This window comes from Sorangium sp. So ce367, assembly GCF_051520455.1.
Taxonomy (GTDB): Bacteria; Myxococcota_A; Polyangia; order Polyangiales; family Polyangiaceae; genus Sorangium; species Sorangium cellulosum_B.
Genome location: NZ_CP150334.1, coordinates 2,874,883 through 2,932,553 on the forward strand (window position 1 = coordinate 2,874,883; position 57,671 = coordinate 2,932,553).

Annotated in this window: 41 protein-coding genes and 2 tRNA genes (2 of these 43 only partly in view); 25 read left to right on the forward strand and 18 right to left on the reverse strand. The window is 72.1% G+C overall.

The annotated features are described in order from the left end of the window. Positions 1 to 2,058, reverse strand: partial view of an iron-containing redox enzyme family protein gene (locus WME97_RS11200; protein ID WP_437551889.1) — the 5' portion only. The gene continues 222 nt to the left of window position 1, outside the view; the window shows 2,058 of its 2,280 coding nt (coding positions 1-2,058); its start codon is at positions 2,056 to 2,058; the stop codon falls past the left edge of the window. 89 nt (positions 2,059 to 2,147) lie between these two features. Further along, complete coding sequence (locus WME97_RS11205; RefSeq protein WP_437551890.1) at positions 2,148 to 2,768, reverse strand: LysE family transporter; 621 nt, start codon at positions 2,766 to 2,768, stop codon at positions 2,148 to 2,150. 326 nt (positions 2,769 to 3,094) lie between these two features. Between WME97_RS11205 and WME97_RS11210 the strand changes: the two genes are divergently transcribed. After that, positions 3,095 to 3,577: a hypothetical protein gene (locus WME97_RS11210; RefSeq protein ID WP_437551891.1), complete on the forward strand. Its 483-nt coding sequence runs from the start codon at positions 3,095 to 3,097 to the stop codon at positions 3,575 to 3,577. 17 nt (positions 3,578 to 3,594) lie between these two features. Beyond that, positions 3,595 to 4,134: a GNAT family N-acetyltransferase gene (locus tag WME97_RS11215; RefSeq protein ID WP_437551892.1), complete on the forward strand. Its 540-nt coding sequence runs from the start codon at positions 3,595 to 3,597 to the stop codon at positions 4,132 to 4,134. Positions 4,135 to 4,197: 63 nt separating this feature from the next. Here the strand turns inward: WME97_RS11215 and WME97_RS11220 are convergent, their stop codons facing one another. From WME97_RS11220 to WME97_RS11230, 3 genes are all read right to left on the reverse strand, one after another. After that, complete coding sequence (locus WME97_RS11220; protein WP_437551893.1) at positions 4,198 to 5,226, reverse strand: hypothetical protein; 1,029 nt, start codon at positions 5,224 to 5,226, stop codon at positions 4,198 to 4,200. After that, positions 5,223 to 6,464 (reverse strand): hypothetical protein, encoded by a 1,242-nt coding sequence (locus tag WME97_RS11225; RefSeq protein ID WP_437551894.1) that lies wholly within the window; start codon positions 6,462 to 6,464, stop codon positions 5,223 to 5,225. Before WME97_RS11225 ends, WME97_RS11220 begins: the two co-directional genes overlap by 4 nt. 445 nt (positions 6,465 to 6,909) lie before the next feature. Further along, positions 6,910 to 7,068, reverse strand: coding sequence for a hypothetical protein (locus WME97_RS11230; protein WP_437551895.1), 159 nt, complete (start codon positions 7,066 to 7,068; stop codon positions 6,910 to 6,912). Positions 7,069 to 7,265: 197 nt separating this feature from the next. On the opposite strand from WME97_RS11230, the gene WME97_RS11235 reads away from it, so the two are divergent. Then, positions 7,266 to 8,810, forward strand: coding sequence for a M16 family metallopeptidase (locus WME97_RS11235; protein WP_437551896.1), 1,545 nt, complete (start codon positions 7,266 to 7,268; stop codon positions 8,808 to 8,810). Beyond that, positions 8,807 to 10,369: a M16 family metallopeptidase gene (locus WME97_RS11240; protein WP_437551897.1), complete on the forward strand. Its 1,563-nt coding sequence runs from the start codon at positions 8,807 to 8,809 to the stop codon at positions 10,367 to 10,369. Before WME97_RS11235 ends, WME97_RS11240 begins: the two co-directional genes overlap by 4 nt. A gap of 73 nt (positions 10,370 to 10,442) precedes the next feature. Here the strand turns inward: WME97_RS11240 and WME97_RS11245 are convergent, their stop codons facing one another. The 5 genes from WME97_RS11245 to WME97_RS11265 form a co-directional block, all read right to left on the reverse strand. Further along, positions 10,443 to 11,069, reverse strand: a complete 627-nt coding sequence (locus tag WME97_RS11245; protein ID WP_437551898.1) for a hypothetical protein — start codon at positions 11,067 to 11,069, stop codon at positions 10,443 to 10,445. Positions 11,070 to 11,115: 46 nt separating this feature from the next. After that, positions 11,116 to 12,567 (reverse strand): DUF6600 domain-containing protein, encoded by a 1,452-nt coding sequence (locus tag WME97_RS11250; RefSeq protein ID WP_437551899.1) that lies wholly within the window; start codon positions 12,565 to 12,567, stop codon positions 11,116 to 11,118. A gap of 442 nt (positions 12,568 to 13,009) precedes the next feature. Further along, entirely contained in the window at positions 13,010 to 13,645 is a 636-nt protein-coding gene (locus WME97_RS11255) for a hypothetical protein (protein WP_437551900.1), read from the reverse strand. 45 nt (positions 13,646 to 13,690) lie between these two features. After that, positions 13,691 to 15,211 carry a DUF6600 domain-containing protein gene (locus WME97_RS11260; protein WP_437551901.1) on the reverse strand — a complete coding sequence of 507 codons (1,521 nt, stop codon included), beginning with the start codon at positions 15,209 to 15,211 and terminating at the stop codon, positions 13,691 to 13,693. 200 nt (positions 15,212 to 15,411) lie between these two features. Then, a complete protein-coding gene (locus WME97_RS11265; RefSeq protein ID WP_437551902.1) occupies positions 15,412 to 19,023 on the reverse strand; it encodes a HEAT repeat domain-containing protein in 3,612 nt (1,203 codons plus the stop codon). Between the two features lie 348 nt (positions 19,024 to 19,371). On the opposite strand from WME97_RS11265, the gene WME97_RS11270 reads away from it, so the two are divergent. After that, a complete protein-coding gene (locus WME97_RS11270; RefSeq protein WP_437551903.1) occupies positions 19,372 to 20,589 on the forward strand; it encodes a hypothetical protein in 1,218 nt (405 codons plus the stop codon). Further along, complete coding sequence (locus WME97_RS11275) at positions 20,586 to 21,380, forward strand: MXAN_2562 family outer membrane beta-barrel protein (RefSeq protein WP_437551904.1); 795 nt, start codon at positions 20,586 to 20,588, stop codon at positions 21,378 to 21,380. The genes WME97_RS11270 and WME97_RS11275 overlap by 4 nt, the downstream gene beginning before the upstream one ends. Positions 21,381 to 21,429: 49 nt before the next feature. Here WME97_RS11275 and WME97_RS11280 read toward each other — a convergent pair whose 3' ends face one another. Both WME97_RS11280 and WME97_RS11285 read right to left on the reverse strand, forming a co-directional pair. Beyond that, positions 21,430 to 22,020 (reverse strand): serine protease, encoded by a 591-nt coding sequence (locus tag WME97_RS11280; RefSeq protein ID WP_437551905.1) that lies wholly within the window; start codon positions 22,018 to 22,020, stop codon positions 21,430 to 21,432. A 178-nt stretch (positions 22,021 to 22,198) separates the two neighbouring features. After that, positions 22,199 to 22,272: transfer RNA gene (locus tag WME97_RS11285), tRNA-Pro, on the reverse strand. Positions 22,273 to 22,478: 206 nt separating this feature from the next. On the opposite strand from WME97_RS11285, the gene WME97_RS11290 reads away from it, so the two are divergent. From WME97_RS11290 to WME97_RS11300, 3 genes are all read left to right on the forward strand, one after another. Next, complete coding sequence (locus WME97_RS11290; RefSeq protein WP_437551906.1) at positions 22,479 to 22,886, forward strand: VOC family protein; 408 nt, start codon at positions 22,479 to 22,481, stop codon at positions 22,884 to 22,886. 157 nt (positions 22,887 to 23,043) lie between these two features. After that, the gene (locus WME97_RS11295; RefSeq protein WP_437551907.1) at positions 23,044 to 24,057 is read left to right on the forward strand and encodes a hypothetical protein; all 1,014 of its coding nucleotides are present in this window, start codon (positions 23,044 to 23,046) and stop codon (positions 24,055 to 24,057) included. Between the two features lie 125 nt (positions 24,058 to 24,182). Then, positions 24,183 to 24,255 (forward strand) — tRNA-Arg (locus tag WME97_RS11300). 685 nt (positions 24,256 to 24,940) lie between these two features. Here the strand turns inward: WME97_RS11300 and WME97_RS11305 are convergent. Beyond that, on the reverse strand, positions 24,941 to 26,152 hold the full coding sequence (locus WME97_RS11305; protein ID WP_437551908.1) for a lipase family protein: 1,212 nt from the start codon (positions 26,150 to 26,152) through the stop codon (positions 24,941 to 24,943). Between the two features lie 683 nt (positions 26,153 to 26,835). Between WME97_RS11305 and WME97_RS11310 the strand changes: the two genes are divergently transcribed. Beyond that, positions 26,836 to 29,355 (forward strand): catalase, encoded by a 2,520-nt coding sequence (locus WME97_RS11310; RefSeq protein WP_437551909.1) that lies wholly within the window; start codon positions 26,836 to 26,838, stop codon positions 29,353 to 29,355. Between the two features lie 38 nt (positions 29,356 to 29,393). Here WME97_RS11310 and WME97_RS11315 read toward each other — a convergent pair whose 3' ends face one another. Beyond that, a complete protein-coding gene (locus WME97_RS11315) occupies positions 29,394 to 31,349 on the reverse strand; it encodes a multicopper oxidase family protein (RefSeq protein WP_437551910.1) in 1,956 nt (651 codons plus the stop codon). 98 nt (positions 31,350 to 31,447) lie between these two features. On the opposite strand from WME97_RS11315, the gene WME97_RS11320 reads away from it, so the two are divergent. The 4 genes from WME97_RS11320 (at position 31,448) to WME97_RS11335 (ending at position 37,611) form a co-directional block, all read left to right on the forward strand. Beyond that, on the forward strand, positions 31,448 to 32,332 hold the full coding sequence (locus tag WME97_RS11320; protein ID WP_437551911.1) for a LysR family transcriptional regulator: 885 nt from the start codon (positions 31,448 to 31,450) through the stop codon (positions 32,330 to 32,332). A 4-nt stretch (positions 32,333 to 32,336) separates the two neighbouring features. Next, entirely contained in the window at positions 32,337 to 34,319 is a 1,983-nt protein-coding gene (locus WME97_RS11325; RefSeq protein WP_437551912.1) for a hypothetical protein, read from the forward strand. A gap of 182 nt (positions 34,320 to 34,501) precedes the next feature. Continuing rightward, positions 34,502 to 34,978, forward strand: a complete 477-nt coding sequence (locus tag WME97_RS11330; protein WP_437555360.1) for a helix-turn-helix domain-containing protein — start codon at positions 34,502 to 34,504, stop codon at positions 34,976 to 34,978. After that, positions 34,975 to 37,611 (forward strand): VIT domain-containing protein, encoded by a 2,637-nt coding sequence (locus WME97_RS11335; protein ID WP_437551913.1) that lies wholly within the window; start codon positions 34,975 to 34,977, stop codon positions 37,609 to 37,611. The genes WME97_RS11330 and WME97_RS11335 overlap by 4 nt, the downstream gene beginning before the upstream one ends. Positions 37,612 to 37,656: 45 nt before the next feature. Here WME97_RS11335 and WME97_RS11340 read toward each other — a convergent pair whose 3' ends face one another. Beyond that, complete coding sequence (locus WME97_RS11340) at positions 37,657 to 38,679, reverse strand: OmpA/MotB family protein (RefSeq protein ID WP_437551914.1); 1,023 nt, start codon at positions 38,677 to 38,679, stop codon at positions 37,657 to 37,659. Between the two features lie 271 nt (positions 38,680 to 38,950). Then, on the reverse strand, positions 38,951 to 39,361 hold the full coding sequence (locus tag WME97_RS11345) for a hypothetical protein (protein ID WP_437551915.1): 411 nt from the start codon (positions 39,359 to 39,361) through the stop codon (positions 38,951 to 38,953). 813 nt (positions 39,362 to 40,174) lie between these two features. Between WME97_RS11345 and WME97_RS11350 the strand changes: the two genes are divergently transcribed. The 11 genes from WME97_RS11350 to WME97_RS11400 all read left to right on the forward strand — a co-directional run bounded on the left by WME97_RS11350 (position 40,175) and on the right by WME97_RS11400 (position 54,932). Then, positions 40,175 to 41,266: a type III polyketide synthase gene (locus WME97_RS11350; RefSeq protein WP_437551916.1), complete on the forward strand. Its 1,092-nt coding sequence runs from the start codon at positions 40,175 to 40,177 to the stop codon at positions 41,264 to 41,266. Between the two features lie 56 nt (positions 41,267 to 41,322). Continuing rightward, on the forward strand, positions 41,323 to 42,285 hold the full coding sequence (locus WME97_RS11355; protein ID WP_437551917.1) for an aldo/keto reductase: 963 nt from the start codon (positions 41,323 to 41,325) through the stop codon (positions 42,283 to 42,285). Continuing rightward, entirely contained in the window at positions 42,282 to 42,716 is a 435-nt protein-coding gene (locus WME97_RS11360) for a nuclear transport factor 2 family protein (RefSeq protein WP_437551918.1), read from the forward strand. Before WME97_RS11355 ends, WME97_RS11360 begins: the two co-directional genes overlap by 4 nt. 146 nt (positions 42,717 to 42,862) lie before the next feature. Then, a complete protein-coding gene (locus WME97_RS11365; RefSeq protein WP_437551919.1) occupies positions 42,863 to 43,234 on the forward strand; it encodes a DMT family transporter in 372 nt (123 codons plus the stop codon). A gap of 133 nt (positions 43,235 to 43,367) precedes the next feature. Further along, positions 43,368 to 43,838 (forward strand): DUF3574 domain-containing protein, encoded by a 471-nt coding sequence (locus WME97_RS11370; RefSeq protein ID WP_437551920.1) that lies wholly within the window; start codon positions 43,368 to 43,370, stop codon positions 43,836 to 43,838. A gap of 338 nt (positions 43,839 to 44,176) precedes the next feature. Next, entirely contained in the window at positions 44,177 to 48,883 is a 4,707-nt protein-coding gene (locus tag WME97_RS11375) for a copper oxidase (protein ID WP_437551921.1), read from the forward strand. A 19-nt stretch (positions 48,884 to 48,902) separates the two neighbouring features. Then, entirely contained in the window at positions 48,903 to 51,092 is a 2,190-nt protein-coding gene (locus WME97_RS11380; RefSeq protein WP_437551922.1) for a YncE family protein, read from the forward strand. Continuing rightward, complete coding sequence (locus WME97_RS11385; protein WP_437551923.1) at positions 51,089 to 51,706, forward strand: SCO family protein; 618 nt, start codon at positions 51,089 to 51,091, stop codon at positions 51,704 to 51,706. The genes WME97_RS11380 and WME97_RS11385 overlap by 4 nt, the downstream gene beginning before the upstream one ends. 7 nt (positions 51,707 to 51,713) lie before the next feature. Further along, positions 51,714 to 52,436, forward strand: a complete 723-nt coding sequence (locus WME97_RS11390; protein WP_437551924.1) for an SCO family protein — start codon at positions 51,714 to 51,716, stop codon at positions 52,434 to 52,436. Next, complete coding sequence (locus WME97_RS11395; RefSeq protein WP_437551925.1) at positions 52,429 to 54,180, forward strand: cytochrome c/ABC transporter substrate-binding protein; 1,752 nt, start codon at positions 52,429 to 52,431, stop codon at positions 54,178 to 54,180. The genes WME97_RS11390 and WME97_RS11395 overlap by 8 nt, the downstream gene beginning before the upstream one ends. Before the next feature lie 173 nt (positions 54,181 to 54,353). Further along, positions 54,354 to 54,932, forward strand: a complete 579-nt coding sequence (locus tag WME97_RS11400; protein WP_437551926.1) for a Uma2 family endonuclease — start codon at positions 54,354 to 54,356, stop codon at positions 54,930 to 54,932. Between the two features lie 277 nt (positions 54,933 to 55,209). Here WME97_RS11400 and WME97_RS11405 read toward each other — a convergent pair whose 3' ends face one another. Continuing rightward, entirely contained in the window at positions 55,210 to 55,815 is a 606-nt protein-coding gene (locus WME97_RS11405) for a Uma2 family endonuclease (protein ID WP_437551927.1), read from the reverse strand. Between the two features lie 1,646 nt (positions 55,816 to 57,461). Then, positions 57,462 to 57,671: the 3' portion of a hypothetical protein gene (locus tag WME97_RS11410; RefSeq protein ID WP_437543650.1), read on the reverse strand. Its footprint extends 48 nt past the window's final position; only the last 210 of its 258 coding nucleotides appear in the window; its start codon lies beyond the right edge, outside the window; the stop codon is at positions 57,462 to 57,464.

Consider the following 57,671-nt stretch of genomic DNA (forward strand, 5'->3'; position numbering starts at 1 on the left):
GCCCGACGCGGCGTTGTCGATCGTGTTGTGCAGGTCGAAGAAGTACGGGTCGATCCGGTGGCGCCGCAGGATCGCGGCGGCCATCGCGTACCCGCGCCCGATGCCGGCCATCTCGATCGCCAGGTTGAGGCCGAGCAGCTCGGGCAAGAGCTCGGTGGACCCTTGCGCGAACGCGAGCCAGAGCACGGGCATCGAGAACGCCTGCGGGAGGAAGTCGGGTCGTTCGATGAACGCGCGCGCGTCGCACGGCGGCAGCGTCACGCCCTGCTCCGCGAGCGCCCTGCGCAGCACGTTGCCGTGGTGCTGGGCGGGCACGCCCGCACCGAGCTCGTCGCGGTAGATCCGGAGCAGGAGCGACGCGACCGGCGTGTGGAGCGCGCCGGGGACCGTCATGCCCTGGAGCCAGGCGCCGTCGATCACGGCCGCCGGCGCGAGCTGGGTGAGCAGCCAGACGGCCTCGCCACGCGTGATCTCGCGCGCGATGCCCGCGTCGTCCGGGGGCTGCATGGGGTCGCGCGCGGGGTGTGGGGCCGCATGCGGTCCCACCGTGGACCGCGCGTGGGGGTGCCCTTCCTCGAAGATCTGCTCGCGCAGCCGCGCGTCGACCCAGCGCGAGAGCCCCGCGGCGGACCAGGGCCAGCGCCCATCCGCGGCGAGCCGGGCGGGGGACACCTCGGTGTGCACCTCACGGAGCATCGCTTCGACGTGTGCCCGCGCGAGCGCGCCCGCCTCGCGGTCCACGTCCCCGGGCCCGCGGGCGCAGAGCAGCCGGTGGTACAGCTCCGGTAGAGGGAGCCCTGCGCGCACCTGCGCGCGAGGCGTGGATCCGCCTCGGCGATTCACGTCGATCGAGGGTCCCTCGTGATCGACGCGCGGCGAGCCCTCACGCTCCTCCGCGACGCGCGTCGCGCGGAGGGCGGCCGGAGGTTCCGGCGCCTCGATCAGCGCGCGAATCCAGGCGCGCATCACGTCGACCTCGGCGTCGGTGAAGACGCCGAACATCGGCCCGCCGAACTGCACGGCGCGGGTGACCAGCGGGCTCTCGTCGGGCCTCCCCGGCACGATCCAGGGCGAGCGCGCGAGGCGCAGGAGGACGCGGCGCGCGTCGAGCCGCGCCGGATCGAACGCGTCGTCGAGCGCCTGTCCGTCGATCCGGACGCGGCCGTGAAATCCGAACGCGTGGCGCGCCTTCGCCTCGACGAGCGCCAGCATCGCCTCCCACGCGGACGGCGCGGTGGCGGGCCGGAGCGACGCCAGCCACGCGCGCCGCGCGGCCCAGAGCGACCAGGCGCCGCGCCACACGCGCGACCAGTCCGGCGCCCCGCCCGCGGCGTACGCCTCGAGGCACCGCCGCGCCAGATCGCGGGCCCGGCGGGCCGTCTCCGCGCCCTCCGCGTGCTCGGCGAAATACAGGCCGTCGCAGCGCGCGCGCGACGCAGCCTGGCGCACCGCTGCGGGCGGGCCCAGCACCGTGGCCGCCGCGTGGTGGCCCAGCGCCTCGGGCAGCCTCGCGGCCCCGAGCTGCGCGGCGCGGAGTCCCGGGATCGCGAGCGCGAAGTCCGCGTCGGCGAGGCAGACGGAGCGCTCGAAGGCGGGGCTCCCGAGATCGGGCAGCGCGAGCCCCGCGGCGGCCAGCGCGGCGCCGTATAGGGCGCCGTGGTGCCGCGCGGGGTCGCCCTCGCCGCACTCGAGATAGAACGCGTCAAGGCAGGCCGCACCGAGCGCTCCGTCCGCGTGGCGCACGCGTACCGCCGCGGCGAGCCAGCACCCGTCGAGCATCGCGGTCGGCGCGTAGCCGAGCAGGACCCGCGCCGGGTCGGCGCTCTCGTCGCCGGGCGCGGCGCCTCGCTCGTCCTCGTCGCGGAGCGCGGCCAGGGCCGCAAAGAACGCGTCGAGGCTGCCGGGGGCCGCGGCTTCCGGCGCGGGCTCGTCCGCGAGATCCTCCGGGGCCGGCTCGTCGGCCCGCAGCCTGCGGTAGATCGCGCGCGGCGACGCGACCGAGGCGCGCGATCCAGGGCTCGCCGCGCGGTCTGATGCGACGGTATGAAGGGCGTTCATACGACCGGACGACGCAGGCTGCCGGCGTCTACCCGCATCCGAACGACGTTATGCGGGCGCGCGACCGGCGTCCATACAGGGCACGGATCTCACGCGAGCCGCTGCAGGAGCCCCGCGAGCCCCAGCGCCACCAGCGCCCACCCGAGGCCGCGCACCAGGTGCCCGTGCCATGCGCCGAGCCGCTCGCGGTAGCGCGCCAGCAAGCGCCCGAGCGTCGCGAACCAGCTCACCACGCCCACGGCTGCGCCCACCGCGAGCGCGGCCGCGTGGGCCGGCGCGACGGCTGGCGCGAGGGCAGGGTACGCGCGGAGCACAGCGCACGACGCGATCCACGACGCCAGGAACGACGGATTGAAGGCGACGAGGACGAACCCGGTCAGGAGCGCCGATGTCGCGCGCCCGGAGGAGGGCGCCTCGGCGGCGCGCCGAGGCGCGAGCGCCAGGGCGAGGCCCATCGCCACGACGAGCGCGGCGCCGCCCGTCCGCAGGGCGCGATCGATCGCGGGGTGCGCCTCGAGGACCCACCCGAGCCCGCGCGCCGCGGCGAGCGCCCAGAGCCCCTCCGCGAGGGCTCCTCCGATGGCGAGCAGCAAGACGCGCCGGGACTGCCCCGCGAGCGCGGCGGCCACCAGCAGGACGGCCAGCGGCCCCGCCGCCGGGATCGAGCCGAAAGAGCCGAGCAGGAACCCCACGACCAGCGCGAGCGCCATGGTTCATCATTATCAGCGTGCACTTCATCAGCGTGCACTTCGTGCTTTCGCTTGAGCGCGGATCCATGCCCCTTGAGACGATTTGGCCTCCGCTGGCGCAGCCAGGAGGGGTATGGCCGGCGGCGCTGGGTCGAGGTTCATTCACACAACAAGGAGACCAGTTGAATGTCGGTAATTGCAGCGCGGCGACCGAATACTGGTACGTGAATACGGCGGCTCTCGCGACGCGTCGCGGGCCCGGGGATGCCGGCGGCCTGCGAGGGAGCGAAGGCGGGCGGCCCGGCCCGTTGACCGCGAGGAGCGCAAGCGGCGAGACTGCCCCCGCCATGAGCGAGAGGCCGGCCCCCAATCCTTTCCAGCCCCCGCAGGCGAGCCTCAGCCTTGGGCCGGCGCGGGCGCACGGATCCGCCGGCAAGGCGCTGCTCTTCGGCTTGCTCGCAGACCTCGGGCTCACGATGGTGCTCGCGACTGCGTTCTTGTTCGCCTATGCGGTGTTCCTTGCCTCCATGGGCGCGACCGACGACGGTCTCGCGAAGGCACTCACGTCGCCCTCGGAGGGCTTCACGATCACCCTCACGGTGATCGGCACCTTCGGTTCCGCGATCGGTGGCTACACCTGCGCCCGCACCGCGCGGCACATGGAGTACCGGCTGGCGTGGGTGCTCATCGCGCTCTCGCTCGTGCTGGGATGGGTGCTCGTGGGAGACGGGACATCCGTGACGCTGGCGCTCGTCACGACTGTCCTCACGATCGGCGGCACCCTGTTCGGCGCCTGGGTCGGCGCACAGCAGAATCGGCGGCGGGGGTAGACTCCATGCCCCGCGTGATGCCCGAGCTCGAGACGGAGCGCCTGCGGATCCGCCCCTTCACCCGCGGGGATCTGGATGCCTGCCATCGAATCCTGGATGGCGGCGACGAGCCGGGAATGAGCCTGGAGCAGCGCCGAGAGTGGCTCGAGTGGTGCGTGTTGAACACCAGGTTCCTGGCCGAGCTGTACCAGCCGCCGTACGGGGAGCGAGCCGTGACGCTCAGGGACGGCACGCTGGTTGGCGTGGTCGGCGTCGTGCCCTTCGTCGACTCGCTGCGCGGCGGTCCGGGCGGCGTCGCCAGCGCGGACGTCGCGCTGTACTGGTTCATCGCGGCCGAGCTGCGTGGCCGCGGCCTGGCCGCCGAGGCCGCCCGAGCGGTAGTGCGCCACCTGTTCGACGAGGAGCGCCTCGACCAAGTCATCGCCACGACCGAGCCCGACAACCTCGCGTCGCAGGCCGTGATGCGCAAGCTCGGCATGACTGTCGAGCGGGCGCCGAACCCCCACGCGCCCCGGCCGCGTGTGATCGGGACGCTGACACGCTACGCCTTCCGCTGAGCTCCGATCGCACGCTGCACGACGCAGCACACCCTTTTCTGGCAGTTCGACCCGGTCGTCGCCTCAGCGCAGCGCCAGCGTGAACGCGAGCCCGAGGCTCACGCGCAGATCATGGACCGCCTGCACATCCAGGGCGGGCGGCAGCAGCCGGTATTCGCCCTCGATCACCGCGGCGATGGGCTGATCGTCGATCGCGGCCAGGATCCTCTCGACGTGCGCGGCCGAGCGCACGAGGACTCGCCAGCGCTCCTCGCTCGTCCAGTGCGGGACGACGTCGCCCCGACCATCGAAGACCGTCAGCCCGTCGCCGCTCTGGAGCCGCAGCCGCAGCGAGCCCGCGGTCATCGGTGCGATCCGGTGGACCACCCTGGGCTCACCGAGCGTGCGGCGCGCGGGCGCGCCCTTGGGAGAGGGGGACTCCGCGTAAGCGTCGATGTCGTAACGGACCCCGAGCCCGATCTCGAAGCTGCGGCCCGCCTCGCCCGTGCGCCACGGATCGAGGATCGCCGTGGCGCGCGCCACGCCGACCCGGATCAGCGGCGCCGGCGATCCGTCGCCCTCGCGCCGCGGGATCGAGGGGATGCTCACCCGGCCCACCTCGGCTTCCACGCCGATGTCGAAGGGGAAGGGGACCGCGATCGGCGGCGACATCGGCAAGACCACCCGCGGCGATTCGTCGTGCCGCAAGAACGACGCGCCGTACAGCGCCGCGTCGAGCGCGGGCACGCCGTCGAGCGCCTGCCCCGCCGGAGACACCCGGCCGGCGAGGACGCGGTGATCCGCCTGCCAGACCACGCGGCCAGGCCCGGAGCCTGTCACGCTGCGCGCGCGGTAGGACAGGCCCGCGTCGATCTCGGGCTCGATCTCGATCGCCCCGCCCGCGCCCCGGTGCAGCGCGGACGCGACGCCGAGCCACACCCGGCTCGCCGGGTCGAAGCGCACGCGGAAGCGCCGGCCTTCCTCGGAAACAGCGGTATCGCCGCTGCCCGCGCGCTCGCTCTCCTCGCGCGCCGGCTCGGCGCGGCCGGCGCGCGGGGAGAGCGCCGCGGCCGCCGCCATGACGAGCAGCGCGGCGAGGCGCCGAGCCGTCACGGGTCCTCGAAGGCGGGCATCGGCTCGAACACCCGTGGGGGAGCCCAGAACGACACCCGCAGGCCCGCGGCGGCCTTGACCTCCACGTCGCGAATGTCGCTGTCGAGGTCGTTGCGGCTCACCCCCATCGCGGCGAGCCGCAGCGAGATGGGCTGATCGTTGATCGCGAGGAGGATGCCCTCGTAGGCGATGGTGGCCTCGAGTCGGTTCATCGCCTCTCCCCTCCCGCTCCCGGCCGCGATGCTCGGGCGCCGGTAGGTGAACGCGGTCGAGAGCGCGTGGAGGCCGCCCTCGCCGAGGCTGAAGCGCGATTTGAGGGCGCCCGTCGGGCCGACGTACAGAGCGCCGGTGTCCAGGCCGTCGTCGATCTCCGATCGGCGCTCCCAGTACTCCCCCAGATCGGCGCCCGCCTCGAGCCGGATGTGGCTGTACATGTCGTTCGACTGCCACGGACTCCACGCGAGGTGGACCTCGCCGAACTCCACGTCGAGCGTGTCGCGGCGCGCGGGAGGGCGGTCGTTCACCGACACAACCCGGAAGCCCCAGCCCATCCGCGGCGAGATCGCGTGAAGCCGCGGCCTGCCAACGAAGGTGCTGAGCCAGTGGGCCGGCCGCCGGTGCAGGTGCTGGTAATCGTAGCTGAAGAGCACCCCGGAGAGCTCGAGATCGTCGAACGTGGCCGTCCCCTCGAGGATGCGCATGTCATGGCGGGCGCGGGAGCGCGTCGAGAGCACGCTCACGTGGATGCCGGCCTCGGCCCTCCCGCGGCCCAGTGGGAAGCTCGCGGGCACGGGGAGCCCGTTCTCTCCATGGAACGTGGGCAGCCAGGACGCGCCCAGGTAAAGCCGATTCAGGAGATCGAACTTGACCTGAAATGCCTTGCCGTCGGCCGAGCGCGCGTAGCCCGGCGGCGCTTCTGGGATCGCGGCGACGAGGCGGGCGCCGCGCGCGGTCAGGGCCCGGTAAGCCTCGGTGTCTTCAACCACGTTGCACGGCTGCACCTTGTCGAGCGCGCCGCCGTCGTGGGCCAGGTGATCGGGCGCGACGAGGCAGCGCTCGCCCTCCGGCCCTGGCTCGCATTGTACGCGCACCGCGCCGCCGTTCGGCGACCGGATGCAGCGAACCGGCTTGTCCCAGGAGAGCTGCGGCGGCTCGTCGGGACGGGCAGGCGCGGACCAGAGCATCGCCGCCGACAGGGGGGCGAGCCACGCGTGAATCCAAGGCAGACGTCGTCTCAAAGCATCCTCACGAGGCAAAGGAGCTCCACGGCGGCAAAGCCGCCCGCGCTGTACGCGAGCGTTTCATCAGGCGCTTCGCGGGCGTCGGAGGCGACAAAGCACGCGTCGTGCCCTGCCAGACGGTGTCGGGGCGCGCGCCGCGCATGCCGAAAATTCCGAGAATTCAGAATGTACCGACTACTTCGCGGGGGCGAGGTGCGAAGTGATCAGCGCGGCGACCCCTGAATGAGGAGCAATGCATTACCCAGGTGCGCAGGGTGCTTCACAGCAGGTTGCGGGCGCCTCGCCATCGGCGGTCGCGGCTCGCGTCGTTCGGGTCGAGCCACCGGCGTCGAGCGACCGGCGACGTCGTAGTCGCCGCGCAGGTTCGAGTGGAACCTCTGATTCTCCGGGGGGTACCCGCAGTGGAACGCCCGGTCGTAGACGAGGTTGTCACTCCACTCCGTCAGAGCGAACTCATGTCGATGAGCTCGAGTCGGCCCTCGAGTTCCTGCTCGACGATGACGTCGACGAGCCCGCCGATGCGCAGCTCGCGCGCATCAAGGAGTTCCACGCGCAGGACGGCCAGCGCTCCAGCGCCCTCTCCCAGGGGCTCCGCGATCACGCGGGGCTCGCGACCTCGGCCGGCGCTCAGCCCTCGTAAGCTCCGCCGTCCCGCCCGCGCCGCGCGCTCCTTCCGTTCTGCCGTGCGTCCCTCCTCCGTGACAACTTGACAACCGCACCCGTTGGCCGGGCGCGTCTCCGCAATCCATGCTCCCGCCCGCTTGCGCCCCGCCCGCGACCGGCGCAACCCTCGGGCTCATGCAGACCCGCGCGCGTCACCCGCCGCTCCCGCGCTCCACCGGGCCGATCCTGGTCGCCGTGGCCGCGGCCCTCTCTCTGTCCGGGCCGAAGCTTGCCCCGGCAGCTCCGCCCGAGGCCACGTCCTCGCCACCGAAGTCCGCGCCGGCCGCGGCTCCGAAGGCTGCGCCAGCTTCAGCCCCGGCGGCCGCGCCGGCCGCGGCCCCGGCATCCGCGCCCGCCGCGGTGGCTCAGGCCGCGGCCTCCCAGGCGCCGAAGCTCGACATCCCGTTCACCAAGTACACCCTCAAGAACGGCCTTACCGTGATCCTCCACGAGGACCGCGCGCTGCCGATGGTCGCCCTGAACCTCATGGTCAAGGTCGGCTCGCGGTTCGAGGAGCCGGGGCGCACCGGCTTCGCGCACCTGTTCGAGCACCTCATGTTCATGGGCACGCGCCGCGTCCCCACGAAGCAGTTCGACGCCTGGATGGAGGCCGAGGGCGGCTGGAACAACGCGTGGACCAGCGAGGACCGGACCGCCTACCACGAGGTGGCGCCGGCCCACGCGCTGCCGCTCCTGCTCTGGCTCGAGGCCGATCGGTTCTCGTCGCTCGTGGACAGCATGGACCTCCCGAAGCTCAACGCGCAGCGCGACGTCGTGCGGAACGAGCGCCGCCAGACGAGCGAGAACGAGCCCTACGGCAAGGTCGACCTGCTCATGCCCTCGCTCATGTACCCGGAGGGACACCCCTACCACCACCCCGTGATCGGCTCGCACGAGGATCTCCAGGCCGCGACCGTCGACGACGTCACGACGTTCTTCCGGCGGTGGTACGTGCCGAACAACGTCTCCCTCGTCGTGGCCGGCGACTTCGATGCGCAGAAGACGCGCGATCTCATCGAGCGGCTCTTCGGCGGCATCCCGGAGCGGCCCGTCCCCGCGGCGACAACGCCCTCGCCCGTGAAGCTGAGCGGCGTCGTGCGCAAGACGATCGAGGACAACGTGAACCTCCCCAAGGTGATCATGGCCTGGCACAGCCCCGCGCACTTCGCGCCGGGCGACGCCGAGCTCGACCTCCTCGCCACGGCGCTCGAGCAGGGGAAGGCGAGCCGCCTCTACAAGGCCCTCGTCTACGACAAGCAGCTCGCCCAGGAGGTGAGCGCCGTGCAGCGCTCCGGCGATCTCGGCTCGACGTTCACCGTCGAGGCGATCGCGCGTCCAGGCGTGCCGCTCGAGAAGGTCGAGGCCGCCATCGACGCCGAGCTCGCCAAGGTGCGGGACGCGAAGCTGAGCCGCGAGGAGCTCGATCGGGCCAAGAACCAGTACGAGACCGCCTTCGTGACGGCGCTCGAGTCGGTCGCCGGCCGGGCCTCGATGCTCAACCAGTACGAGACGGCGAAGGGCCAGCCCGGGTTCGTGGAGCAGGATCTGAAGCGCTACCGCGACGCGACCGCGGAGTCGCTGCAGGCGTACGCGAAGAGCACCCTGGACCCCAACGCCCGGGTGATCCTGCGGGTCGTGCCGAAGGGCAGCGAAGAGGCGAAGAAGGCGGTGACGAAATGAGAGCGAGACACGCAGGCGCGATGATCGCGCTGGTCGCCGCGGCCCTCGGCTGCGAGCCGAGGACGCCGGCGCAGTCCGCTGCCCGGGCGGAGGCGCCGCGTCCGAGCGCCCCGCCGGCGGCCGCGAAGCCTGCGGACCCGCTCGGGCCCAGGCCGGAGCTGCCGAAGCCGCAGCCGTTCACGCCGCCGGCGCCGGTGGTGCTCGACGGGCCGAACGGCGTGAAGGTGTGGCTGCTCGAGCGCCACACGCTGCCTATCGTGTCCGTGGCCATCGGCGTCGCGTCGGGAGCGGCGGACGATCCGAAGGGCGCGGCGGGGCTCGCGCACATCACCGCGGACATGCTCGACGAGGGCGCGGGGACGCGGAGCGCGGTGGAGCTGTCCAGCGCGATCAACGACCTCGGCGCGACGCTCTCGGTCGGGGCGCGCGCCGACGGCAGCGTCGCGACGCTCTCCGTGCTGAAGAAGAACTTCGACAAGGCGTTCTCGCTGCTCGCCGACGTCGTCGCGCGCCCGCGGTTCGAGGCGAAGGAGTGGAAGCGCGTCAGCGAGCTCTGGCAGAACGACCTCAGGAAGCGCGGAGACGACGCGACGCGGGTCTCGGGGCTCGTCTCGATGGCCGCGCTCTACGGGCCGGGCACGCCGTACGGGCACCCCGTCGACGGCCTGGTCGCGGACGCCAGGTCGATCGGGCTGCCGGCCGTGAAGGCGTTCTACAAGGCGGCGTGGCGCCCGGACCACGCGGTGATCACCGTGGTCGGCGACATCACCCGGGACGAGCTGCAGCAGGCGCTCTCGCGCGATCTCGGGACGTGGTCGGCGAAGGGCGCCACGGCGAGCGCCGCGCCGGCCGCGAAGGGCGCGGCGGCGAGCGCAGTGCAGGGCGCGGCGGCCGCCGCGCCGGCGTGGAAGCCGCCGCGGCTCGTGCTCGTCGACCGCCCGGGGGCGCCGCAGTCGGTGATCGCGGCCGTGCGGGAGGGGGTCGCGGCGAGCGATCCTCGGCGGCCGCTGCTCCAGCTGATCAACTCCGCGCTCGGCGGCTCGTTCACGTCGCGCCTGAACCAGAACCTGCGCGAGGATCACGGCTGGTCCTACGGCGCCGGCTCGGCGTTCACCGAGACGAGGCTGCCGGGCGCGTTCGTGGCGCGGGCCTCCGTCGTCACCGAGGCGACGGGACCCGCCCTGAAGGAGATGCTCGCCGAGCTCGCCAAGATGGCCGACTCCGGGCTGACCCGGGACGAGCTGGCGAAGGTGCAGGCGCAGGACCGCGCGGATCTCGTCTCCGCCTACGAGACCGTGAACCGCACCGCCCAGCGCCTCGGTACGCTGGCGCGGCTGAAGCTGCCGGAGACGTTCGACGGCGACGCGAGCAAGGCGCGGCAGAGCGCGACGCTGGCGAGCCTCGCGGAGCTCGCGAGGGCCGTGGATCCGAAGACGGCGACCGTCGTGGTGGTGGGACCGCGGCAGGAGATCCTGCCGCAGCTCCAGGGGATCGGCCTCGGCGAGCCGGAGGCGTGGGACGTCGAGGGGCAGCCGATCCAGCCGAAGAAAGAGCCCTGAGCGGCGCGCGCCCTGGCCAAGCGCTCCTCCCGCCGCGCGGGCAGCGGGAGGAGCGGGCGGCACGAGCGCGCCCTCAGGGCGCGGTCGGCTCGAAGTCGATCGGACTGCTGGGCGCGCCCTCGTGCAGGACGCCGTCGCCGAACCAGTAGACGAAGCGGGGCTCCTCCGCCCCGTCGAGGTGGGCCTCCAGCCGGACGATGGCGCCCGGGGTGGTGGCGAACGTCATCGCGTCGATGTCCGAGCCGGTCTCGGCGTGGAAATACGCGACGCCGATGTCGACGAGGCGCGTCTCGTCCGTCTTCTCGATCTCGATCCCCGCCAGGTCGATGAGCTCGGACGCCGTGTCGACCGAGGCATAGAGATCGAAGCTGCAGACGACCTTGGAGATGTTGGTGTCGCAGGTCGTCCAGAGCGTCCACGTCCCGCCCTCCGTGTACTCGACGAAGACGCCGACGCCCTCGCCCGGCTCGGTGCTCAGGGTGGCGTCCGTGTCGATGGCGACGCGCCGCACGTCGTCCGCGGGCGGCGGGGGAACGGTGTCGTCGTCGCCGTCGTCCCAGTCGTCGTGGACGTGATGGCCATCGTGGTCGCGGTCCTCGTCGACGATGATGCAGCCGGCCGAGGCGAGGGGCGCAGCGACGAGAAGGAACGACCACAGCCCCAGTGAACGACGCTTCACAAAGTCAGCGAAAAGAGTCATCGGATCTGCTCCTGCTCGTGGACGTCGCAAGACGTGGACCAAAGCGCTACCTCGACCGTGGGCGACCGGACGCCGGCGCCGTCTTCCCCGGAGCCGGGCCTGACGGAAGGTGGATCCTGGGGCGCGGCGGGGACGACGGCGCGCTCGGGAACGCGCGCGGCTTCGAGCTCGGTTGCGGCGCCGGCGTCGCTTGCGGCAGCGGCCGCGGCGCCGTGGCCGACGGCGATCGGTGCGGGAGGGCACGCTTGGCGGCCGGCGTGCCGACGGCGCGCGGCGCCGAGGCGGCCGGCGGCTCCGGGGCGGGGACGGGCGACGGCGGCGTGACCGTCGGCCGCGAGGGCCGGTGCGATGGGCTCGCGCCGCTGCGGGGCAGCGCGCTCGCGTCGGAGACGCCCCGCGCGGGGAGGCCGGGCCTGGCGATCGGGGCCGGAGCGTCGCCGCCGGGCGTCCCCCGCGGGTGCAGCGGCGTGCGCAGCGCGGGCGCCGCGCGACGGTCGTCGCCCGCGGGTGACGCCGGACGGCGCGCCGGAGGGGACGCGAGGCGTGCGCTCGGCGTCGTGCTCCTGCGCGAATAAGCAAGGGCGCGAGGATCCGGCCTGTCGCGGTGCCTCGGCGCGGCCGAGGAGGGAACGCCGGCCTCCGCGAGCGACGGCGACGCCGGGCGATAGCCGCCAGGACGGATGCCGTGGGGCGGGCTCGGGCGACCCGCGCCACCATCGCCGCGCGGGCGGACGTCGGCGTGCCCGGGTCTGCCAGCGGTCGGCCGCGCCGGCCTGTAGGTGTGCGAGTGCGCGGCGATGCGCCGGACGACCGCGCGATCGCGGACGACGTGCGTGTGGACGTGGCGATGAAACACGTGCGTCGTCGGGCAGAAGACGTACGCCGCCGGGGGAACGGTCCACAGCGAGACCGCGACGCCGCTGCTCCAGTAGTAGGTGGGCGGCATCGGGGCCCAGCCGACGTAGCCGGCGTCACCGACGCGCCAGACGACCCACGCCGGGGCGTACGTGCGCCCCGGGATCCAGGCCCAGCCGTGGGAGGAGATCCAGACCCAGCGGCCATAGTGGAAGGGGATGTGGCCCCACGCGTAGTCGCTGACCCAGAGCCAGTCGCCGTCGTCGGTCAGCGCCCAGTGGCCTGCTGTCTGGTAGGGCGCGAAATCCGGGCCGACCACGACCGCGGAGGGCACCCAGACCGTGCCGTAGCCCGGGGTGTCGATCCAGGTGCCGTACGCGGCGAGCGGCTGCTGGAACTCGACCAGGGCGCTCGGGTCGGTGTCTTCGTACTCGTCCGCCTCGATCTCGGCGTTCACGCGGACGTCGACCTGAACCGACGGGGGCTCGGCGGGCTGGGCGGCGGCGCTCGCGGGCGCGGCGATCAGCGCGGCGAGCAGCGGCAGGGCGCCGCCGAGCCCGCGGAGCCGGGCCCCGGGGATGCCCGGCGCCGCGGGTGCAGGGCGCAAGGGGGATGCGGACAGCGGGAAAGGCATCGGCAGCATGATGGGTCCTTCTGGAGGGGGGTGCCAGGGAGAGGTCGGGCTGGCCTCGGGCGCCCTCAGATCTCTTCAGACGTCCCTGCGCGCCCGACATTGCACATTGCAGGCCACCATCCGGAGCGCCGCGCTTGCGTGCCATGCGCCGGGGCACCCGACCGAGGTTGAGGCATGGGTGCCCGACCGAGGTTGAGGCAGCAGCGGCACCCGACCGAGGTTGAGGCATGGGTGCCCGACCGAGGTTGAGGCAGCAGCGGCACCCGACCGAGGTTGAGGCCGCAGCGGCACCCGACCGAGGTTGAGGCATGGGTGCCCGACCGAGGTTGAGGTGTCGGCGCCCGACCGAGGTTGAGGTGTCGGCACCCGACCGAGGTTGAGGCAGCGGCGCGCGCCCTCGCCAGGGGCTCCTCCCGCCGCGCGGGCAGCGGGAGGAGCGGCGGGATCGCCCTCAGGGCGCGGTCGGCTTGAAGTCGAGCGGGTTGCTGGGCGCGCCCTGGTGCAGGACGCCGTTGCCGAACCAGTAGACGAAGCGAGGCTGCAGGACCCCGTCGACGTAGGCCTCCAGCCGGATGATGGCGCCCTGGGTCGTGGTGAACTCCATCGCGTCGATGTCCGAGCCGGTCTCTGCGTGGAGATGCGCGACGCCATCGCTCACGAGGCGCGTCGAGTCCTTCGTCTCGAGCTCGATCCCCACGACGTCGAACAGCTGGGACGACGTGTCCACCGAGACATAGAGATCGAAGCTGCAGATGACCTTCGAGGTGTTGCTGTCGCAGGTCGTCCAGAGCTTCCACGTCCCGCCGGGGGCGTACTCGATGAAGATGCCGATGCCCTCGCCCGGCGGGCTGCTCAGGACCGCGCCCGTATCGATGGCGACGAGCCGGGGGTCGCCCGCGGGTGCACGTGGCGGAGGGACGCGGCTGTCCTCCTCGTCCTCGTCGCCGTTGTGCACCGGGGGTTCATCGCGGCGGGCATCCTCGTCGTCGGCGAGAACGCAGCCGCCCAAGCCGAGGGGCGCAGCGACGAGCAGGAACGACCATATCCCCACGGAACGACGCTTCATGAAGTCGGCGGGAGCAGTCATCGGTTCTTCTCCTGCGCGCGGACGTCGCAATACGTGGACCACGCGTCACCTCGACTGCGGGCGACCGGATGCAGGCGCCGGCGCCGCCTCCTCCGCAGCCGGGCTTGACGGGATGTGAATCCTCGGGCGCGCCGGGGACGGCGGCGCGCTCGGGCTCGCAGGCGGCCTCGCGACCGTCGCGCCCGCGTACGGTGCCGGTGTCGCCGGTCGCATCGGTCGAGGCGCCGAGACCGACGGCGCGTGGTGCGGGACCGCGTGTGACGTGGTCGGCGGGGAGCCGACGCGCGGCGTGGCACCGACGCGCGGCGTGGCACCGACGCGCGGCGTGGCGCCGACCCGCGGCGTGGCGCTGACGCGCGGCGTGGCGCCGACCCGCGGCGCGGCGGTAGCAGGCGGCGGGGCGACGACGTGCGGCGTGGCGCTGACGCGCGGCTCCGGGGTCGGGGCAGGGTAAGCGGGTGTCCTCGGGGCGTGCAGCACGCGCGCCTGGGGCCGGTCGCCGCCCGAGGGAGCAGGGGGCGCCGAGAGACGCGGCACCGGCGCCGGCGCGACGTGCGCGCTCGGCGTCGCCGCTTTGCGCGAATAGGCAAGAGCGCGCGGGTCCGGCCTGCCGCGGAACCTCGGCGCGTCCGACGACGGAATGCCGACCTCCACGAGCGAGGGCGACGCCGGGCGATAGCCGCCAGCACGGCTCCGGCCGGACGGGCTCGATCGCTCCGCGCCATCCGGGCGGACCCAGCTGCGCTGGGGCCTGCCCGCGGTCGGCAGCGCCGGCCTGTAGGTGCGCGAGCGCCTGGTGATGCGCCGGATCTCATCGCGATCGCGGACGACATGCATGTCGACGTGATCGTGGAACACGTGCGTCGTCGGGCAGAAGACATACGCCTCAGGGGGAACGGTCCGCAGCGGGACCGCGACGCCGTCGCGCCAGGAGTAGGTGGGCGGCATCGCGCTCCAGCCGACATAGCCGTCATCGCCGACGCGCCAGACGACCCACGCCGGCGCGTACGCGCGCCCCGGGATCCACGCCCAGCCGTGGCCGGTCGTCCGGATCCAGCGGCCATAGTGGAAGGGGATGTGACCCCACGCGTAGTCGCTGACCCAGAGCCACTCGCCGTCGTCGGTCAGCGCCCAGTGCCCGTCGGTCTGGTAGGGCGCGAAATTGAGGCCAACCTCGGACCAGGAAGGCACCCAGACCCTGCCGTAGCTCGGGTCGTCGACCCAGGTGCCGTAAGGGGCGAGCGGCCGGTAGAACTCGATCAGGGCGCTCGGATCCGTGTCCTCGTACTCGTCCGCCTCGAGCTGCGTCTGCGCGCTCACGCGGACCTCGACCTGGACCGGCCGGGTCGCGGCGGGCTGTGAAGGAAAGGTCTCATCAGCGCCGTACGGGGCGTAGCTCGCGCCTTGCGGATACCCCTCGGCGGCGGCGCATGCGGGCGCGGCCATGAGCGCGGCGGCCAGCGGCAGCGCGCCCCCGAGCCGGCGGAGCCGCGCCCCGAAGAGGCGCGGCGCCGCGGCCGAAGGGCGCGAAAGGGAAGCGAACAGCGGGAAATACATCGATACCATGCGGGTCCTTCCGGAGAGACGTGCCAGGGAGAGGTCAGGCTGGCCTCGGGGGTCCCGAGACCTCTTCGGCCGCCCTTGGACGTCCCTGAGCGCTCGAATATTGCAGCTGCACTGCAAACAACGGTCCACATCGCCCGCGCCGCGCACCAGGCGGCGTGGACCGGCAGCGCTCGCTCGATCGAGCGAGCACGCGGCGCTCCTCAGTCCAGATCGCTGTCGTCGAGCGCCGGCGTCTCGTCCCCCGGAGGCGGCGCTCTCCCGGGCAGCGCCGGCGGCCTCGGAAGGAGCGACAGCCGCGCGTGCGCGTCGGCCAGCTTGCGGTCGGCCTCGCGCAGGCGCCGGTTCAGCACCCGGATCACGGCGTCCGCGATCTCGGCCGTCTCCCGCACCGCCTCGTGGAAATCCTCGGCGGAGACCCGGAGCAGCTCCGCGTCCTCGGTCACCACCGCGGTCGAGGCCCTCGGCTCGCTGTCGAAGAGCGACATCTCGCCGAACACGTCGTTCGCGCCGAGGCGCGCGATCTCGCGGCCGTCCAGCGTGAGGCTCACCTCGCCCGAGATGATCGAGTAGAGCGCGCCGCCAGGCTCGCCCTGGCGGAAGATGACGTCGCCCCGGGCCAGCGACACAACGAGCGAGCCGCGCGCCAGCGCCACCAGATCGTCGCCGGCCACGCGGGAGAAGAGCGGAACACGCTGGAGGAACAGGACCTTCTCGATCGTCGTGTACATCTCGTCCTCGGGGTCGATGCCGGTGCCGCCGGTGACCGCCCAGTATCGTGCGTAACGGGCCACCGCGGGATCCTCATCGGCCCGCAGCGCGTCCAGCCGCTCGCCGGCGCCCGGCGGCGACGTGACGGCGACCGCGATGGCGGCCGCCTCGCGGACCAGCGGGTCCGGATCGTAGGTCGCGGCGAGCGCGTCCCCGGCGGCGCCGGAGATGGAGTTCCGGGCGACGGCATCGAGCGCGAGCGCGGCGCTGTAGGGGTCGCCGCGCACGATCTCGTGGCGGATCCAGGAGATGACCCCGGCCTCCGGCGGCAGGGGCCTCCGGGGGAACGCCGCGGACAGCTCGAGCAGCCGCTCGACGAGGGAGACGAGGCGCTCGCGCAGCCGGCGGTCGAGCAGCGACTCGAGCACCTCGAACGCGTTGGCCCGCAGCGCGGGATCCGGGCCGAAGACGTGGGTTCGCACGAGGGCGACGACCTCGCGCGGGTAGGCGAGCTCGCACAGCCGGAGCACGCGGATGAGCCCCTTCCGCAGCCGGCGGAGCAGGTGCTGATCGAGCAGCGCGCCGACGACGCGGGGGCGCACCGCGATGTACGCCTCGCGCGTGCGGACGTGCTCCAGCGTCTCGTCGTCGATGCAGGCGCGGATCACGCGGAGAGGCGCCGGCGGCGCGCGCAGCGCGAGGCGCAGGCGCGACGCCGACGCGAGCACCTTCTGGCGGAGGGCCTCGTTCGGGTCGTCGATCCGGGCGAGCAGCACGTCGAGCGCGTCGTGGCTGCAGAGCCGCGCGAGCACCCGCGGGATCGCGAGCCGCACGGCCCGCGGGGTGTCGTCGTCGCCGAGGCGCGCCGCGAGCTCGGGGATGGCGTCGTCGCCGAGCGCCTCGATGGCCCGGGCCGCGGCCGGCGCGAGGGCGCGCTCGGCGAGCGCGTCCGCGAGCAGGGGGAGCAGGCGCGGGTCGGCGACGCTCGACGAGGAGCGCACGGCCGCGCGCCGCACCGCGGGATCGGGATCGCCGATGAGCCGCGCGAGCGCGCGCTGGAGCGACGCGTGGCCGACCAGGCCGAGGATCCTGGCGGCGGCGACGCGATCGCGGGGCGACGGGCTGTCGAGCAGCGCGCGCAGCCGCGGCGCGCCCTCGAGCATGCCGTCGAGGCCGCAGTAGCGCAGGAGCGCGGCGATCGCGGCGGCCCGGAGCGCCTCGCCGCCGGGCGCGTCCGCGGCGGCGCGGGGCGCGGCGCCCTCCCGCGCGAGCGCGAGCAGCTCGTCGTGGGCGTCCTCCCGCAGCAGCGCGGCGAGCGCGGCGACGGCGGCGACGCGGACGTCGGTGTTCCGGTCGTGGATCGCCGCGCGCGCGATGCTCGCGCCCTCCTCGTGCTCGAGCTCGGCCGCGAGGCGCACCGCGAGCGCGCGCACCCTGGCCGAGCCGTGGCGCGCGAGCGCGGGCACGGCCTCGCGCACGAGGGTCGGGTCGAGTTGCTGGAGCTGTTCGACCGCGAAGAGCACCTGCACCATGGCGCGGCTGTAGAGCGCCTCCTTGAGGATCGCGCGCGTCTGGGGGCCGTACGCGACGCTGTCCGGCTCGATCTGGCGGCGCATCAACGTCCGGCGCATGGCGTCGAAGTAGCCGCGCCGCACGAGCGGGAGGAGGGCGATGGTGGCGACGCAGAGCGGGAGGGAGTAGACGCCGATCCACGCGGCCTCCTCGACGAGCGCGGGGCCCGTCGCGGCGGTGGGCGCCACGGCGAGCAGGATCAGCGCGCCGAGCCCGTAGCCGAGGGGCTTGGCGATCGCGGAGACGAGCGTCCGCACCCGCTCCCGCAGCGCCGGCGGGAACGGGAAGAACAAGAGCTGCATCGTCGCGTCGTAGATCGTGAGCTGCAGCGCGTTGTCGCTCAGCTTGAGGATCGCGCCCCAGGCGAGCGACGGCGCCGCGAGCAGCGCGACGGTGCTCGCGGTGAACGCGGCCGGCATGGCGAGCAGCCCGCCGAGCACGCCGTGGCGCCGGAGGACCCGGGGGGTCGCGACGAGCTGCACGAGGAGGCCGACCACGCCGACGGCGCCGTAGAGGAACCCCATGAACCGGGTGAGGTCGTCGACGTGGGGGTAGGCCGTGAGGGCGATCGCCTTGAACTGGTAGTCGCCGATCGTGAGGACCGTGAAGAGGAGGAAGGTCAGCAGCGCGACGGTGAGGGCGTAGCGCGATCGCCACACGTCCATGCGCGGAAGGCGGGCCTGGAGGAGCTCTTCGTCGCCGGACGGGGGGCGCCCGAGCGGGTAGCGCCGCGCGAGCGCGCTCGTGAGCGCGGCCATGGCGAGGAGCGCCGCGATGAGCACGAACAGGAGGTTCTCGGTGCCGATCCACCGCACGACGGCGCCCGTCGCGAAGCCGCAGGCGACGGTGCCGACGACGCGCCCGCTGCCGATCAGGCCGAAGAGGCGCTTGGCGCTGCGCGGGTCGTGCAGGTCCTGGGCGACGGCCCAGACGAGGACGGCGGTGAAGTTCGCGATGATCTCGGACCAGATGTAGAAGACCAGGTACGCGGCGCGCACCTCCTGGCCGATGAGCACGCGCAGCAGCGCGAACGTGGCGGCGCCGAAGAGGGCGAAGGCGACGCAGAGCTGGGCGCGCGGCAGGCGGCGGGCGACGCGGTCGTACGCGAGCGCGGCGACGGCGGAGGCGACGCCGTAGACGATCCACATCGGCGCGATCCAGGTGACGGGGAACCTGGTGAGGAAGAGCGCGTCGCGCGCGGAGCGGCCGACGACGAAGAGGAGGGCGGCGAGGAAGAGCAGGCAGAAGAGCAGCGCGGTCCGGTGCAGCTCGACGCGGGTGAGGGGGACGCCGAGGACGGCCGTGTGGGCGTCAGGGGCGGCGCCGCTCGGCGCCAGCCGGCTGGGCCGGCTCGAGGTCGGGCGCACCGACGGGGTGGCGCCGGACGCGGGGGACGCGGGCGCGCCTTCCGGGCGCGCGCTGGGCTGGCCGGGCTGCCCAGAGCGCACCGTCTCCGGCGCCGTGGCGCGCTCCTTCGCGCTCGGCCCTGCCTTCGAGCCCGGCTGCGGGGGAGCGGCGTCGGTCGAATCCACCTGCCTCAAGCTAGCCGAGCTCTCTCGAAGAGCGCGTGTTTCGGGCCACGCAGCCCGTCCGCCGGCCCATGGCGCTGCGCGGCGGTCCGCTCACCCTGCTCCGCGGCACCGATGCCAACTTGTCAGGAATGGACGGTGACCATGGCCAGCTCGTCATGCGGCGCGCCTCCGAGCCTCCGAGGTGGGGCGTCGAGGACGCCTCCGACGGGACCGCAGGGGCCTCCGAGGGCGCGTTCGACGCGGCATCCGGCGCGGGCGCACGCGGGCGCACGAACGATTTCCGCGCCGTTCGAAGGGCTGTGCGAGGCATTTGCGGCGTGGTACGAGCTGTGCTGAAAGGACGCGCCCATGGACACGACAAGGTATCCCGTCCGGCTCCGGCCGCGAGGGCGGCGGCATCTCCCCCGGCTGTGCGCGGTGGCCCTCGCGGCGGCGGCGCTCGCCGGAGGCGCGCGACAGGCCGGCGCGACGGTGAACATCAGCAGCCAGGTGGTGCGCACCAAGGTCACTCGCCCGGACGCGCAGAACCCCCTCTGGATAAGCCATGAGGACTGCGTCACCGGCAACGATCTGGAGCTCACGCTCACGCTGACCAACCCGACGAGCAGCGATAGCCTCGAGGTGTGGGTCACCGAGTCGACGGATTGCACCCAGGCCGAGAATCGCCAGCCCGGCGATTACTGCAAGCGGCTCCCGGTGACGCCCGGCGTGGATGAGACGGTGGTCGTCACGCTGCCGGCCAAGGAGATCGCGAAGGAGCTGCTCGGCGCCGACGACTGCGAGGACACGTCGCGGGGGAGCACCGAGGCGGTCAAGATGGTCGTTTACTTCCTGCGGCTCTCCAGCGCGGACGACAGCGAGCCGGAGTTCGCGAAATGGGAGCAGACCAAGGTGGACCTCCAGGGCCCGAAGCCGCCGACGGACGTGCAAGCGCACTCCGGCGATGGGCGTATCCTCGTCGATTACACGCAGAACGAGGCCGATGAAGTGCTCGGCTACTATCTCTACTGCGACGACGGCGGGCAGTCCTCGCCTGCCTCGAGCGGGGCAGGGGCAGCCGGCGGAGGCGACGGCGCGGCGGGAGCCGGCGGCGGGGCAGCCGGCGGAGGCGACGGCGCGGCGGGAACCGGCGGGGGAACGACGAGCGGCGGCAGCTCCGGCTGCCATTCGTCGCTCCTGGTGCCGGGGGAGATCCCGGACTCCGCGCAGCAGTGCGGCAGCGTGGGGAGGGGCAGCCGTGGCGAGGCCACGAAGAACATCGTCAACGGCAGGTCGTATGTCGTCGGCGTCGCGGCCTATGACCAGGTGGGCAATGCCGGGCCGCTGTCGGCGATCTCCTGTGCGACCGCGACCGACGTCGACGGGTTCTTCGAGCAGTACCGGGACGCCGGCGGGCAAGCCGGTGGGGGCTTCTGCAGCATCGAAGGGCCGGTGGGGGCGGGCCGGTGGGCCGCTGCGCCGCTCGCCGCCGTCGCGGCCGGCGCGGCGCTCGGGTTGCTGCGCAGGAGCCGTCGTCGACGCCACGCGCACACGCACGCGCGTTCCTTCACGCAGGAGAGCGAATGAGCTGTCATCTCCGTCATCGGGCGGCCGCCTGCCTCGCCGGCAGCGCGGCGCTCCTCGCCGCCTCCGTCGCCGGCGCCCAAACGAGCCCCGGGATGGGCGACTGGCGGCAGCACGATCGCTCGAGGATCCAGCGAGAGGAGCGCTATGCGTCTCCTCAGAGCTTCGCGTTCGAGCTCCGGTTCGCCCCGTACTCTCCCCAGGTCGACGAGGAGTTCTCCGGGGCGGGCCCCTACGGGAAGACCTTCGGCGATGGCCAGGAGTTCTATTTCGGGGTCGAGGTCGACTGGCTGCCGCTCCGGATCCCGTACGTCGGCGCGATCGGCCCAGGGTTCGGCTGGGGGTACACGTCGGCGTCGGCGGCGGCCTTCGTGAAGGGCAGCGACGAGAGGGCCGAGGCGGAGGAGACCTCGCTCACCATCATGCCGATCCACCTGTCCGCCGTCCTGCGCGCCGACGAGCTGATGCGCAAGACGGGCGTCCCGATCGTGCCTTACGCGAAGGTGGGCCTGGGGATGGGGTTATGGACCTCGACGTCGGGCCCTGTCACGCCGAAGCCCGATGGCGTCCGGGGCGAGGGCATCACCTGGGGCACGCACCTCGCGTTCGGCGGGATGCTCGCGCTCAACTGGCTGGACCGCCGCTCGGCCTCCCAGCTCGATGAGACGACGGGCATCAACCACACGTACCTGTTCGGCGAGTGGATGTTCGCGAACCTCGACGGGCTGGGCTCGCGCCCGCAGATGCACGTCGGCACCTCGACGTGGGTCCTGGGGCTCGCCTTCGACATGTGAGGCGCGGCGCCGCGCAATGGGTGCGCGGCGCGCGGCGCCGGTACGCGCTTCACGGCGCGCTGCCTTCGAGCGGCGCGCCGCCGTCGTCTTCCTCGATCACCGTCGTTCCCCGCGGCCGGGCGGTCGTCGCGCGGCGCGGGGGGCTGTCGCTCGCGAAGGTCTCGACGGTCTCCTTGGACGGGGCTCCGACGATGGGCACGACGAGCTCGCGCGCGGCGCCCTCGCGCTCGTACGTGATCTTGAGCTCGCTGGCGCTGGCCAGGGCGCGATAGGCCGCGAACAGGTCGTCCGGGCGCTCCAGGGTCGTGCCGTTGACCTGGGTGACGACGTCGCCGGTCTTGAGCTCGATGCTGCTCCAGTCCGCGGGCAGCGCGAGGATCTTCCAGCCGATGAACGCGCCCGCCCGGACGACCTCCTCGACCGGCACGCGCCGCAGGATCCAGGGCGGCCCCTGCAGCAGCACCCGGTCGACGTCGGCGCGGGCGAGCTGCCCGGCGGGCACCGCCTGCTTGGGCGGCGCCGCGCTCTGCGCGCGCGGCGCCGGAGCCGCTGCCGGGGCGGCCGTCTGCGGCCCGCCGCACCCTGCGACGACGGACAGGGAGAGACATGCGCCGAGCAGGAGTCTTACGGGCGTCGACATCGGCGGGACTATGCGCAGCGGACCCGAGGAGGCCAAGTTCGATGCGCGGCGGGTGCGATGACGGGGCGATGGCGGATGCGACGGGGACGCGAGCGGCGATCCAGCTGAGCCGTAGGGCCGGGGCCACCGGGCTCCCGGGGCCGCCGGGCTCGCGAGGGGCGAGGATCGTCGGAGAGGGTCGGGGAGGCGGGATTTGAACCCGCGACAACGAGCACCCAAAGCTCGTGCACTACCGGACTGTGCGACTCCCCGGGCAGAGCGCGTCCGCGAGCGGGACCATAGACGAGGCGCCCTGCCGGGGCAAGACAGGTCGCGCCGATGGTCAAACGCGTCGAACGCGTCGAGCGCCCGGCGCCGGCCGATCGAGCGCCCGGCGTCGGCGAGGCGTCGGCTGCGCGGCGCCCGCGTGGCTTTTCAGGTGCGTCGCCGCGTGAAAGGCGCTGAAATGAGGGCGCTGTATGAGCGGGACGGTAGCGTCGCTGTCGGTCCATCATCTGGCCGTGGTCGTGCGCGATCTGGTGCGGGCCGAGGCGTTCTACGCGGGCGTCCTCGGATTGCCGGTGGTGCGGCGCTGGACGGACGAGGCCGGAGCGCCTCGGTCGGTGTGGCTCGAGCTCGGGGGCGGCGCCTTTCTGGCCGTGGAGCGGGCGGGCGCCGCCGAGCCGATGCGTGCGGACGAGGCGCCAGGCTGGCACTGCGTCGCCCTCGGGATCACGCCGTCCGAGCGGGAGGCGTGGCGCCGCCGGCTGGCCGCGGGCGGCGTGATCGTCGAGCGGGAGAGCGCCTACACGATGTACGCGCGCGATCCCGACGGGAACGTGGTGGCGCTCAGCCACTACCCGCACCCGCAGGCGGGGCCGGGCTGATGGCGCGGACCGTGTGCAGTGCGCGTGGAGCGCCGTGGTGAGATGATGGAAGGTCGGGCGGCGCGCCAGGGATCTGGAAGCTGCTCGAGGGCCTGCGCGTCAAAGGGGAACGAACGAGCCGGAGGGCTTCGAGATGCCGCGTTCAACGCCCGATTCCATGTCACCTGATGCGCCCGTGTCGCTCGTGCTCCCCTGCGGGGCGATCGGGCTCGTGGGCGGCTGGCTCGCGGCCGACGTCCTCGCGACGGACGAGCACGCGCTCCGCTTCTGGCTCGCGGGTGTGACCCCGATCGTCGCGGCGCTGCTGGGTTACTACCTGACGCCGCGGAGCGGAGGCGTCCGGGATGATGGATCGATGGCGTTCGGCGCGGGCGATGCGCCGGCGGACGGTCTGCCGTGGGTCGACGCGCCGGGGAAATGGACCCGGCGGGGGCCGTTCGTGGAGGGCGTGCCGGCGCTGTGGGCCATCGTGGCGGCCGGCGCTGTGAACGGGCTGATCATCGGGCTCGTCGCGGGGCCGGCAGCGATGATCTTCGGCGCGGCGGCCGGCGCGGTGATCGCGCTGCCGTTCGTCCCGGCGCTCGCGGTGGTGCTGAGCGCCGCGAACCGCGTCGGGCGGGCGCGCGCCGGCTCGATCGTGGCGCTCTCGGATCGGCGGGCGGTGTGGGCGGCCACGGCGGCGGTGATCGCGGTGGCGCTGCAGCTGGGGTCGGGGCTGGCGGGGGCGGCGGCGCCCGACCTGGGGCGCCTCGTGGCGGCGATGGGGTTCGGCGTGGTGGGGGGAATGTGCGCGATGGACGCGATGGACATCGCGAGGGTGCTGAAGCTGCCGCGGGAGCGGAGCGGGGCGGGGGACGAGGTCGCGGAGCGGATCGCAGCGGAGATCGAGGCGGGGGCGATGGGGGTGATGGCGGCGGGAGACGACGGCGCAGCGGGGAGCGATGCGTGGGCCGGGGGGAAGGGGACGGGGGAGAGGATCGATCTCGGCCTCGGGGACGAGGTGCAGGTCGAGGTGGTGAGGCCGACCCACGCCTACCGGGGGGCGCAGCAGATCGCCCGGGTGGTGCGGGGGAACCGCGAGCGCGCCGTGGCGGCGCTGCGGGCAGGGCTGATGCGGGGCGCGGGCGCGCTGGCGATCGGGGCGGCGCTCTGGGGCGAGGTGTGGAAGTGATCGAGGCGCGCGGAGGCCGGAGGAACGCGCGGCGGTGAGGCGCGGCGGAAGAGCGGGCTGGGATCTGGCTTGATGCGTGAGGCGAGGTGTGCCAGGGTCCGGCCCCCGTAGCGGCTGTCGCCCCTGCCCCCGTAGCTCAGTGGATAGAGCAGCGGTTTCCTAAACCGAAGGTCGCAAGTTCAATTCTTGCCGGGGGTGCCGAAGGATTTCGGGCACTTACGAGGACGGGCCCAGGTGTCATGGGCAGGCTGTGGGCAGATCGAGCTGCCCATGCACCTGACGCTTGCTGAGCCTCCTTGGCCGCGGCGTTCAGGGCCTAGCCTGTCAGGGGGCACGTGGCGCTGATGTCGGCGTGGCCGAGGAGCTCCTTCACCTCGTCCAGCCGCGTCCGTGCCAGCCTGCGACCGGGGAGGACGCTTGAGCTCGGGGTGGGCGGCGTCTCCAATGGCTGGCCGAGCTCACGAGCGCCCGCTCGGGTCTGGCGCCCGCTGGATTCGTTCGAAGCACCATGGCGACCGCGCGGCGGATCGAGCGGGCAGACTCCGCGACCAGGCGCCGCGCGGAGCGCGATGCGCTCCGCCGTCGTCGCGAGCTGATGGCCCAGATGGCGCCGTCCGAGCGGATGGGGGGCCTGACGAGAGGACTGGTCCGTCGTCGCGGGCCGCCGAGCCGGGCGCAAGCGGGAACTGCAGGCGCGCGAGGCGCCTTCGTTGCTCTGCGTGCACCGAGCCTCGTCGAGCGACGGTAACTTTCGCTCTACACCCCTGAACCTGGGCCTCGGTTGCTTTCGTGCTTCGCTCACGCCCCCCAGGCGCCCGCGCCGGGTGAACCGGATCATCAACCTGAGGGGCGGCACAAGGTCCTCTTCTACGGCAGGCTGCGCTCACACGGTGGGCGCAAAGGGATCGAACTCGGCCCCCGGATCCGCGATCATTGACGCTCGCATATAGTTGATCGGTGAGTGGTGGCCCCAGGAGAATGGGAGGCGTAGCCATCTGATGGGGAGCACGTCCTGCGTTAACCAGGCTGCGATGCCTATAATATTGCTGAGGCCTGCCGTCAGCGTCCTGCGCACGGGCTCGGTCTTCAGCGCCCATCCTGTTTCGGTCGAGTGATACTCGCGGCCAATGTGCTCGAACCGGCCCATGGTGATGGGCGGAAGTCGAGGTACGATATCTCTCTCGTATACATGGCGAAATAGGATCGTGCCGATGTTGTCCTTGTGCTCGCGGGCAAAAGTGGAGTCGCCGACCATCGGTTGTCCGTAGGTGTAAATGCCACGAACGGCAGAGCCGAATCGGGTGCTGAAATCGTCGTCTCGATGAAGTATCGCACCGGCAAGAACCGCGAGAGCCCCCCCCAAGCTGTGTCCCGTGATGTAGAACGCGGGCGGATTGTTGGCGACCGGAGCGCACGCTGGCCGCGCGTTCGGCCTGACACCTCCTTTAGTCGCTGGGGCGGGCAACCCTTCGGCTGTGGCTGATGCCTCTTCTTCCGTTCGCGTGGGTTCGTTGGCCGGGAACGGATGCGGCGCGGTATCTCCGCACGATTTTAACCATATTCGCTTTTGATGCTCGAGCTCTTCGCAAATGGATCTCCGTTCGGCGGCGGCCAAGAGCAATGGCCTGAGTATAGGCCATATCGCCCGAATGGCGCGGTGAAAGCCGCCGTGGACTTCTCCGGCGGAGAGAAACGATTCGCGTCGGGCGGTCGCGTCCGTGAGCCAGTTGATGGTGCCACGGACTTTGGTCCCTCGAAAAGAGATGATTACGACGTTCTTGGATTGGCTTTGGAGGATGAATGCGGACGTGTCAACGAATAGTGCGTCGTTCGTGAGCGTGATGGAGACGCTGTCATTGTTGGTCAGTCCATGGTTTGCCATCGCGTAGGCGTACGCGCCGATGTTCGAGTACGTCCATGACGATGCGAATGCGAGGAGCTCGGAGGCCTTGCGATCGTAAAATCCCTTTCTGCTTGTTTCCAGGCTCTGTTCGGGCTTTTGAAAGAAGCCTGCGAGGCCCTGTGCTCCTCGTAGCCCCATGTGACTGGTGGCGGGCACGGGGCGCCCGGCGGCGTGAATGCTCTCGAAAATCATCTGTTCCTCTGTTGGTTGTGTGTTCTGATGTTCTTTAATGACGTCGGTGTGTTGGCTTTTGATGATGGACGTTTTGTGGGTTGAGATGTCGAGCGTCGCCGCGTTTAATGTGTGTGGTGCGAGGCCACGCGTCGATCCCCACTCAAGAGAGCGCCTCCCTGGTCTGGGAGGTACTGGAGAATGGCTTCAGGAAAGGGGCGATACGGGGGCGTACCTGGAGCCGCGACGTTCCACGGATTTCTCGCCGGCTCGCCGTTCGGACCGAGGTGGCGGCAGCCTCATTTCCGATGGAGCGAGCTCGTAACCGCCCAGCCATCGTCATGAGCACGGCTCCTGGCGGCTCCCGCCGGGGTCGACGATATGGCTCGTCCGGCCTTGCGGTCGGAGGAACTCGGGCTCACGCGCGCCCTGCCTGTGCGCGCATGTGCATCGCCAGGCACGACGGAGAGCAGTCTCCCGGGGGATCCACGCTGAGGCGCGCACGGGCTCCCCGCCGAGCCCATCGCGTGAGGCGGCCGCCCGGCCATCGCCGCGGCTGGCGGCACGGCGACGCTCCACCAGGCCACGGCGGGCCGACCGATGCGCCGCAACGGGCTCGGCCGCGCGTCCGTCGCCCGCGCTTGCCTGAAGCTCGCGCGTTGGTGCGCCCTTTGCTGAAAGCCCGGCTCCCCGGAGGACATCTCATGACCGAACGCAAAGACCCCGCGAAGCCGTCGTCCAGTGTGCCGGCGCCGACCGAGAAGGGCGCGGGCAGCGCGAAGCAATCGATGGGTGGCCCGTCGGCGAAGCCGCGGGCGGCACGGACGAAACGCAGCCTCCTCGAGCGCGCGGCGACCGCGCTCGGCAGCGGGACGAGCAGTGAGGACGCCCGGGTGCGCCACGCGGCAGCAGCCGACCGCCTCGACGCGAAGATCGACGCCACGGAAGCGCTCGTCGCCGCGATTCCCGAGAACGTGAACAAAGGCGCCGAGTACGCGCTACGCGGCAAAATGCCACAGCCGCCGCAAGGTGCCACGGCGAAGCCCGAGAACCTCGACGCGACCGCGAGCACGATCACCGAGAGCAACGAGTCCGAGAAGAACGGCGCCAAGGCGGCGCCGGGCGAAAATCCGAACCAGGGGCCTCTGCAGAAGCATCGGGTCGACTCGCTCGGTCGGGCGCTCACGACGAACCAGGGCGTGCCCGTCGGGGACAACCAGAACTCGCTGCGCGCGGGGCTGCGCGGCCCGACGCTGCTCGAGGACTTCATCCTGCGCGAGAAGATCACGCACTTCGATCACGAGCGCATCCCCGAGCGCGTGGTGCACGCGCGCGGCTCGGGCGCGCACGGCTACTTCGAGTGCACCGAGGACATCACCTCGGTCACCAAGGCCGCGCCCTTCGCCAAGGTCGGCAAGCGGACGCCTGTCTTCGTGCGCTTCTCGACCGTGGCGGGCGAGCGCGGCAGCGCCGATACGGTGCGCGACGTGCGCGGCTTCGCCGTGAAGTTCTACACCGAAGAGGGCAACTGGGATCTCGTCGGCAACAACATCCCCGTCTTCTTCATCCAGGACGCGATGAAGTTCCCGGACGTGGTGCACGCCGTCAAACCCGAGCCGCACCACCAGATGCCGCAGGCGTCGAGCGCGCACGACACCTTCTGGGACTTCATCTCGCTCATGCCCGAGTCGATGCACATGGTCATGTGGCAGATGAGCGACCGGGCGATCCCGCGCAGCTTCCGGACGATGCAGGGCTTCGGCGTGCACACCTTCCGGCTCGTCAACGCGGCCGGCGAGGCGACGCTCGTGAAGTTCCACTGGACTCCCGTGCTCGGCACGCACTCGCTCGACTGGGACGAGGCGGTGAAGATCGCGGGCGCCGACCCCGACTTCCACCGTCGCGATCTCTGGGAGGCCATCGAGGGCGGCGCGTTCCCCGAGTACCTCTTGCAGATCCAGACGTTCACGGAGGCCGAGGCCGAGCGGTGGAGCTTCGATGTGCTCGACGCGACCAAGATCGTGCCGGAGGAGCTCGCGCCCCTGCGCACCGTCGGCCGGCTCGTCTTGAACCGCAACCCCGACAACTTCTTCGCCGAGACGGAGCAGGTCGCGTTCTGCACGCAGCACATCGTGCCTGGCATCGACTTCACGAACGACCCGCTGCTCCAGGGGCGCAACTTCTCGTACCTCGACACGCAGCTCACGCGCCTCGGCGGGCCGAACTTCCACGAGATCCCGATCAACGCGCCTGTCGCCGAGGTGCACAACAACCAGCGCGACGGGTTCCACCGCCAGGCGATCAACCGCGGCCGCGTGAACTATGAGCCCAACTCGCTCGCCGGTGGCTGCCCCTTCCAGGCCGGCGCGCGCGGCTTCGCCTCGGTCGCCGAGCGGCTCCTGGCGCAGCAGGCCGCGACCGAGCCGAGCAAGCTGCGCGCGAAGCCCGAGAAGTTCGCGGACCATTACACGCAGGCGCGCCTCTTCTGGGCGAGCCAGACGCCCGTCGAGCGCCAGCACATCGCGCGCGCCTTCCGCTTCGAGCTGACGCGCGTGCAGACGCAGGCGATCCGCGAGCGCATGGTCCGGATGCTGCGGAACGTCGACGAGGGGCTGGCCGCGCAGGTCGCGGCCGACCTCGGCATGCCGCTCCCCGAGCCGCTCTCGATGGTGGCGCCGCCCGTCAAGGACCCGGAGGTCGCGGTGTCGCCGGCCCTGTCGCTGTTCGCCCGGCCCGGCGATGGCCGTATCCTCGGCCGCCGCGTCGCGATCGTCGTCGCCGACGGCGTGAGCGGGGCGGAGGCGGGCGCGCTCTACGAGGCGCTGCTGCTGGCGGGCGCGGTGCCGCGCTACGTCGGCGCGCGCCTCGGGGTGGTGCGCACGGCCGAGGGCGACGAGCTGCCGGTCGAGGTGACGATCGAGGCGGCCCCGAGCGTCCTCTTCGACGCTGCGGCGCTGCTGCCCGGCAAGGGCGCGGCGGCGCTCGCGCGCGACGGGCTCGCTGTCGAGTTCGTCCAGCTCCAGTACCGCCACTGCAAGCCGCTGCTCGTGCCAGCGTCGGCGGCGCCGCTCGCCGAGGCCGCTGGCATCAAGGCGGCCGCGGGGGCCGACCCGGGCCTGCTCGTCCTGCCGGACGACGCGGTGTCCGCGGCGGCGCCGGCGTTCGTCAAGGCGATCGCCATGCACCGCGCGTGGCAGCGCCAGACCGAGCCGCCGGCGGTCTGATCCGGCCTCCCGTCAGCGGGGCGACGCGACGGGCGCCATCACGGCCCGCAGATCTCCAGGTTCGGCGGCGGCGGCGCCGGGTACGCGTCGGTCGCCGTCTTCGCGAACTGACACGCGAGATCGTCCGGCTGACACCCCGCCTGGGAGATGCACGCGCCGCTCTCGTCCGTCCCCTGACACAGGCACTCCTCATCTCCCGGGTCGCAGATCTCCACGAGCTCCATCATCCCTTCGTCCTCGTGGTTCAGCTTGTGGCAGTGCGCCACGAACTGGCCCGTGAACTTCCGGGGGTTCATGATCACGTCGCGCGGCCCGTCCTCGACCTGGACCCACATCGTGTCTCGCCAGTGGGCGAAGTTGGGCTCCTTGTTCGATTTGTTGGGGCACACGAGGAACGGGTTGATGTGGATATGGAAAGGGTGCCCGTCGAACGCGCGGATCTCCCACCGCTCCGCGCTGCCGACGGTCATGACCCGATCGCTCCGGTAGCCGCGGGCGCGCCGCTCGTCGAACTTGCGGCAGCTGATGTTGGGATCCGGGCAGATGCACACCGGCGCGTCCGGATCGACCTCGTGCGGGTGGTCTCCCGGGTCACAGGACATGAGCGCCACATCGCTGCTGAGATCGGGCGGGTTGCTCCCCGGCGTGGGCACGAGGAGCACCACCTTCTGGTGCACGGCCTCGACCGAATCGCAGCTCACCTCCATCTCCTTCCCGTCGACCGTGCCGGTCCACGACGTCGGCGGCGCGAGCGCGGCCACGTCCGCCTCCGCGGGCAGGTTCACCTCGGTGGGCTCGCCCGCGCTCGGATCCACGTCGACGATCGCGATCACGCTCCCCAGGAGATCGTTCGGCCGGCGCCCTACGAGGCAGAGCGTCTGCTTGCCTTCAGGCATCTTCACCATCACGTCGGCGCGGTACCCGGGGGAGACCCACACCGTGTCGCTCCTGTAGAACTGCGGGAGCGTCAGCCCGTCGCGCGCGATCTGCGTCGTCTCGATGGGCGCCTTGTCGAAATCGGAGCATGAAGCGTCCTTCGCGACGTGGAGCTTCATCCCCATCTCGTCCGGGCTGCCCGCGTAGACCATGCGCCAGCGCTCCACCTGCCCGGGCGGCGTCGTGAGCCGCGGCCTGAGCTTGCCGTTGATCAGCGTGGCCCGGAGCGACTCGACAGCGAGGAAGTCGGTCACCGACAGGTTGTCCTCGGTGCAGGCCTCTCCCTCCTTCAAGGGCACCGTGTTCTGGTGATCGATGGCCACCTGCGTCATGACCATCACCCGCTCTCTGGCCCTGGCGATGCCGGGCAGCTCGTCGAGCGCGCCCTCGATGAGGAGCGCCCCGGCGGCCCCATCCATGACCTGGATGGCCGTGGAGCCATGGATGTGAGGGTGGTACCAGTCCGTGCCCTCGTGGTGGATCCCGTCCTCGTCCAGGTCCCAGCGGTACCGGGCGCTCTCACCCGGCCCCACCGCGTGCAGCACGTGGTCGCCGAAATACCTCCCCTCGGGCGCGCAGCCGTCCCCCTCGCACGGGTCCGCGGGATCGTCCGTCGCGAAGTTGGGCTGCACGTGCAGGCCGTGGCCGTGCAAGTTCGTCAGGTTGAAGTCGTGGCACGACCTGTTGCCATGGCCCATCATGCTCGCGATCTCGCGGAAGTCGCTCTTCGTGAAGTCGTTATGCAGGGTCACGTGGACCTTGCGATCCTCGCCCTTCGGAATGCGGATCGTGGGGCCGCTCGTCATTCCGTTGTACGCACGGAGACAGAACCGGCGCCCGTCGATCTCGACCTCGCTCGGGCCGAAACGCAGCTCGTACGCTCCGTCCGCGCCCGGCTGGAGCTCGGGGGGGTCCTCGTACGTGGACGTCGTCTGCGGCGTCGTGCTCGTCGTGCTCGTCTCCTCGCCTCCGCCGCAGCCCGCGGGCGCCGCGAGGGAGAGGGCCAGCGCCGCGAGCGAGCCTGTGCGCGTGAGCGCGTGCGAATCGTCTCGTGCCATCAACTTGTCTCCTCCTTTCGCGACACTATCGAGCGGCGCCGCATGTGGATGGCCGAAGACGGTCACCCCTGGCTAGAATGCGGACAGTGGCAGGGTGTATGGACCTCGAAGAGCTTCGCGCCTTCCTCGCTGTGGTCGAGGCCGGCTCCTTCCTGGGCGCGGCGCGCGCGCTCGGCTCGTCGCGCACGACGCTCCGGCGTCAGGTCGCGTCGCTGGAGGCGCGCGCCGGCGTCCTCCTGCTCGAGAGCGTGAGGAACGGCGTCGTGCCGACCGAGGCCGGGCAGGTGCTCGCCCGGAAGGGGCGCGGCATGGTGCAGGAGGCCGCCGCGCTCCTGGCCTCGATCCGGGAGGTGGGCGACGCGCCCTCGGGCACCCTGCGGGTCATCCTGCCCGTGGGGCTGCCGCCGCACATGATGACGCCGCTCTTCGCCGCCGTTCGCAGCGCGTATCCGAGGCTCCACGTCCACTGCCGCTTCAGCAACGATCCGCTGGGGGAGGCGCTCACGGACATCGACATCGCCGTCCACTTCGGCGAGGACGCGCCGAGCGGACACTGGATATCGCACGTCGTCCTGCGCGTCCGCGAGTGGCTCATCGCCAGCCGCGGGTACCTGGAGCGGCGCGGCACGCCACAGACGATCGACGATCTGAAGCGCCATGAGCTGTTCGCGTGGCAGGCCCCGGGCGAGGACGCGCGCACCTGGCGGACATGGCGGGGCGCGCCCTTCACCGTGGAGCCGGCCCTCATCGCGACGGACATCCACTTCATCCGGCACTGCTGCATCTCCGGCCTGGGCATCGGCCTCGTCCCCGACGCGCTCGTGCCCGACCCCGACGTGGGGCCGGACGTGCTCGTGCCGGTGCTGCCCGACGTGGTCGGGCAGGAGCGGCCCGTGCGGCTCAGCGTCCCGGGGGCGCTGTCGGAGATACCGAAGATCAAGGTGTTCATCGGGCACGTGCGCGCGTCGCTCGGGAAAATGTAGCGCCATGGCGAGATACCCCCGGAGAATCGCGACCCTGTGCGCGGCCGCCGCGATGGCGGTGACGAGCTTCGCTGGAACGGCGAGCGCTCAGATCGCGGACGCCGTCTACGAGGACGTGAGGGACATCATCGAGGATCTCATCCAGCGGGAGGTCGCCGAGGCGGTCGTCCCCAACCTGGTGTGCCAGACGGCGCGCCGGGCGAGCACGGAGCAGCAACTCAACGACTATGTGGGGATCGTCGACCAGCTCGGAGAGGCCGCTGACGGTCCTGCGAAGGAGGCGCTGGAGAAGAGGCGCGGCGAGCTGAGGCTCAGCATAAAGAGCGGGTTCCCGATCCTCACCTATTTCCCTCTCACGCTCCAGCGGGTCTTCCGGCGGCAGTTCAACGCGATACGGACGAGCGTCACGGACGAGGCCGCGGGCTTCGCGGGGCACATGGTCTACGTCGGGCTGACGTCGAGCGAGGGCCAGATAAGAAAGCCGCAGGGGACGCAGAGCATCGAGCTCCTGCACAAGTTCGCGAGCGCCGACGACGCTCGCGCCGAGCGCGCGGCGCCCAGCAAGCTGACGTGGACCAGGCTCGACCCGCGGTCGCTGAACACCTGTGTCTCCGTGCTCAAGGAGGATCTCGCTTCGGGCGTCACGGACGCAGGCGCGCCGTCGCCGCTCGAGAAGGACTGCGGCGCGAGCGCAGCGTCAGGGACCAGCTACGCCTGTGAGCTCGCGTTCGCCGTTCGCGCCATTCTCCAGAGGAAAGACGCCTTGGCGGAGGAGCACTTCATCAGGGCAGCCGCCGTCGTGGTCGGCGCGACCGCCGCGAAGGCCCTCGAGGTGACGGACGACGCCGTGAGGAGAACACTCCTGGACGAGGCGATCCTGGTCACGAGAGACGTCCTGCGGGGCGGCAAGAAGCTCGACGAGATCATCCCTGTCCTCTTGTCCGCCGCGCCCGCCGCGCCCGCCGCGCCTGCCGCCGCCGAGGCAGACGCAGCCGCCCGTGCCCGGGAGCTGCGCTCGAGGTTGAGCAACCTCGAGCGCCTCCGGGTCCAGTGGAACATCGGCACGCGGGGCGGCGCGAACAACCTCGATCTCGTGAGCTTCGTGAACGTCATCGGCGCCGCCGGCGGCGCCCTCCGCGATCTCTGTGACAAGGACCTGATCGGCCAGATCTGCGCCCAGATCGAGCGACAGTCCTCGGCGCTGACGAAGATCGGCGACCTCCAGGCGGACCTCTGGCCGGCGATCCGGCTCGCCAGCCAGGGAGAATACGGGGAGGCAGCGAGCCGCGCGATCAGGACGTTCTTCTCCTCGCGGCCTGGAGGCGAGGGGGATCAGGTCGAGATCTACCGGCGCTTCGCCGAGGCGGTCATCGTCTATGTCCTCGCGACGGTCAACGACAAGAACCCTTCGGACGCCGACCGGGCCGCGTTCCGGGAGGCGTCCGTCGAGGTGCTCCGGGAGCTGGGCACGGGGGGCGGCATGGATCGACCGTGGGGTCACGCCTTCTACAGGCCCGACATGGCGCTGCGCGTGTCGTGGAGCCCGAGCTACATCGACGGCGAGGGCGGATCGCCGAGGATCGTGCCCTCCGCGAACACCATCAACCTGCGCGGCGTCGTGCGTTATACGGATGCCTATTATTTCGCCATTCAACCCTCCTTCATCGACCTCCTCGCCCCGCTGAGCGAGCTCGCGCTGCGGCGCTCGGAGGCGGTCGAGTACGAGGATTCGGGCCGTGTCCTCCTGAACGCCGTGACCCCTCGGATCGAGGTGATGGTCGGCGTGCCCGCCCTCTCGAAGCACCTCGTCGTCTCCGGCGGCGCTTCCCTGCGCCTTTCGGCGCCCTTCAAGAAGAAGGATCAGGAGGGGTGCGACGGCGCCTGCTATCGCTACAAGTTCCTCTGGAACAAGAAGGACGATGTCCTCTCGGACCCGGCTGGGCTCGGGTTCATCGAGTTCGGCTTCGGGGTCAAGTACCTGCTCTGAAGTATCTCCTCGAATTTATTCGGGAAAATTGAACAGGGAGGCGGGGAGGCGAGGAGTAGAATCCCAGATCTCCCCGCCTCCCCGTCTCCCTGTTCAATTTTCCGCTGAAGATGCATGGGTGCAGGCAAACTGAAGCTGTATACTTGACAGTTGTAGTGTCTCGATGCAGGATGCTCCTCGTGATGACGTACAAGCTCGACGAGCTCGCGGGCGAGGCGGGGGTGGCGCCGCGCACGGTGCGGTACTACGTGCAGCGCGGCCTCCTCCCGGCGCCGGAGTTCCGCGGGAAGGACACCTCCTACGGGCGAGAGCACCTCGCGCGGCTGCGCGCCATCAAGGTCCTCCAGCAGGCGCACTTGCCGCTCGAGGAGATCCAGGCGCGCCTCGCGGGCGCGGGCCTCGACGAGATCGAGCGCATCGCCGCGGGAGCGCCGCCGCGCGCTCTGGAGGCGCGCTGCGCCGGCCCGGAGGAGGCCGCCGCGGCGCCGCGCGCCTCGAGCCCGCCCGCCGCCGCGCCGCGCGGCGCGCGCTGGGAGCGGGTCGAGCTCGCCGACGGGGTGGAGCTCCACGTGCGGACCGACGCCCCGGAGAGCTCGCGGCGCATCGCCCTCGATATCGAGTCTCGTTACACAACCCTTGCCCCGAAAGGCTCGCGATGAACCCCTCCCACGATCCTTCGCACCCGTCGCCGATGTCGTGTCTCCGCACCTCCGAGGGCCACCCCGTGCCGCTGCTCGGCGTCTCCCTCTCGGGCGAGGTCCTCGGCGGCGCGGCGCGGCTCGTCGTGCGGCAGCGCTACCGGAACGAGGAGCGCCGGCCGATCGAGGCGATCTACACCTTCCCGCTCCCGGGCGAGGCGAGCATCGCGGGCTTCGCCATGGAGTGCGCCGGCCGCAGGCTCGAGGGGGAGGTCAAGGAGCGTGAAGAGGCGTTCCAGGCCTACGACGAGGCCATCGCCACCGGCCACGGCGCGGCGCTGCTCGACGAGGAGCGGCGCAACGTGTTCACGGCGAGCGTCGGCAACCTCCTGCCGGGGGAGGAGACGGTCGTCGAGGTCACGTTCGTGCAGGCGCTCACGGCCGACGAGGGGGCGCTGCGGCTCATGATCCCGACCCTCGTCGCGCCCCGCTACATCCCCGGCGCGACCGGGGGCGACCGGACCGCGCACGGCGTCCAGGAGCCCACGGGCGACGTGCCCGACGCCGACCGCATCTCCCCCGAGATCGCGCGGGTCGACTACGGGATCACCGTGGATATCGTCTTCGATCTCGGGCGCGACGTCGCGATCGAGAGCCCCTCGCACGCGCTCTCGGTGCGCCGCGAAGAGGGGTATCGCCAGCGGGTCTCGCTCCGGAACGACAAGGCCGCGCTCGATCGGGACATCGTGCTGCTCGCGGCGGGCGCGCCGGGCGTGCAGGCAGGCGTGGTGTGCGACAGGGCCCCTGGCCAGGAGGGCACCTTCGCCCTCACCGTGGTGCCGGACCTCTTCGACACGCATGCACACGCGAAGCGGGCGTCCTCCCGGCGCGACGTCGTGTTCGTCGTCGACGTGTCGGGATCGATGCAGGGCGAGTCGCTCGACCAGGCGAAGCGCGCGCTCCGGCTGTGCCTCCGCCACCTCGCCGAGGGGGATCGGTTCGGCGTGATCGCCTTCTCCAGCGATTTCCGGTCGCTCGATCCGTCGCTCGCCCCGTTCACGCAGGCGACCCTGAAGGCCGCGGACGCGTTCGTCGAGGGCCTCCGCGCGGACGGCGGGACGGAGATGCTGAATCCGCTGCTCGCGGCCGTGAGCATGCTCGGCGACGCGGAGCGAGACCGCGTTGTCGTGCTGCTGACGGACGGTCAGGTCGGCAATGAGGCGCAGATCGTCGATCGCGTCGTCTCGCGGGGCAAGGGGGTGCGGATCTACTCGTTCGGCATCGGCACGAACGTGAGCGATGTGCTGGTGAGCGATCTCGCGCGCCGGACGGAGGGCGCCGCGGAGTTCATCCACCCGGGCGAGCGCATCGACGAGAAGGTCACGGCGCAGTTCGCGCGGGCGACGGCGGTCCGGGTCACCGGGCTCGAGGCGCGCTTCGAGGGGGTCGACGTCGGCGAGCTCGCGCCGGCCGAGCGCCCTGCGCTCGTCGACGGCGAGCCGTGGGTGCTCTACGGCCGCTACGGGCAGCCGGGGATGGGGCGTCTCTCGCTCCGCGGGACCCTGCGCGGGGAGCGCTTCCACCTCGAGGTGCCGGTCGAGCTCGCGGCGGAGGCGTCGCGGCCCGGCCTCGAGGCGCTGTGGGCGGGCGCGCGGGTGCGGGAGCTCGAGGAGTCGGAGCGCGGGCTTTCCGGCAAGCGCGCCGAGGCGATGCGAAAGCGCATCGTGGACCTCGCGGTCCGGCACCGGGTGGCGTCGAAGCACGCGTCGTTCATGGTGATCGAGCGGCGGACGGGCGACCGGCGCGCCCACGGGCAACCCGAGGCGCGGCCCGTGCCGGTGAGCGCGCCGGCGGGGTGGGGGATGTCGAGCCACCGCGGCCCGGGGGCGGCGGCGTCCGTGCCCGTGCTCGACGCGATGATGGTGAGGGCGACGGACGGGCGCGCCCCGAGGAAGGGCGGCCCGGGCGGCCCCGTCGTCATGAGATCCAGGGCCCCCGCGCCTGCTCCCATGGCGGCCGCCGCCCCGCCCAGGTCGGCGCCCGCCGCGGGCGGTCTGCTGGCGCGCGCCAAGCAGCTCTTCCAGCCCGAAGGGGCCGCGGCCGCGCGCGGCTCGGCCGACCGGGCGGCGGGCTCGGTCGCGCCCCCGGCCGCCGCCGCGCCGGGCGGCCCCGCGTCGCCGCACCACGTGCCTCCGCCGGCCCCGGCCGCCGCGCCGGCGCCGAGCGCCGTTCCAGGTGGGGTCTCGTCGCAGGGGGACGGCCTGGGGCGCGTCTTCGAGGAGCAGCTCGCGTCCGGGCTCTGGGAGCGCGGCGACTCGACCGATCTCGGCCGGCTCTTCAGCACGGCCCTGTGCCTCGCGGCGTGCCATGACCAGGGCGTCGACTCGGCCCACCCCATCTACGGCGCCCAGATCGCCAAGGCGATCGAGGCGCTCTGCGCGCTGGCCGCGTCGCTCCTCCAGCGCGGCGGCGCCGACGGGGAGGTGGCCGCGGCGCTCGCGGCGGCCTACCTCGTCGCGGGCGGCCGGCGGCTGCGGGCGCAGGTCCGCGACGCCGTGGCGGCCGCCGCGCCCGAGGCGGTACGCGCGCTGCTGGGCGAGCTCGGGGACGCCGAGCTGCTCAGGCTAAGGGTCGAGGAGCTGCACGGCGCATGACAGGCTCACCGCGGCCGGACGGCCGCGGCAGCCCTCGCGCCGCCCTCACGGGTACGTGTCGTCCCCGCCCTTCGTGCCGGCTCCCGGGCGGGTCTCGCCAGCCGGGCGGGTCTCGCCAGCCGGGCGGGCCGCACCACCCGGACGAGGCTCGCCAGCCGGTGCTGCGCCAGCCGGTGCTGCGCCAGCCGGTGCTGCGCCAGCCGGTGCTGCGCCAACCGGTGCCGCGCCAGCCGGTGCAGCGCCAGCCGGTGCCGCGCCAGCCGGGCGAGCAGGGCCCTCCGGGAGCTGCGCTGTCCCCTCGATCACGATCTCCACGCGCGGCTCCGCCGGTTGCGCCGGGGCGCCGCCGCTTGCGTCGGCAGGCGGCAGATCGGCGAAGCTCGCCAGGCTGAGCCGCGCGAGGGGCACGCCGGCCTCCTTGGGCTGCGCGAGGAAGAGCAGCACGGCGCGCGCCTGGGCGACCGTCACGTCCCAGCCGTTGCGCCACGCCACGCCGGGCGTGCCGCTCGCCGTGTGGCCGACGACCTGGTAGCCGAGGCCCTTGAGCGGCTCGTTGCTGCGGATGATCGCGGCGATGTCCCTCAGCACCTTCTCCCCCGCCGGGGAGAGCGCGTCGCGGTTCCCCTTGAACAGGACCCGGCTCGGGATCGAGATGACCACGCGGCCGTCGCGCGGCGCGACCGTGACGTCTCCGCCGGCGACCGGCAAGAACGCCCTGAGGACGTCGCTGTCGCGCTCCGACGCCGGGCGGGCCCCGGCCGGCTCGCCGCGCGGCGGCGTCGCGCCCAGCCCGACGTCGAGGCCCGAGATCGGATCGTTCGCCCAGTGTGGATCGGCCGCGGCGCCGCCGCGCGGGCCCTGCTCTTCCAGCTGGCGGACGCGCGCCTGGCTGGTCGCGAGCTCGCGCTGGAGGCGCTCGGACCGGTCGAGCTGAGCTTGCCATTCGAACTCGGTGTAACCGCACCCGGCGAGGAGCGCAGACGCGACCAGCGCGGCCAGGCCGCGCCCGGCCAAAGCGGCCCGGAGGGCGCGGGGAGGGGAGGCCTCGGCGCGCCTCTTCGCGCTCACCTCTGCGACACCCGAAACAGGCAATTGCACTTTGCAGGCTCCTTCTCGCCGGATCATCCGGATCCATCCTTCTCGCGCCGGTGCGCTGAGCGGGCGGGAGCCTATCCGAGCGGCCGTGATCCCACAAGGCGCGGCCGGGCCGGGGCGCGCCCCGGCCTCCAAGACCTGGGCAGGGGACCGGGCTGAGGGACCGGGCCGAGGGGCCGATCCGCTCCGGGATCGATCCGCCCGCGCGCGGTCCCGCGCTCGTTCGCGATGCGGGTGAGCCTGCCTACGACAGCCGCTCGTGGCCGGCGCCGTTCGGCGGCGAGGCCTGATGCACCTTCCTGCGGTTCTCGAGCTCGGCAGAGATGAGCCGCACGAGCTCCGTCGAGAGGACGATCGCCTCCCGAGGGCCATATCCATGCTTGCTCAGCTCCCGCGCGACCGACTTGGCCAGGATCTTCATCGCCGAGTCGATCTCTCCCGGCGTCTTCGATGTCGACGTCGAGAAGAGGCTCGCGGTCATCCGGGGGTCGGCGCCTCGCCCCTGGCCGTCCTCGGGCGCTCGGTGCAGCGTCGGCTCGCGCTCCGGAGGCGCTGCGCTCCGGAGCGATGGCCGATCGATCGCGTGGCTTTCGTGGTTCTCGGCCGATGCGGGCGTCGTCGTGCTCGTCGTGCTGTCCGTATGCAGCGATGTCATGTTGTGCGCACTCACGGTGGATCCCCGTCGTCGTTTAACGGTTTTCTCGCCTTCGTCCTTCGTTCCCGCGCGAGAGGTGCTGTTCATCTCGAGCTCATGCCGCGCGTCGCCGCGGCAGGCATCGGTGGATTTACGTCGCGAGACGAAGTTGACGGCAAAAAAGCAGGAATGGCACCTGCCAGGGTAGTGTGGAGGCGGACCACATCGGCCCCTGACCCCACGATAGCAGGGCTCCGATAAAGGGCATCACTTCATCGGTCGTTCGCGCGCGAACACTCATGTTCGCGCGCGCCGCCGATCGACGCCGGGGGGGCGCTCTTGCGAGACTGCAACTCTGAGTGTGCGCGCCAATGCTCCGCCCGCAGGGGGCGCCGTCCGCGGTGCGAGCGCGAGAGGTGGCTTGCCCAGGGCAGACCCGGGTGCGTCTGGCGCGCTCGCGCCGCGGGGCGCGGGGCGCCGCCGCCCGCGCTGCGCTCCGCCGGGGAGCGCGGACGCACGCGCGCGCGGATGAGGAACAATCGACGTTGAGCACGGATGGCGAGTCGGATATTCGCTGGTCGGACAGGGCTTGTTAGGAATCGCACGCCTTCCATTGACGATGTGTGTTTCCTGCGGTATTCGATGGAATCGTTGGCGGCCCGACGCTGCGGCGCCATGGGCGTCCGGAGGGGATTCCGGGCTTTGTAGAGCCGGCGGCGCGGCAGGCGGTCGATCGACGCGACGTCCTTGCTTCCGTGTGCCGCTCCATGGCGCCGTTCGCTGCGGCTCGGCCGACGCCGGACGTTCCGAGTTCATCATGTGTAGGGGGGAAGTATGGCCACACTGTGCAGGCCGGAGGTCGCGGTTCCGGAGTTCATCATCACGCGGGAAGACACGCTGAAGCTGGCGGAGCGGCTGCACGCGAGAAACCCGCAGCTGAAGCTCGTACTGCGGCTCATCAACGGCACCGGGGTGCAGAAGCGGCACATCGTGCAGCCGCTGGAGCAGGCGCTCGCTCACCCTGGTTTCGAGATCAGAAATAGGATTTACGAACGGGAGGCCAAGCGACGGGTGCCGCCAGTGATACGGCAGGCGCTGGAGAACGCCGAGCTCACGGCGCGGGACATCGACGCCATCATCTTCGTCTCGTGCACCGGCTTCATGATGCCGTCTATGACGGCCTATCTGATCAACGCCATGGGCTTCCGGCACGATACGCGCCAGATCCCCATGGCGCAGCTCGGCTGCGCGGCCGGGGCGGCGGCCATCAGCCGCGCGCACGACTTCTGCGCGGCTCACGCGAAGGCCAACGTGCTCATCGTGGCCTGCGAGTTCTGCTCTCTCTGCTACCAGCCGACGGACGATGACGTCGGATCGCTCCTGTCCGACGGCCTCTTCGGGGACGCGGTGGGCGCGGTCGTCGTCCGGGGCAGCGGGGGCACCGGCATCCGGCTGGAGCGGAACGAGGCGTATCTCATCCCGGACACCGAGGAGTGGATCTCGTACGCCGTCAAGGACACGGGGTTTCACTTCCGGCTCGACAAGCGGGTCCCCGGGACTATGAAGCCCCTCGCCCCCGTGATGCGCCGGCTCGTCTCGAGCCACGGCTGGGACGTGGGCAACCTCGACTTCTACATCGTCCACGCGGGCGGTCCGCGCATCCTCAACGATCTGTGCAGGTACCTGGAGGTGCCGCAGGAGTCGTTCCGGTACAGCAGGGCCACGCTGACGGAATACGGCAACATCGCGAGCGCGGTGGTGCTCGACTCTCTAGGACGCCTGTTCGCGGACAGGCCGATGCCCGACGGCGCGCGCGGCGTGATCGCGGGGTTCGGCCCGGGGATCACGGCGGAGATGGCCGTCGGTTCCTGGGTGAACGATCACGGCCAGAGCAGGGGCGGAGCGCGTTCGTCCTCCGCCGCGTGACAGCGGCCCTGTCGCTCCTGCCATGAAAATCGTGTGAGAAGAGGAAGGGAAGGCTGATGACCAACGCATCGCTCAAGACGCCGTCGCTGAGGTTCACGCTCGGAGGCGACCGTCCCGTATGCCGCATGGGTTATGGCGCCATGTACCTGACCGGGCCGGGCTACTGGGGGCCGCCGGCCGACCCGGACGCGGCCGTCCGGCTCCTGCGTCGCGCCGTCGACCTCGGGGTGAACTTCATCGACACCGCCGACGCCTACGGCCCGGACACCAACGAGCAGATCATCCGCCGTGCCCTCCATCCGTACCCGGCGGGGCTCGTGATCACCACCAAGGGCGGGCTGCTGCGCTCCGGACCGGAGGACTGGACCGTCCAGGGGCGCCCGTACATCGTCCCGTGCGGGCGTCCGGCGTACCTCCGCCAGCAGGTGGAGATGAGCCTGCGAAACCTCGGGCTCGAGCGCATCGAGCTCTATCAGCTCCACCGCATCGACCCGGCCGTACCGCTGGCCGATCAGCTCGGCGAGCTCGCGCGGCTCAAGGAGCAGGGCAAGATCCACCATATCGGCCTCTCCGGGCAGCCCGAGGTCACCGTGGAGCAGCTCGCCAAGGCGCGCGAGATCACCGAGATCGCCGCCGTGGAGAACCTGTACAACGTCGCGGACCGGTCCGGGGAGAAGGCCCTGCGGTACGCCGAGCAGCACGGCATGGCGTTCATCCCGTGGTTCCCCATGGGACACGGCGACCTCGCCAAGCCCGGCAGCGTCCTCTCCGGGCTCGCCAAGGAGCGCGGCGCGACGCCCGCCCAGCTGGCCCTCGCCTGGCTGCTGCACAGGTCGCCGTCCATCCTCGCCATCCCCGGCACCTCGTCCATCAAGCACCTGGAAGAGAACTGCCGCGCGGCGGACATGAAGCTCGACGAGAGCGAGCTGGCCGCCATCGAGGACGCCGCCGCCGCCGCGAAGACGTGGCGTCCATCGGCGTCGGAATCGGGGGCCGCCCGCACGGAGGAGATGCCATGAGCACCCAGCTGCAAACCAGCGCCGCCCACCCGAACGTCCAGAAGCTGCGCACCCTCTACGCCGATCTGTCGCGCATCGGGGAGTTCGTCGCCGACGACATGGTCCTGCACACAGCGCACCGGGAGCTCTGCCGCGACAGGGCCGCCGGCCGCGTCGTCGGCAAGGCGGCCGCCGCCACCCACGAGCGCGAGCTGATCCGCATGACCGGCGGCACGCTGCTGATGGACGTGCAGCACATCTTCGCCAACGATCACTTCGGCGCCGCGTTCGGCGTGCTGCGCGCCCACCTCGGCGGCGCGAGCCTGGCGATGCCGTTCTGCGGGGTCTGGCGCTTCCGCGGGGGCCTGATCACGGAGCACTGGGAGAACGCGTACGACGTGGCCTCCGTGATGGCGTTCCTCGGCGACGAGAGCGGCGCCCCGCCCGCCTGAGGCGCCGAGGGGCCGCGCCACGACGGCCTCGCCCCACCCTTTGTCGTTCCCGCCACCCTCCCGGATCTGCTACTGCTGCGCGCCGCGCCGGTGCCCTCCCGGGCACGGCGAGCTCCCCCGGGGAGCGCGCTCGCCGCACGTCAGCCATGGCTCAAGGTTACCTCTTCCTCATCATCGCCCTCGTCTTCAACGCGACAGCGAACATCCTGATGAAGCTGGCGTCGCGGCGCGTCCCCTCGATGGAGGGGCTGTCCCTCTTCGAGAAGTGCCTCGCGCTCGTCACGAACTACCACCTCGTGCTGGGGCTCGTGCTCTTCGCGTCGAACATCCTGTTCTACGTCCTGGCGCTCAAGCGCATCAACCTGTCGATCGCCTATCCGATCATGTCGTCGGGCGGCTTCCTGCTCATCTCGGTCTTCTCCGTCTACGTCCTGCACGAGACGCTGACGGCGCTGCAGATCGGCGGCATCGTCCTGATCGCGGCGGGGATCGCGCTGCTCGCGTACAACATCGCCTAGGCCCCCGGCCGGCCTCCGCGGCGCGACGCCGGACTGCCAAACCGGCCTGCCGGTCCGCCCGCCCTCGGCGTGGGGCCGTGGTACGGTGGCGCGCGCCTCGCGCCCGAACGCCCTCACCCCGGAGACCGCCGCCATGCGCAGCCGAACGCTCCCGCGTGCCTTGCTCGCCGTGCTCCTCACGACGCCGCTCGCGACGCCGCTCGCGACGACCGCGTGCCATGGCGCGCGGAAGGACGCCGCGCACCCCTCGCCCGGCCGGGCCGGCGCCGCCTGCGGGCGCGGCGATCCGATGACGCGGACCGAGCTCTTCTTCGGTCTGGACCGGTTCGAGCTGCCCCCCGTGACGCAGGCGGAGTGGCAGCAGTTCGTCGACACGGCGATCACCCCGCGCTTCAAGGACGGGCTGACCCAGTTCGATGTCGACGGCCAGTACCTCGCGACGACGGGGAAGCTCATCCGCGAGGACAGCCGGCTGATCATGCTCCTCCACGACGGCGGCCAGGTCGCCTCGGACGCCATCGACGCGATCCGCAAGGAATACAAGGTTCGCTTCAACCAGGAATCCGTGCTGCGCATCGACGAGCCCGTCTGCGTCGGCTTCTGACGCCTGGAACCGCCGCTGAAGGCAGCGCTCCGCCCGCCGCGGGGACAGCGCATGTCCCGCGCGTGTCTGTTCGGAACAGCGCCTGTTCTCTCGGCCCGGCGGGCCCCTGATCGCGAAGATTCTTGACCCGAGGGGGGCTGGGAGACAGAGTTTTATTACAACTGCCAGGCTTCGGTCGGCGCATGGCCGCGCATTGCATTGCGCGCATCCGTCGGCGTGCTCGTGCCTGGCGTTCATACAAAAAGCGTTCGACGCGAGCGCTCCTGCTCGGCTCCACCCGGAGCAAGGAGATCCCCGTGCTGATGAGGCTTCCCTGGCGGCCCGGATGGGCCATGACGATGGTGGCTGTCCTTGGGTGCTCCGGCTCCGAAGGGCCTCCTCCGGAGGAGGAGAGCGTCCTGGAGAGCCAAGATGAGGTGCGCTACGACTTCCATGCACCCGCGTCAGGAAGGACGGTGTTCGCGGACGTCGTGGCCATCGATCAGATGTTCGTCTACGATCGCCTCGGCGCGTTCAACCCCGGGGGCATGGTGTACGCGCTCCGCCGGGACGTGGTGGCCGCCGATCCGTCGAAGTCCATCGGTCCCGGCAACGCGACGCTGCGCCCGGGCAAGCGCCCGAGGCCCCTCGTCCTGCGGGTCAACGCCGGCGACAGGCTCTCCATCTCGTTCACCAACTGGCTCACGCCCGCGACCGGCCCGCTGCCGAGCACCTCCGCGTCGACCCGTGACGCCTCGATCCAGGTGGTCGGGCTCCAGATCCGGAACATCGACGCGCTCGCGGGCGACGTCGGGAAGAACGAGAGCTCCCTGGCCGCGCCGGGCGAGACGCGCACGTACGAGCTCTTCGCCGGCCGCGAGGGAACGTTCCTCATGCACAGCGGCGGCGCCATGGTCGGCTCGGAGCCGGGGCCGGGGCGGCGGATCTCCCAGACGCTGTACGGCGCCGTCACCGTCGAGCCGCCGGGCGCGGTCGCGTACCGCTCGCAGGTGACGGCCGCGGAGCTCTCGGCCGCCTCCCTGAACCCGTCGAACCCGGACGGCACGCCGCGCATCGACTACAACGCGGTCGACGCGTCCGGTCAGCCGATCCTGAAGATGATCGATGACGCCGGCGAGATCGTGCACGGCGACGTCAACGCCATCATCGCGGGCTTCGACGAGACGGAGGCCGGGTCCCCTGCCTCCGAGAACATGGGCTATTTCCGCGAGTTCACGGTGCTCTTCCACGACATCCTGAGCGTCGTGCAGCCCATCGCGGAGTACCAGGCGGACCCGCGCTACAACGGCGTACGCACCGGCTTCGGCATCAACTACGGCGCCGCCAGCCTGGGCAGCGCCGTCTTCGCCAACAAGCGGAAGATCGGCCCGAGCAAGCGCTGCGAGGAGTGCAAGTTCGAGGAGTTCTTCCTGAGCTCGTGGGTCAACGGGGATCCGGCGCTGAACATCGATCGGGACGACGCCGGCAACGCGACAGAGGCGCTCTATCCGGACGACCCATCGAACGTATCCCACGGTTACCTCGGGGATCCCGTCCGCGTCAGGAACCTCCACGCCGGCCCCAGCGAGACGCACGTCTTCCACCTCCACGGCCACCAGTGGCTGCGGTCGCCGGGCAACGAGAAGAGCGCGTACATCGACTCGCAGACCATCGGCCCGAGGGCCGCCTACACGTATGACATCACCTATGGCGGAGGCGGCAACCGCAACCTCTCCGTGGGAGACGCCATCTACCACTGCCACCTGTATGCCCATTTCGCGCAGGGCATGTGGGGGCTCTGGCGCACGCACGACGTCTTCGAGGCGGGCACGCCGGACCGCTCGCTCCCGGACGGCGAGCTCGCGGCGGGGACGCCCACGCCCGCGGTCGTGCCGATCCCCGGCGTCGCGCTGGCGCCGATGCCGACCTACGAGCGGACGTCGGTCAGGATGGCCGACGGGAAGACCGTGGAGCGCGACCCCATGCCGGGTTATCCGTTCTACGTCGCCGCGGTCGCGGGGCACCGGCCGTCGCAGCCGCCCCGCGACATGGAGCACGACGGCGGGCTCCCGCGCCACTACATCGCGAACGTGCCGCCGGGAGGCGCGGCGGTCGGCGGCCGCGGCCTCTTCGACGTGCAGCTCTCCAAGGCCGACGTGCAGCTCTTGCCGAAGGACGGCACCCCGTCGGAGGTGGCGGCCGCCAACTTCCACGCGGGCGAGTTCCCGGGCGCCGTGCGCGCGCCGGAGCGCTACGGCTTCCCCGTCAAGGGCTACCCCGCCTTCACGGCGGACGGCAAGCCGGCGCTCTTCCTCGTGAACGGCCAGCCGCCGGCCGCGGGCGCCCCCTTCGCGGACCCGTGCCCGCCAGACGCGCCGGTGCGCACCTACCGCGCGGCCTACGTCCAGACCAACGCCCCGGTGAACCGGGCCGGCTGGCACGACGCGCAGGCGCGCATGATCGTCCTCGAGAAGGACGTCGAGGCCACCCTCGACGGCACGAGGGCGCCGGAGCCGCTGTTCATCCGCGCGCAATCCGGCGAGTGCGTCGTGTTCCACGCGACGAACCTCATCCCGGCGGCGCTCGCGGCGGACGACTTCCAGGTCTTCTCGCCCACCGACGTCATCGGCCAGCACATCCACCTCGTGAAGTTCGACGTCACCTCCTCGGACGGCGGGGCGAACGGCTTCAACTACGAGGACGGTGCGCTCGCGATGGAGGAGGTCGCGGCGCGCATCCAGGCGGCCAACGCGCTCGGCGGGGCCCTCGCCGCCGGCGTCAGGAGCGGCGAGCCCGGGGCGCGCGTGCGGCTCGAGGACCCGACGCGCCACCCGCGCATGACCACGGCGTCGCTCGGGGCGCAGACCACGACACAGCGCTGGTTCGCCGATCCGATCATGAGCGAGGCCGGCCAGGACCGCGCGCTGAGCACGGCCTTCACCCACGATCACTTCTCGGCCTCATCGCACCAGCACCACGGGCTCTACGGCGGCCTCGTCGTCGAGCCGGCCGGCTCGATCTGGCGCGATCCCGAGACCGGAGCGCTCTTCGGCGATCGCAGCGACGGCGGGCCGACGAGCTACCGCGCCGACATCCTGTTTCCGCCGGGCGACCCCCGGAGCCCGTTCCGCGAGTTCAACCTGAGCATCGCCGACTATGGCCCCGTCTACGACGAGTGCGGCCGGCCGGTGAACCCGTCGTCGCAGGCGCCCGCGCCGCTGCCGGTGGCCATCACCCATGGGCCCTCCACCCCCGACGCCATCTCGTGGCGTGACTCGGGCGTCGGGCTCATCAATTACCGGAACGAGCCGATCCCGCTCCGGATCGCCGAGCGCAACTGCAGCACGCGCGCGGTCGTCCAGAAGAGCGGCGACGCCGGCGCCATGCACAACGTCTTCAGCTCGCGCATCCACGGGGATCCCGCGACGCCGCTGCTCCGCGCGTACGAGGGCGATCGCACGCTGATCCGCCTCACCCAGGGCGCGCAGGCGGAGCAGCACGTGTTCACCGTGCACGGGAAGAAGTGGCTGAACGAGTCGACCGATCCCGACAGCGGCTACGCCAACGGGCAGGTCATCGGCGTCTCGGAGCAGGCGGACCTCGCGCTCGACGCGGCGCCCCTCTTCCGGAAGAACGCGGCGGGCGGCGCGGACTACCTCTATGCGGGCGCGCCGACGGACGATCTCTGGGAGGGGCGGTGGGGCATCCTGCGCGTCCACGGCGAGCGGCAGGCGGATCTCCTGCCGCTCTCGGGCGCGTCGCTGCCGAGGGGCAGGCGCCGGGAGGTCGAGGTGTGCCCGCCGGAGGCGCAGAAGAGGGCCTATGTCGTCCACGCGATCACCGCGAAGGGCAACCTGCCGGACGATCGCCTCACGTACAACGCGACGTACGGGCTCCACGATCCCAACGCCATCCTGTTCGTCCTCGAGGAGGACCTGGCCGCCCTGCGCTCGGGCGCGCGCCCGCCCGAGCCGCTCGTCCTGCGCGCGGCGGCCGGCGAGTGCGTCGAGGTCACGCTCGTCAACGACCTGCCCGAGGAGCTGCCGAAGTCGCCTCACTGGAACTACAACGCTCCCATCGTCGACGGGTTCAACGTCAACCAGGTGAAGCCGTCGAACCGCGTCTCGCTGCACCCGCAGCTCGTGGCGTATGACGTGACGGCGAGCGACGGCGCGAGCGTGGGCGAGAACCCCGATCAGACGGTCGAGCGCGGGAAGCAGCGGACGTACACCTGGTATGCCGGCGACATCTCCGTGACGACCCGGGGCGACGTCCGCTGGCAACCCATCGAGCTCGGCGCCGTGAACCTCAAGGACATGGCGGACGTGGTGAACCACCCGATGCACGGCGGGATCGGCGCGCTGATCGTCGAGCCGGAGGGCGCCGTCTGGTACCCGAGCCGGAATTCCCGCGCAGCCGCCCAGGTGAAGTACAGGGACGAGAACGGCTCCGAGATCTGGTTCCGCGAGTTCGTGCTCCTCTACCAGGACGAGGTGCCCTTGCAGTCGGATCAGGCGGCTTTCCGCTGCCTCAACCCGGCCCTGGGCTGCGGCGCCACCCTCGCGAACGTCGCTGGCCCTCCCGATCCCGACTTCACGGGCCACAAGGCGTTCAACTACCGCGCCGAGCCCATCTGGGCGCGGCTCGGCGTGGGGCCGGACGCGCCTCTCGGCACCCGCCCGGGCCTCGACGTCAGCGGCGTCTTCAGCTCGGCGGGGCGCGGCGATCCGGCGACGCCGGTCTTCACGGCGGGGCGCTATGACCGCGTGCGCTTCCGGGTGATGCAGGCCTCGGGGCACCGGCGCCAGCACTCGTTCGGGCTCTCGAACACGGAGTGGGCGTACAACCCGTGGGCGCAAGGCTCGGGATCCCGGTACCAGGGCCGGAACAGCAAGAGCTTCGCCGTGAGCGCGCACAGCGGCATCGGCCCCATGACCGCGTGGACGGTGACTCCCTACTTCAGGTCGGGCGGCATGTTCGAGGTCCCCGGCGATCGCCTCTACATGGACCAGTCGAACGCCATGCTCACCGGCGGGCTCTGGGGCATCTGGCGGGTCACGCCGTGAGCGGGAGGAGGGGCCTGTGATGCGACGGATCTCGATGGACGGCGCCTCGATGGGCGCGCGCGGACTCTGGCTCTCGCTGGCCTGGCTCAGCGCCTCTGCGGCGCTCGGCTGCGGCCGGAGAGAGGCGCTCCCCGCCTCGCAGGACCCGGGGGCCGAGCGGCCGGCGCAGCCGGCGCAGCTCGCGCCGCCGGCGCAGCCCGAGGAGCCGGCGGCTCCCCTGCAGGAGAGCCGGGTCGAGCGCGATGGGCTCTCCATCGCGTTCGCCCTGCGGCCGCTGGATCGCGGCCAGCAGGGCGGGGGGACCGGCCCCGGGGCGGCGCCGGCCGCGGCGGTGGCGGGCTCCGACGTCGTGGCCGAGTTCACCATCACCGACGCGTCCACGGGCGCGCCGGTCCGTGGCCTCACGCCCCTCGGCTGGATGTCGCGCCGCGCCGGGGCCGACGGCGCCGCCGCGGCGAGCTTCTCCGGCGGCGCGTCCGCGGCGAGCCTCGCCAGCGGCGCGGTCGACGCCGCGCCGGACGAGGCGGCGTGCCGGGGGAAGATCAAGAGCTTCATGGCGGGCCTCCTGTCCGTGCGCCCCGAGGTCGACATGAACGCCTACCTCCTCTGGACGCTGAACCAGGACAACTCCCTCTCGGCCATCAACCCGCAGGTCGCCCTCGCCAGGACGCAGCTCCGGAGCGTGGTCAGCCTCGCGGGCCGCGGCGTCTCGTTCGTCATGCACCCCGACCGGGAGAGCCTCTACGTCACGCTCCGGGGCGGGCAGGGCCTCGCCGTTGTCGACACGCGGCGGGGGCTCGTCCGGACGAACGTCCCCGTCGGCCAGGATCCGTCGCGCGTCGTGGTCGCCCCCGACGGGCGCACGGTCTGGGTGGGCAACGACGGCGACGGGACGGTGAGCGTGATCGACGCCCGCTCGACGGACGTCCTAAGGACGCTCCCGGTGGGCCCGGGCCACCACGAGATCGCCTTCACCGGCGGCGGCCGCGCCGCGTGGATCACGAGCCAGCAGGGCGAGTCGGTGGCCGTGGTGGACGGCGAGACGCTCGAGCCGCTCGGCGAGATCGCGGTGGGCGAGGGGGTCGTCTCCATCGCGGCGAGCGATGAAGCGGGCGTGGTCCACGCGGCGAACGCCGCGCGCGGCGAGGTCGTGATCCTCGACGTCGCGCGCCGCGCCGTCGCCGGGCGCGTCGCCCTGAAGCCCGGGCTCGGCGCGCTCCAGTTCGACCCGCGCGGGCGGTTCTCGTTCGCGCTGAACCCGTCCGCGAACGAGGTCGCCGTCCTCGACGGCGCGACGGGCGCGGTGGCGCACACGCTCACCGGGCTGGCCGCGCCGGACGCTGTCACCTTCACCGGGGCCTTCGCCTACATCCGCAACCGGGGCGCCGCGCGGGTCTCGCTCGTCGACCGGTCGGCCCTCGGCGGCCCGGCGACCCCGCCCCTCGTCGACATCGCGGTCGGCCAGGGCCCGCCTCTCGTCGCTGCGGCGCCGCCAGGGCCGGCCGCGCTCGCCACGCCCATCGCGCCCCTGCCCGAGGGCAACGGCGCCCTCGTCGCGAGCCCGGCCGACAAGGCGCTCTACGTCTACGTGGAGGGCATGATGGCCCCGATCGGCACCTTGCCGAGCTACGGCCGCGAGCCGCGATCGATCCTCGTCGAGGACAGGTCGCTCAAGGAGGTGCGCCCGGGCGTGTACGCGACAACGGTGCGCCTCGGCGAGGGGGGGCTCTACGACGTCGAGCTCCTCCTCGACCGCCCGCGGACGGGGGTGTGCCTCGAGGCGACCGTGGCGCCCGCGCGCTGCGCCCCGGGCGACGGCGAGGCCGACGCGTCCGGCTGCGGGGGCGATCCCGTGAAGGACATCGCGATCGCGCCGCTCTTCGAGCCCGATCTGCGGCTCGCGGCGGGCGAGCCCGCGACGCTGCGCTTCCGCGCGACCGCAGGCGAAGGGGGCCCTCCGCTCGACGCGCTCGACGCTGAGGACATCGAGGTGATGGTCGTCCGGTTCCCGGCCGGGTACCGCTTCCGCGGCGCGCCGCGGGCCGAGGGGGACGGCACGTTCTCCGTCGCGTTCACCCCGCCCGCGCCGGGCCAGTACCGCTTCCTCGCCGCCGTCCCTGGGCGCGGGGCGCCTGTCGGCGCGCTCCCGTTCGTCCCGCTGCGGGTCTCCGCGCGCGGCGCCGGCGCGCAGGGCGGAGGTGCGCGATGAGGCCCGGGGCGGCCCTCGCCGCGGCGGCCCTCGCGCTCGCGATCTGCTCGGCCGCGCGCTTCACGCCCGCGGAGGGCAAGGCGCCGCGCGTGGAGCGGATGAAGATCGGCGGCGTCTCCCGGGAGGACGACGCCGCCGCGGCGCGGTACTTCACCAACACCGAGCTCGTCGACCAGCACGGCCGCGCGCACCGCTTCTACGACGGGCTGCTGCGGGGCCGGAAGGTGCTCATCAACTTCGCCTTCACCTCGTGCAAGGGCGTCTGCCCCACGATGACGGCGAACCTCGCGCGCGTGCAGGCGCTGCTGCGGGCGCGCGGGCAGGCGGTGACGATGCTGACGATCACGGTCGACCCGGAGAACGACACGCCGGCCGCGCTGAAGGAGTACGCCGCGAAGTTCAAGGCGGGCGAGGGCTGGTACTTCCTGACCGGCACGCCCGAGAACGTCGCCACGGTGCTGAAGCGCCTCGGCGGCCAGGTGAAGCGGCCCGACGAGCACACGATGACGCTGCTCGTCGGCGACACGTCGACCGGCATGTGGCTGAAGGCGTTCGCCACCGAGGAGCCCGAGGCGCTCGCGCGCGCCGTCCAGCACCTCAACGACCCACGGTGAGGCCGACATGCGTTTCCTGTCGCTCGGTGCGTTGAAAGCGCTGGTCGTTATCCTCGCCGGCGCGCTCGCCGCGGCCTCGTGCGGCCGCGGGAGCGCGCCTCCCGGCGAGCACGCCGCCCCCGCTCCCGCGGGGCCGCCTGGGCATGCTCTGGACGTCTCCGCGGCCGCGGGGCCGCCTGGGCTCTCCGCGGACGGCGCGGCGGAGGTGCGCGCCTCGCCGGCGACGGGCGTCGAGGTGCTGGACGAGGAGCTCGTGGATCAGGACGGCCGCCCCGTCCGTCTGCGCGAGCTCGCCAGGGACCGGGTGCTTGCCGTCAATTTCATCTTCACGACCTGCACGACGATCTGCTCGCCGATGACGGCCATCTTCGGCCGGCTCCAGGCCGAGCTCGGCGGCGCGCTGGACCGGGACGTGCGGCTCGTCTCGATCTCGCTGGACCCCGCGATGGACACGCCGGAGCGGCTGAACGCGTACGCCGAGAAGTTCGGCCGGCGGAAGGGCTGGTCCTTCCTGACGGGGCGGCGCGAGCGCGTGAACCGCGTGCTGGACGCGCTCGGAGGGCGCGCGCCGATCAAGGAGCGGCACGCGCCGATCACGCTCATCGGGCGCGAGGCGGAGGGCCGCTGGACGCGGGTCGAGGGCATCGCGCCGCCGGGGCGCCTGGCGGACGAGGTCCGGGCGTTCCTTCCGCCGCGAGGGGCAGCGGCGCGGAGCGCGGGCGGTGGCTAGGGCGAGGGCCCGTTCTGGCAGGGGGCGGCTCGGCCTCCTGGCGGCGGTGCCGGCGGTGGCGCTCTGCGCGGTCGCGGCGTGGGCGCTCGGCCGTGATGAGGGAGCGCCCCGGGCGTACGCGCCTGCGGCGGGCGAGGTGGCGTCATGCGAGGAGCTCTCGCCGGCCGCCCGGCGCGGCAAGCGCATCTACCAGCGCGGCGCGACCGAGGACGGCCGGGCCATCGAGGGCGCGATCGCCAGCGGCGCCGCGGCGCTCTCCGGCCGAGAGGCCGCCTGCGCGGGCTGCCACGGCCCCAGCGGGCAGGGGACGACCGAGGGGGGCGTCACTGCACCGCCGCTCGCGGCCGAGCGGCGCCTGGCGGCCAGCGGCGAGCGCGGTGGGGGAGCAGGGCAGGGGAGGGCGACAGGCGAGGGGGCGATGACCGCCGCCGCGCTGGTGACGGCGATCCGCGAGGGGCGAGGGCCCGCGGGGCAGCGGCTGAGTCCGGTGATGCCGCGGTACCGCCTGGCGGACGCGGATCTATGGGATCTTGTTGAATATTTGGATTGTGTCGGCCGGGATCTGGACCCTGGCGTCACGGCGGGCTTGGTGGCGCTGGGCGCCGCGCTGCCGCTGACCGGGCCGGATGCGCCGGTGGGCGCGGCCGCGCGCGACGTGCTGATGGCGGCCTTCGCCGAGGTGAACGCGCGGGGCGGCCTCTACCGGCGGAGGCTCGAGCTGCGCGTGGAGGACAGCGCCGGGCCGGCGGGCGAGGCCGGGGCGACGGCGCGCCTCCTGGATCGGGGCGTGCTGGCGCTGGTGGGGAGCGCCTTCGACGGGGATCCGGCGCTGCGGGCGCGCCTCTCGGAGGAGCGGGCGCCGCTCGTGGGGCCCTTGGCGCTGGCGGGCGCACCCGGGTTGGCCGGCGGCGCGGGCGCACCGGGGTTGGCTGGCGGCGCCCCTGGTCGCGCGCGGGATGTCGCGGCAGGGGGCGCGGCCGGGGCCGACGATGTCGTGTTCCAGGTGCTGCCGGGGCCCGACGTGCTGGCCCGCGTGGCGGTCAAGCACCTCGCCGGCGCTCCTGCGAACGCGGGGTCGCTCGCGCTGGTCGTGCACACGCGCGACCGCGCCGGCGAGGCCTGGGCGTCGGGCGCGCGCGCGGAGGCAGCTCACCGCGATCTTCCTGCGCCGCAGGCGCTCTCCTTCGAGCCAGGCCGCCTCTCGCAGCGCGACGTGGCCGGCGCGGTGCGGGCGCACGGGGCGCGGGCCGTTCTCTTCTGGGGCCCCGGCGCGGACCTCGCGAGCGCCAGGGCGGCGCTGGACGACGCCGGCTCGGCCGCGCCGATCTACGCCTCGCTGGGATCGCTCGCCGGAAGTGCCGGGGCGCCGTCCCGCGAGCTCGCCGGCCGCGTGCTGTTCCTGTACCCAGGCTCCCTGGGCGAGCGGGAACGGGCATCAGAGGACGCGCTGCAGGCGTTCCTGCGCCGGGCCGGCGTCGCGCCGGGGCCGCCCGGGATCCAGGCGAGCGCCTACGTCGCGGCGCAGATCGCGATCGAGGCGCTGAAGCGCGCCGGCGCCTATGCGACGCGGGAGGGGCTGATCGCGGCGCTCGAGCGGCTGCGAGACTTCGACGCGGGCCCGGCGCCGCCCGTGACCTTTGCCCGGAACCGCCGGACCGGCGTCCTCGGAGCGAGCGTCTTCCGGATGGATCCGACGTCCGACACCGCCGTGCGAGCGTCGGAGTGGATCGAGGTGGTCCCGTAGGGCGGGGCCATCCCGACATCGGTCCTCCCTGCCCAGGCACCGTGCTCTCGTGACCAGGGCGAGTGCAACCATCGCGCGCGCGTCCTCGCCCGAGCCGATGAGCTCAGCGACCCAAAGTGATGGGAGCCTCCCCGGGCTGGTTCCCCCTGCGGGGTCGCGCTAGGCTCGGCGCCATGGGTGATCCCGCCACGATGCGGAACATGAGCGCCGCGGAGTACCTGGCGTGGGAGCGGAGCCAGCCTGCGAAGCACGAGTACCATCTCGGCGAGGTGTTCGCGATGGCGGGTGGCAGCCCTCGGCATAACTTGCTGTCAGGCGCCATGATCGCGGAGCTTCGAGCGGCCGTTCGCGGCAAGGGGTGCCACGTGCTGACGTCCGATCAGCGGATCTCGGCCGAGCAAGGGCAGCGCTACGTCTATGCGGACTCGGTCGTCGTGTGCGGCCCCATGGACACGGAACCTGGCACGAGCGATGTCCTCACGAACCCGTGCATCCTTGTCGAGGTCCTCTCGCAGAGCACCGAGCCCTACGACCGCGGCAAGAAGTGGGCGGCGTACCAGCGCCTCGCCTCGCTGACCGACTACGTGCTCGTTTCGCAGACGTCTGCGCGGGTCGAGCACTATCGTCGCGAGGCGGATGGCTCCTGGCGCTACCGGGTGCTGGAGGCCGGTGACACGCTGACGCTGGCGAACGGCGCTACCATCTCGATCGACGCGGTGTACGCAGGCGCGTTCGAGCTCGCTGGCGATTGACGTGGGCGGAGGCCGCGCGCCCGTATTCGCCACGAGGCAGGCCGATCGGTAGCCACCGTGGCTGTTGCGCGGACCGGAAGACGGATCTCAGAGGATCGATCACGTCAAAATTCAACCGCAAGGGGCGCAAGGGACCAGAGGCGCGATGATTTTGGCTTCCCCTTGCGCCCCTCGCGCCCTTGTGGGTTGTCTTCCCTTCTGTTGATTTCTTCGGGGACTCCAACGTGATCGGCGCTCTCGCGGTGCCCTTGTCTCCGCGTCGCGGGGCGGCGGTCCGTCACCGCTGCCGCTCCTCCTCGTCCTCGTCGTCGTCGAACAGCGCGCCCACCTTCAGGACGATCGCATCGAAAGGCTCGGGCCTGACCCGATCCTCCCGCTCGGCTGCCAGCACCAGCAGATATCCCTCTGTCGTCCACCGGTAGACCATGAGCGTCTCGGTCTCCGGGTCGACGATCCAGTAGTGGGGCACCTTGCAGCGTTGGTACGTTCGGAGTTTCTTGAACAGATCGTTGCGGCTGTTCGACGGCGATAATACCTCACACACCCAGTCCGGCCGTACCCGGATGGGCACCTCCCGAGGCAGCTCCGGCAAGCGCTCGCGCAGCCACCCCGTCACATCGGGACGGTAGACCTCGTGGGCTTCCATCTCGACCTCGACCTCGGTCGCGAACCACAAGCCTCCGGGCCATCGGCCGCCGGGCCGCCGGTCATAGGGGCCGCTGATCCGGCTCCCGATCCGGAGCTGGGCGCGCCCGTGCGGGCCGCTCGGCATGGCCTTACGAACGAGCTCGCCACCGATGACCTCGTAGAAACGCTCGTGCTCGGGGATGGCCAACAGATCGCCCGCGGTGGCGAGGCGACGGGCGGACGCGGCTCCCGACATGCGCGCAGGATAGCTCTGGCGGCTGTCGAGGGCACCACAGGCGTTGCCGACGCGTCACTGCGACCGACCAGAAGGCCAGGGAGCCCACCCCTGACAAACTCGCCGGCGAAGCTCGCACGCCTGAGCGTCGCCGGGCGGGCCTCTCGTCGCCTCACGCGTTGATGGCGTCGAGCTCACCCGGGTTGCTTACGCCTGGCCGTTCGACGACGTTGCCTGCCCGCGACCTCGTTGGCCGCGTGCATCTTACCTGTACCCGGGCTCCCTGGGCGAGCGCGAGCGGGCGTCGGAGGACGCGCTGCGAGCCTTCCTGAGCCGGGCGGGCGAGGCCGCCCGGCATCCAGGCGAGCGCCTATGCCGCGGCGCACATCGCGATCGAGGCGCTGAAGCGCGCCGGTGCCCATGCGACGCGGGAGGGGCTGAGCGCGGCGCTCGAGCGGCTGCGAGCCCCGCCCGTAACGTTCACGCGGAACCATCGGACCGGCGTCCTCGGAGCGAGCCTCTTCCAGATGGATTCGGCGTCCGACGCCGCTATACGTGCATCGGGGTGGATCGAGGTGGTTCCGTAGGACGGCTCGAACTCGACCTGGGTGTTCCCAAGGACGAGTTCGTGGGAGCGCACCGTCGCGATCCGTTGCACCTTCCGGGATTTCGGAGGGCGTGACGACAGATCGCGGCCAGTCGGAAGCGATAGACCCGACGCGGGCACAACCGGCGAACCTGGCGCCAGGCCAGAACCAGATCGTGCCGGTCAATCCGTAGTATCGGACGGCAGTGGTCGTCTCGCTCGCCGAGTCCCAGACACGTCTGGTCGCGGTTTGGGATGAGGTGGCGGCCCGGAGCGTTCACGAGGCGCCCAGACGGTTACTAGGATTGCCCCCGGCCTCGAAGAGGCGGGCAAATCCGCGCCGATAGTAACAAGCCGCATCGATGAGCCGCGCGGGCAGGGAAAACGCGGCGCTCCGCCTGGGCCTAGATCGGCCGCGGTTCGAATGCCCTCGAACGCCGGCAGCGCAGCAGCCGACGACGCGCCGCGTGCGCTTACCGCCCTGGCGATGTCCGAGAGGCAGTGCGACCTGGCAAACGTCCCCTCAAGATCACGGCCGTGGAGAGGCACAACGCGCTCTTGATAGGTACACACGGCTCTGGTCGAGCTGGAGGGCCCAGGCCGACGCGGAGCATCCGCAACCGTTTATTACCGCGCCCTCTCATTGATGCGGCAGCGCACCGCATCGAGCACGCTGCTTGATGGTGAGGGGTTCCGCCCAACGAGGCTGGCCATCAAGGAGAATGCTCGCTGCGCGTACGCAACCCGGGACGACGACTCCGGAGCGCTGCGGCGCACTATGCATTGCCGCCAGCCTCTCAAGATTCTCATCCCCGTCCCCTCTGAGCACGGTTGCGTCGGCTCAGAGAAGCCCTTCCCACGCGGGCGCCCCCTTCCGTTCAGCGCTCGAAAATTACCACCCCTCGTTGCGTCCACGCCTGTCTCACGACGGGGTAGGTCGACCGCAGTGTTACCGAGCAGGCTGCTTGATGGCCGGAAGATCCGGCTCTGTGATGGCCATCATCGAGCTGGATTTCCGCTCACCGCGATCGCAGCGAGGCATGCGCCGGGTGACTGCGGCGGTCGCAGAGCGCCGGCGCTCTCAGTCGATGCGGAGTGGGAGGCGGTCATCGCCGTCGAGGACGGCGTGGTAGCGAGCGAGAGCGTCGTCGAGCCGATCGAGGTAGTGGAGCACGACGTCAACGGCGTAGAGACGAGGGCACAGCGGATCCGGGTCGCTCGGGTAGCGCGCGGTGAGCGCGCCGCGGGCGAGCGCGAGGGCCGCGACGAGGGCGGCGGCTGCGCTGCCCGC

Coding starts and splice junctions, on each gene's coding strand:
- WME97_RS11215 (WP_437551892.1), top strand. CDS start 3,595: ATGCCCGAGCTCGAGACGGAGCGCCTGCGGATCCGCCCCTTCACCCGC.
- WME97_RS11275 (WP_437551904.1), top strand. CDS start 20,586: ATGAGCTGTCATCTCCGTCATCGGGCGGCCGCCTGCCTCGCCGGCAGC.
- WME97_RS11365 (WP_437551919.1), top strand. CDS start 42,863: ATGGCTCAAGGTTACCTCTTCCTCATCATCGCCCTCGTCTTCAACGCG.
- WME97_RS11335 (WP_437551913.1), top strand. CDS start 34,975: ATGAACCCCTCCCACGATCCTTCGCACCCGTCGCCGATGTCGTGTCTC.
- WME97_RS11310 (WP_437551909.1), top strand. CDS start 26,836: ATGACCGAACGCAAAGACCCCGCGAAGCCGTCGTCCAGTGTGCCGGCG.
- WME97_RS11290 (WP_437551906.1), top strand. CDS start 22,479: ATGAGCGGGACGGTAGCGTCGCTGTCGGTCCATCATCTGGCCGTGGTC.
- WME97_RS11350 (WP_437551916.1), top strand. CDS start 40,175: ATGGCCACACTGTGCAGGCCGGAGGTCGCGGTTCCGGAGTTCATCATC.
- WME97_RS11355 (WP_437551917.1), top strand. CDS start 41,323: ATGACCAACGCATCGCTCAAGACGCCGTCGCTGAGGTTCACGCTCGGA.
- WME97_RS11270 (WP_437551903.1), top strand. CDS start 19,372: ATGGACACGACAAGGTATCCCGTCCGGCTCCGGCCGCGAGGGCGGCGG.
- WME97_RS11320 (WP_437551911.1), top strand. CDS start 31,448: ATGGACCTCGAAGAGCTTCGCGCCTTCCTCGCTGTGGTCGAGGCCGGC.
- WME97_RS11210 (WP_437551891.1), top strand. CDS start 3,095: ATGAGCGAGAGGCCGGCCCCCAATCCTTTCCAGCCCCCGCAGGCGAGC.
- WME97_RS11405 (WP_437551927.1), bottom strand. CDS start 55,815: ATGTCGGGAGCCGCGTCCGCCCGTCGCCTCGCCACCGCGGGCGATCTG.
- WME97_RS11330 (WP_437555360.1), top strand. CDS start 34,502: ATGACGTACAAGCTCGACGAGCTCGCGGGCGAGGCGGGGGTGGCGCCG.
- WME97_RS11280 (WP_437551905.1), bottom strand. CDS start 22,020: ATGTCGACGCCCGTAAGACTCCTGCTCGGCGCATGTCTCTCCCTGTCC.
- WME97_RS11245 (WP_437551898.1), bottom strand. CDS start 11,069: ATGACTCTTTTCGCTGACTTTGTGAAGCGTCGTTCACTGGGGCTGTGG.
- WME97_RS11305 (WP_437551908.1), bottom strand. CDS start 26,152: ATGATTTTCGAGAGCATTCACGCCGCCGGGCGCCCCGTGCCCGCCACC.
- WME97_RS11400 (WP_437551926.1), top strand. CDS start 54,354: ATGGGTGATCCCGCCACGATGCGGAACATGAGCGCCGCGGAGTACCTG.
- WME97_RS11315 (WP_437551910.1), bottom strand. CDS start 31,349: ATGGCACGAGACGATTCGCACGCGCTCACGCGCACAGGCTCGCTCGCG.
- WME97_RS11385 (WP_437551923.1), top strand. CDS start 51,089: ATGAGGCCCGGGGCGGCCCTCGCCGCGGCGGCCCTCGCGCTCGCGATC.
- WME97_RS11240 (WP_437551897.1), top strand. CDS start 8,807: ATGAGAGCGAGACACGCAGGCGCGATGATCGCGCTGGTCGCCGCGGCC.
- WME97_RS11260 (WP_437551901.1), bottom strand. CDS start 15,211: ATGGTATCGATGTATTTCCCGCTGTTCGCTTCCCTTTCGCGCCCTTCG.
- WME97_RS11325 (WP_437551912.1), top strand. CDS start 32,337: ATGGCGAGATACCCCCGGAGAATCGCGACCCTGTGCGCGGCCGCCGCG.
- WME97_RS11390 (WP_437551924.1), top strand. CDS start 51,714: ATGCGTTTCCTGTCGCTCGGTGCGTTGAAAGCGCTGGTCGTTATCCTC.
- WME97_RS11295 (WP_437551907.1), top strand. CDS start 23,044: ATGTCACCTGATGCGCCCGTGTCGCTCGTGCTCCCCTGCGGGGCGATC.
- WME97_RS11375 (WP_437551921.1), top strand. CDS start 44,177: ATGGTGGCTGTCCTTGGGTGCTCCGGCTCCGAAGGGCCTCCTCCGGAG.
- WME97_RS11370 (WP_437551920.1), top strand. CDS start 43,368: ATGCGCAGCCGAACGCTCCCGCGTGCCTTGCTCGCCGTGCTCCTCACG.
- WME97_RS11360 (WP_437551918.1), top strand. CDS start 42,282: ATGAGCACCCAGCTGCAAACCAGCGCCGCCCACCCGAACGTCCAGAAG.
- WME97_RS11205 (WP_437551890.1), bottom strand. CDS start 2,768: ATGGCGCTCGCGCTGGTCGTGGGGTTCCTGCTCGGCTCTTTCGGCTCG.
- WME97_RS11250 (WP_437551899.1), bottom strand. CDS start 12,567: ATGCTGCCGATGCCTTTCCCGCTGTCCGCATCCCCCTTGCGCCCTGCA.
- WME97_RS11345 (WP_437551915.1), bottom strand. CDS start 39,361: ATGACATCGCTGCATACGGACAGCACGACGAGCACGACGACGCCCGCA.
- WME97_RS11235 (WP_437551896.1), top strand. CDS start 7,266: ATGCAGACCCGCGCGCGTCACCCGCCGCTCCCGCGCTCCACCGGGCCG.
- WME97_RS11255 (WP_437551900.1), bottom strand. CDS start 13,645: ATGACTGCTCCCGCCGACTTCATGAAGCGTCGTTCCGTGGGGATATGG.
- WME97_RS11380 (WP_437551922.1), top strand. CDS start 48,903: ATGCGACGGATCTCGATGGACGGCGCCTCGATGGGCGCGCGCGGACTC.